The organism is Nonlabens antarcticus (genome assembly GCF_015356755.1).
Taxonomy (GTDB): Bacteria; Bacteroidota; Bacteroidia; order Flavobacteriales; family Flavobacteriaceae; genus Nonlabens; species Nonlabens antarcticus.
In genome coordinates this window covers 57,672-107,718 of record NZ_JADFCO010000059.1, presented here as the reverse complement: position 1 = coordinate 107,718, position 50,047 = coordinate 57,672, and the positions used below count along the sequence as shown (strand labels likewise).

Annotated in this window: 45 protein-coding genes and 1 tRNA gene (1 of these 46 running past the window's edge); 18 read left to right on the top strand and 28 right to left on the bottom strand. The window is 36.9% G+C overall.

The features are described 5' to 3' along the window. Positions 1-444 precede the first annotated feature (444 nt). The 11 genes from IQ282_RS01990 to IQ282_RS01940 all read left to right on the top strand — a co-directional run bounded on the left by IQ282_RS01990 (position 445) and on the right by IQ282_RS01940 (position 13,687). Positions 445-789, top strand: coding sequence for a single-stranded DNA-binding protein (locus tag IQ282_RS01990; protein ID WP_026813265.1), 345 nt, complete (start codon positions 445-447; stop codon positions 787-789). A gap of 78 nt (positions 790-867) precedes the next feature. Continuing rightward, the gene (locus IQ282_RS01985; protein WP_076547076.1) at positions 868-1,248 is read left to right on the top strand and encodes a DUF6876 family protein; all 381 of its coding nucleotides are present in this window, start codon (positions 868-870) and stop codon (positions 1,246-1,248) included. Between the two features lie 12 nt (positions 1,249-1,260). Then, a complete protein-coding gene (locus IQ282_RS01980) occupies positions 1,261-1,458 on the top strand; it encodes a hypothetical protein (protein WP_076547077.1) in 198 nt (65 codons plus the stop codon). Positions 1,459-1,888: 430 nt separating this feature from the next. Beyond that, positions 1,889-2,269: a BfmA/BtgA family mobilization protein gene (locus IQ282_RS01975; protein WP_076547079.1), complete on the top strand. Its 381-nt coding sequence runs from the start codon at positions 1,889-1,891 to the stop codon at positions 2,267-2,269. 10 nt (positions 2,270-2,279) lie between these two features. Beyond that, positions 2,280-3,311, top strand: a complete 1,032-nt coding sequence (gene mobB, locus IQ282_RS01970; protein ID WP_076547080.1) for a MobB family relaxase — start codon at positions 2,280-2,282, stop codon at positions 3,309-3,311. A 5-nt stretch (positions 3,312-3,316) separates the two neighbouring features. Further along, positions 3,317-4,897, top strand: coding sequence for a type IV secretory system conjugative DNA transfer family protein (locus IQ282_RS01965; RefSeq protein ID WP_076547081.1), 1,581 nt, complete (start codon positions 3,317-3,319; stop codon positions 4,895-4,897). 121 nt (positions 4,898-5,018) lie between these two features. After that, a complete protein-coding gene (locus tag IQ282_RS01960) occupies positions 5,019-7,046 on the top strand; it encodes a site-specific DNA-methyltransferase (protein WP_076547082.1) in 2,028 nt (675 codons plus the stop codon). After that, positions 7,043-9,616, top strand: a complete 2,574-nt coding sequence (locus IQ282_RS01955; protein WP_084181969.1) for a DEAD/DEAH box helicase — start codon at positions 7,043-7,045, stop codon at positions 9,614-9,616. The genes IQ282_RS01960 and IQ282_RS01955 overlap by 4 nt, the downstream gene beginning before the upstream one ends. 12 nt (positions 9,617-9,628) lie before the next feature. Beyond that, on the top strand, positions 9,629-10,474 hold the full coding sequence (locus IQ282_RS01950; RefSeq protein WP_076547083.1) for an RES domain-containing protein: 846 nt from the start codon (positions 9,629-9,631) through the stop codon (positions 10,472-10,474). A 60-nt stretch (positions 10,475-10,534) separates the two neighbouring features. After that, positions 10,535-12,280 carry a DUF262 domain-containing protein gene (locus IQ282_RS01945; protein ID WP_076547084.1) on the top strand — a complete coding sequence of 582 codons (1,746 nt, stop codon included), beginning with the start codon at positions 10,535-10,537 and terminating at the stop codon, positions 12,278-12,280. Between the two features lie 36 nt (positions 12,281-12,316). Further along, positions 12,317-13,687, top strand: a complete 1,371-nt coding sequence (locus IQ282_RS01940; RefSeq protein WP_076547085.1) for an RNA-binding domain-containing protein — start codon at positions 12,317-12,319, stop codon at positions 13,685-13,687. Positions 13,688-13,695: 8 nt separating this feature from the next. Here IQ282_RS01940 and IQ282_RS01935 read toward each other — a convergent pair whose 3' ends face one another. The 8 genes from IQ282_RS01935 to IQ282_RS01895 form a co-directional block, all read right to left on the bottom strand. After that, the gene (locus IQ282_RS01935) at positions 13,696-14,067 is read right to left on the bottom strand and encodes a hypothetical protein (RefSeq protein ID WP_076547086.1); all 372 of its coding nucleotides are present in this window, start codon (positions 14,065-14,067) and stop codon (positions 13,696-13,698) included. A 6-nt stretch (positions 14,068-14,073) separates the two neighbouring features. Continuing rightward, a complete protein-coding gene (locus IQ282_RS01930; protein ID WP_076547087.1) occupies positions 14,074-14,907 on the bottom strand; it encodes a DUF4138 domain-containing protein in 834 nt (277 codons plus the stop codon). Positions 14,908-14,938: 31 nt separating this feature from the next. After that, positions 14,939-15,868: a conjugative transposon protein TraM gene (traM, locus tag IQ282_RS01925; protein ID WP_076547088.1), complete on the bottom strand. Its 930-nt coding sequence runs from the start codon at positions 15,866-15,868 to the stop codon at positions 14,939-14,941. 31 nt (positions 15,869-15,899) lie between these two features. Beyond that, positions 15,900-16,514 carry a conjugal transfer protein TraK gene (locus tag IQ282_RS01920; RefSeq protein WP_076547089.1) on the bottom strand — a complete coding sequence of 205 codons (615 nt, stop codon included), beginning with the start codon at positions 16,512-16,514 and terminating at the stop codon, positions 15,900-15,902. Positions 16,515-16,534: 20 nt separating this feature from the next. Next, positions 16,535-17,377 carry a hypothetical protein gene (locus IQ282_RS01915; RefSeq protein ID WP_076547090.1) on the bottom strand — a complete coding sequence of 281 codons (843 nt, stop codon included), beginning with the start codon at positions 17,375-17,377 and terminating at the stop codon, positions 16,535-16,537. A gap of 2 nt (positions 17,378-17,379) precedes the next feature. Then, positions 17,380-17,961 (bottom strand): conjugal transfer protein, encoded by a 582-nt coding sequence (locus tag IQ282_RS01910; RefSeq protein ID WP_076547091.1) that lies wholly within the window; start codon positions 17,959-17,961, stop codon positions 17,380-17,382. 4 nt (positions 17,962-17,965) lie between these two features. Further along, the gene (locus tag IQ282_RS01900) at positions 17,966-20,368 is read right to left on the bottom strand and encodes a TraG family conjugative transposon ATPase (protein WP_076547092.1); all 2,403 of its coding nucleotides are present in this window, start codon (positions 20,366-20,368) and stop codon (positions 17,966-17,968) included. 270 nt (positions 20,369-20,638) lie between these two features. Next, positions 20,639-20,926, bottom strand: coding sequence for a hypothetical protein (locus IQ282_RS01895; RefSeq protein ID WP_031428457.1), 288 nt, complete (start codon positions 20,924-20,926; stop codon positions 20,639-20,641). A gap of 189 nt (positions 20,927-21,115) precedes the next feature. On the opposite strand from IQ282_RS01895, the gene IQ282_RS01890 reads away from it, so the two are divergent. The 4 genes from IQ282_RS01890 to IQ282_RS14925 all read left to right on the top strand — a co-directional run bounded on the left by IQ282_RS01890 (position 21,116) and on the right by IQ282_RS14925 (position 23,176). Then, positions 21,116-21,745 (top strand): N-acetylmuramoyl-L-alanine amidase family protein, encoded by a 630-nt coding sequence (locus tag IQ282_RS01890; protein ID WP_076547094.1) that lies wholly within the window; start codon positions 21,116-21,118, stop codon positions 21,743-21,745. Positions 21,746-21,982: 237 nt separating this feature from the next. Next, positions 21,983-22,354 carry an ArsR/SmtB family transcription factor gene (locus IQ282_RS01885; protein WP_076547095.1) on the top strand — a complete coding sequence of 124 codons (372 nt, stop codon included), beginning with the start codon at positions 21,983-21,985 and terminating at the stop codon, positions 22,352-22,354. 10 nt (positions 22,355-22,364) lie between these two features. Continuing rightward, complete coding sequence (gene merTP, locus IQ282_RS01880; RefSeq protein ID WP_076547096.1) at positions 22,365-22,970, top strand: mercuric transport protein MerTP; 606 nt, start codon at positions 22,365-22,367, stop codon at positions 22,968-22,970. Then, complete coding sequence (locus IQ282_RS14925) at positions 22,970-23,176, top strand: GDCCVxC domain-containing (seleno)protein (RefSeq protein ID WP_076547097.1); 207 nt, start codon at positions 22,970-22,972, stop codon at positions 23,174-23,176. The genes merTP and IQ282_RS14925 overlap by 1 nt, the downstream gene beginning before the upstream one ends. 64 nt (positions 23,177-23,240) lie before the next feature. Here IQ282_RS14925 and IQ282_RS01875 read toward each other — a convergent pair whose 3' ends face one another. The 20 genes from IQ282_RS01875 to IQ282_RS01780 form a co-directional block, all read right to left on the bottom strand. Next, the gene (locus tag IQ282_RS01875) at positions 23,241-23,903 is read right to left on the bottom strand and encodes a DEAD/DEAH box helicase family protein (RefSeq protein WP_076547098.1); all 663 of its coding nucleotides are present in this window, start codon (positions 23,901-23,903) and stop codon (positions 23,241-23,243) included. Further along, positions 23,887-24,639: a hypothetical protein gene (locus IQ282_RS01870; protein WP_076547099.1), complete on the bottom strand. Its 753-nt coding sequence runs from the start codon at positions 24,637-24,639 to the stop codon at positions 23,887-23,889. Before IQ282_RS01870 ends, IQ282_RS01875 begins: the two co-directional genes overlap by 17 nt. 3 nt (positions 24,640-24,642) lie before the next feature. Further along, a complete protein-coding gene (locus tag IQ282_RS01865; protein ID WP_076547100.1) occupies positions 24,643-24,927 on the bottom strand; it encodes a helix-turn-helix domain-containing protein in 285 nt (94 codons plus the stop codon). A gap of 277 nt (positions 24,928-25,204) precedes the next feature. Beyond that, positions 25,205-26,056, bottom strand: coding sequence for an RteC domain-containing protein (locus tag IQ282_RS01860; protein WP_027126739.1), 852 nt, complete (start codon positions 26,054-26,056; stop codon positions 25,205-25,207). A 506-nt stretch (positions 26,057-26,562) separates the two neighbouring features. Next, positions 26,563-28,521 (bottom strand): heavy metal translocating P-type ATPase, encoded by a 1,959-nt coding sequence (locus IQ282_RS01855; protein ID WP_194850233.1) that lies wholly within the window; start codon positions 28,519-28,521, stop codon positions 26,563-26,565. Positions 28,522-28,554: 33 nt separating this feature from the next. After that, positions 28,555-29,097 (bottom strand): hypothetical protein, encoded by a 543-nt coding sequence (locus IQ282_RS01850; protein WP_027126741.1) that lies wholly within the window; start codon positions 29,095-29,097, stop codon positions 28,555-28,557. A 459-nt stretch (positions 29,098-29,556) separates the two neighbouring features. Next, positions 29,557-29,916, bottom strand: coding sequence for a SpoIIAA family protein (locus tag IQ282_RS01845; RefSeq protein WP_194850232.1), 360 nt, complete (start codon positions 29,914-29,916; stop codon positions 29,557-29,559). A gap of 23 nt (positions 29,917-29,939) precedes the next feature. Then, a complete protein-coding gene (locus IQ282_RS01840) occupies positions 29,940-30,116 on the bottom strand; it encodes a hypothetical protein (protein ID WP_164674149.1) in 177 nt (58 codons plus the stop codon). Positions 30,117-30,125: 9 nt separating this feature from the next. Then, positions 30,126-31,442, bottom strand: coding sequence for an APC family permease (locus tag IQ282_RS01835; RefSeq protein ID WP_194850231.1), 1,317 nt, complete (start codon positions 31,440-31,442; stop codon positions 30,126-30,128). An 84-nt stretch (positions 31,443-31,526) separates the two neighbouring features. Next, complete coding sequence (locus IQ282_RS01830; RefSeq protein ID WP_092132089.1) at positions 31,527-31,961, bottom strand: Fur family transcriptional regulator; 435 nt, start codon at positions 31,959-31,961, stop codon at positions 31,527-31,529. 37 nt (positions 31,962-31,998) lie between these two features. Continuing rightward, the gene (locus IQ282_RS01825) at positions 31,999-34,527 is read right to left on the bottom strand and encodes a heavy metal translocating P-type ATPase (protein ID WP_027126744.1); all 2,529 of its coding nucleotides are present in this window, start codon (positions 34,525-34,527) and stop codon (positions 31,999-32,001) included. Then, positions 34,524-34,886, bottom strand: a complete 363-nt coding sequence (locus tag IQ282_RS01820; protein ID WP_027126745.1) for a SpoIIAA family protein — start codon at positions 34,884-34,886, stop codon at positions 34,524-34,526. Before IQ282_RS01820 ends, IQ282_RS01825 begins: the two co-directional genes overlap by 4 nt. Before the next feature lie 44 nt (positions 34,887-34,930). Further along, on the bottom strand, positions 34,931-35,353 hold the full coding sequence (locus IQ282_RS01815) for a Fur family transcriptional regulator (protein WP_027126746.1): 423 nt from the start codon (positions 35,351-35,353) through the stop codon (positions 34,931-34,933). A 15-nt stretch (positions 35,354-35,368) separates the two neighbouring features. Next, positions 35,369-35,707: a P-II family nitrogen regulator gene (locus tag IQ282_RS01810; RefSeq protein WP_027126747.1), complete on the bottom strand. Its 339-nt coding sequence runs from the start codon at positions 35,705-35,707 to the stop codon at positions 35,369-35,371. Positions 35,708-35,815: 108 nt separating this feature from the next. Further along, positions 35,816-37,075: an efflux RND transporter periplasmic adaptor subunit gene (locus tag IQ282_RS01805; protein ID WP_027126748.1), complete on the bottom strand. Its 1,260-nt coding sequence runs from the start codon at positions 37,073-37,075 to the stop codon at positions 35,816-35,818. A 16-nt stretch (positions 37,076-37,091) separates the two neighbouring features. Then, a complete protein-coding gene (locus IQ282_RS01800) occupies positions 37,092-41,507 on the bottom strand; it encodes a CusA/CzcA family heavy metal efflux RND transporter (protein ID WP_027126749.1) in 4,416 nt (1,471 codons plus the stop codon). Between the two features lie 118 nt (positions 41,508-41,625). Continuing rightward, positions 41,626-42,021 carry a hypothetical protein gene (locus tag IQ282_RS01795; RefSeq protein WP_228547182.1) on the bottom strand — a complete coding sequence of 132 codons (396 nt, stop codon included), beginning with the start codon at positions 42,019-42,021 and terminating at the stop codon, positions 41,626-41,628. 429 nt (positions 42,022-42,450) lie between these two features. Continuing rightward, positions 42,451-43,356: a hypothetical protein gene (locus IQ282_RS01790; protein WP_076547110.1), complete on the bottom strand. Its 906-nt coding sequence runs from the start codon at positions 43,354-43,356 to the stop codon at positions 42,451-42,453. A gap of 99 nt (positions 43,357-43,455) precedes the next feature. Next, complete coding sequence (locus IQ282_RS01785) at positions 43,456-44,676, bottom strand: site-specific integrase (protein WP_076547111.1); 1,221 nt, start codon at positions 44,674-44,676, stop codon at positions 43,456-43,458. 230 nt (positions 44,677-44,906) lie between these two features. Then, a tRNA-Asp gene (locus IQ282_RS01780) sits at positions 44,907-44,980 on the bottom strand. Positions 44,981-45,256: 276 nt separating this feature from the next. On the opposite strand from IQ282_RS01780, the gene IQ282_RS01775 reads away from it, so the two are divergent. The 3 genes in view from IQ282_RS01775 to IQ282_RS01765 are tightly spaced (at most 11 nt apart) and all read left to right on the top strand, a layout consistent with a single transcriptional unit that may run on beyond the window. Continuing rightward, positions 45,257-48,217: a SusC/RagA family TonB-linked outer membrane protein gene (locus IQ282_RS01775; protein ID WP_194850230.1), complete on the top strand. Its 2,961-nt coding sequence runs from the start codon at positions 45,257-45,259 to the stop codon at positions 48,215-48,217. 10 nt (positions 48,218-48,227) lie between these two features. After that, positions 48,228-49,634, top strand: coding sequence for a RagB/SusD family nutrient uptake outer membrane protein (locus IQ282_RS01770; protein WP_194850229.1), 1,407 nt, complete (start codon positions 48,228-48,230; stop codon positions 49,632-49,634). 11 nt (positions 49,635-49,645) lie between these two features. After that, on the top strand, positions 49,646-50,047 hold the beginning of the coding sequence (locus IQ282_RS01765) for a hypothetical protein (protein WP_194850228.1). The gene runs 696 nt beyond the window's last position; only the first 402 of its 1,098 coding nucleotides appear in the window; the start codon lies at positions 49,646-49,648; its stop codon lies off the right edge, out of view.

Genomic DNA, 50,047 nt, shown 5'->3' with positions numbered 1-50,047 from the left:
ACTCGAAAATCCTTAAAAACCGAACCGCTGCCTTACACATTTTAAGGGGTTTATAATGGATAAAGCCTTTATTGTTTTTCGGTACAGCGAAAAACAGGCACGACATAACCAATTCTAATTTAACCACAGCTGCTTATCTCGCTTAACTGTCGGTACGCTCAAACGCAACTGCGTTTAAAAGAATTGCTAATGCCCTTATGGAACTTGTAAAGACTATACAAGTTTTAGTGAAAAATAAGGTTTCTACTTCCTTGAAAATGCGAGCATTTTACTACGTCGCAAACACACCTGATTTATTCCCTAAAAGTCTTGACAAAACCCACTCTATCCATTGTGCGGCGCACAGAAGAAAAGAACAAACACCCCTTAAAATTTAATTCAGTTTAAATCAAATAAGGGAAATATAAACCAGTCTGTAACAAAGCAGACACAAATCTTTTTATTATGAGTACTATTAAAAATCACGTACAGTTAATCGGAAACGTTGGACAAGAGCCAACCATTACGAACCTTGAAAGCGGAAAGAAAGTAGCCCGTTTTTCATTAGCAACAAATGAGTATTACAAGGACAAAGAAGGCAACAAGCAAACGGACACGAATTGGCATACCGTAGTAGCTTGGGGCAAAACTGCCGAAATTGTAGAGAAGTATGTTGTTAAAGGCAAAGAAGTTGGAATATCGGGAAAACTTAAAACCCGAAGTTATACAAATGATGATAACGAACAACGCTATGTTACGGAAGTTGTAGCCGATGAAATTCTTTTACTTGGAAGCAAAGACGACAAGTAAATCTTAAAATAAAGAGGGCGTTCCCGTGAGAAGTTGCGCCCTCTTTTTCATTATTCACTAATTTAAAAAAGCAAAACAATGAAAGCACAAGTTAACGAAATCAAAGAAGGATTGCAACATTTTCACGGAACGGAAATGTTCTATCAAATCCCATTATTAAGAACACGTTTTACGGACGGACTAAAATATCTTGCTAATGCGGCAGATTGTTTTTGGCTCATTACGGACACTTCCGTAATTGCAAAAAGTCTGATGAACCGAAGCGAATTTATAACCATAGACTTCAAAAGATTGCCCGAAGATAAACAGGATTTTACAGGCTATGAAGCAGAGATAATTTACAGCGATGGCAACGACAATATTTTGGAAAAACACGGATATCGGGCAACCGATTTTCCGCTCGATGAACTGCGTTTATTTTTTGTAAATGATACGCTGATGTTACCAAGCGAATATTAAAATTTTGAAGCTATGATTTACATAAAATTTCAAGATTTGAGCGAGGAAAAACAAGAGGAACTTTTACAGGTTTCGAGAGAACACGTAACACATCTTTATGGGGATTCCATAAAAAAATATGTGGAAGAAACTGGTGCAGATTATGAAAACTTGATTGACGAAGAAATGATTAAAAACTTATACACTTATAATTTTATTTTCAATATGTAGCACCATTAAAATAGAGCATCGAACACCTCTAAAATTTTAGAGGTGTTTTTGTCTGCAATTAATATCAAGTCAAAAAAAAGCGTATCTTTATATCGCTGAAATTCAGCATTCAAATTAAAGTAGGGTTATCCACTTTTCGACTTTCGCCGATAATCTTACACATCGAAAAATAACATATCGGAAAATCATTTTCCCTGAAAATGGCAATTGGCTTTTTAGCCAGATTGTATGGATTTTTGTCCCGCGAGCGGGACGAAAAGGAATAGCAAGAGGGTAACACGCTGCGCGATGTTTCGGATTCCTTTTCGTTTTCAAATAGCTGATAATCAGCGAATTGAATATATTATAATTTCCTGACAGTTAACGATTTGCGACAAACGGGCTGTTAACGCCCATTTTTAGGGATGATTTTGCGACAAATCGGCGAAATATGGACTCATTTATTGGAATTAGATTTAAAAAGGAAACTGCAAAACGTTTCCAAACGTTCTCACGTACTTACTTCAAATCGCACACCGAGGCGATGGCTACAATGCTAGATTTTTTCTTCTATAATGAAATTTCGCCAAAAGAAAAATTAGGTCCAACGGGGCGAACCATCGAAGCTAAATTGCTCAAAAGAATCAATGCGGTTATTGCCATAATGCGAGATGTGGAAAAGACACAAACCAAACCTACGGTGGCTATGATTCAATCACTTTTTGAAACAGAAGAGCCAGAAAAAAAACCGCTGATTGTGGAAAAGAAATATGCGGAAGAAAAGAAAGAAGTGCGCTTTCGCGAAAAGCGAAACTTAAAGAACGAACTCTAATTTTTGAACTATGTATATCACAATCACACCACAGAAATTAGGAACAAATTACTCACAAAGTTCAGCCGATTTTGTAGGCTATTTAGAGAAAGAAAATGAAGGGATAAAGGAAGCAGATATGGAACATTTTTTCAATCAATATGGCGACGAGATTTCCGCAGAAGAAGTGGTAAAGGAAATTGATGGAAACACCGCAAAATTGAAAAAGAAAGAACCTAAATTTTATTCCATAACGGTCAGTCCTTCCAAGTATGAATTGAACAGATTACAGAACAGTCGTGAAGATTTAAAAACCTACACTCGTGAGCTAATGAAAGATTATGTTGCCAGCTTCAATCGGGAAATCAATGGACGACCTATATCAATAGACGACATAAAATATTACGCTAAAATTGAACATCAAAGAACCTTCAAGGGTACGGACTTTCAGATAAAAGAAAACCAACCTTTCGCCACAAAAATACTTCAGCTCAAAACGGATATCCGAAATATTCAAGAAGGACGAGCTGAAGGGAATATTAAGAAAATGGAAAAGGAAATTGCCAAACTGGAACGCCAAGCGCCACATCAACAAAACGGAAAACGGATAGTTCAGGGAATGCCGAAAGCAGGAAACCAAAGTCACATTCATATTATCGTTAGCCGAAAGGATGCTTCAAATTCTATAAGCCTTTCCCCAGGAAGTAAGCACAAAGCATCCGAAGTAGAGATGCACGGAAAAAAAGTGAAGCGTGGTTTTGATAGAGATACATTTTTCGCGAAAGCGGAAAAAACATTTGATAAGACATTTGGATATAAGCGCAATTACGCAGAGACCTACAAAGCTAAAAAGACCTTTGTAAAGAACCCAAACCTATATTTTTCAGCATTGATGAAATTGCCAGCCAATGAAAAAGCATTGGCTTTTAAAATGATAAGTAAATCAGGATTGCCCATAGTGCCGAGTATTCCAGTAAGTCAGGCACAAATAGCGCTTCGAGTTTTTAAGCGATTGAGACGTGGCGCAGAAGTGGCCATCAAATCAAGTTCCATCGGAATCTAATAGATATGCAGATAGACAATCTTATAACGATACTTTCAATTATTGGTTTGGCCAGTACCGTTTTCTATGGAATGTTTCGAGTATCAAAATATGCGTTTGTGTTGAATAGCATATCGCTTTCAGTTCTCGTGTTCTATTTGTCTGAAGGAAATGAATTGATATTTATATTACTTTATTTGGTTTGTCCGCTAATGCTAATTAATATAGGACTGTATGTTTTTCTACATAAAACCGAAAGCCCGAAAAATGGCGACAGCAGATACCAAGTAAACTTTGCAACTACTAAAGGAAATTTCAGATTGGATAATATCAAACGTGGTGCATCCATCATTGGTTCTGCCGGAAGTGGTAAAACCGAAAGCGTGGTTTATGGATTTCTAAAGCATTTTGAAAAAGAAGGTTTCTGCGGAATTATTCACGATTATAAAGATTTTGAATTGACCGAAATGGCATATCCGCTTTTCAAGGATAGCGACATCCCTTTTAAGGTCATTTCCTTCGATAAAATCATTCATAAGGTAAATCCTATTGCGCCACGGTATTTAGAGAATGAGGAAAGCGTAAACGAGGTGTCAAGGGTGTTGATTGAGAATCTATTAGAGCAAAGAGAAAGCGGAACAACTGGCACGACAAAATTCTTCAACGATGCTGCAGAAGGGTTGATTGGTGGTTTGATTTGGAAACTGAAAACGGACTATCCCAAGTTTTGTACGTTGCCACATTTAATTGCGGTTTATCAATTTCTCGATACTAAAAGTTTGATTCAGTTTCTGGAAACCAACACCACATCACGAGCAATGGCAGATGCCTTTATAAGTGGCAAGGATTCTGAAAGGCAGACCGCTGGTGTAAAAAGCACATTGGCAAATGCGCTGAAAAGAATTAGTACACAACGGATTTTTATGGCTTTGTCCGCAGATGAAGTACCGCTAAATATAAATAGTGCTGAAAATCCCTGCGTAATTTCGATTGTGAACAACCCAAAATTCGAAACTTCGTATTCACCAGTAATCGCTACAATTATACACACTATTACAAAGCAAATGAGCGTGCGTAATTCAAAACCATCATTCTTGCTTATGGAAGAAGCACCAACCATTCGTTTATTGAATATGCATCGAATTCCTGCAACATTGAGAAGCTATAATATTTCTACGATTTATGTGATGCAGGATAAAATTCAGAATGATATGATGTATGGCGATAAGGCAAGCAAGGCGATTCTTAGTAATCTATCCTATCAATTTTTCGGAAAGGTAAATGACCCGGACACCGCAAAATATTACGAACGCTTTTTTGAAATCATTAAAGACCCAACCAAGAGCATAAGTCGAGGACATAACCTCGATTTTGATACTCGCATTACTACGGGCGAAAAGGAAATCCCAAAGATTCGGGCGGACGTATTTTTCAGGTTGAAACAGGGCGAGTTTATCACTTATGCAGATGGTAGGGATAAAAAGGTGCAGTTTAAATTAGCCGACATTCAAAGGGAACTTCCTAATGAGACTAAACAGTTTTCTAAAGCTGATTTGGGAGCTAATTTTGAGCGGGTTTATGAGGAAGCACGGTCTATATTTAAATAACGTTAAACACCTTAATTCATTGGGCTAAACGGTTAATAAATGATAATCTTAAAATTATCTTAACCCTTTTTTTGCAACGTGAAATTATACCAATATCTTTAACACTTATTTTTACCACCAAATGACAGAATTAAGCCAAAGAGAAAAGGACTATTTAATAGAAAAATTACAAAAGGGCGAGCAACTACCCGAGGACTTCAAGTACAAGCTTTTCCCCACTATTCAAAAGGAATATGAACTCGTTTATGCTGGAAAAATGCGTAAAGAAGATATTCTTGCAGACGAAGATGGAGTAACTGCCGCACCTTTACAAATTGAAAGAACGTATAACGGCGACCGTGAGTCTTATCCTGACGGTTGGAAAAATATGATTGTATTTGGCGACAACCTTCAATTTCTCAAAACCATTTACAAAAATGAAGACCCACTTATAAAAGACAAGGTTAAGGGAAAGGTTAAATTAATTTACATAGACCCACCATTTGCGACAGAATCTGATTTTTCAGGGTCACAAGGTCAAAAAGCATATACAGACAAGGCTAAAGATGCTGAATTTGTAGAGTTTATACGAAGAAGATTAATTATTGCCAAAGAAATTTTGGCTCGTGATGGAAGTATTTATATTCATCTTGACCAAAAAAAATCTCACTATATCAAAACCATATTAGATGAGATTTTTGGAGAAGGTAATTTTCGTAATGAAATAGTTTGGAAAAGAACAAGTGCTCACAGCGATAGCGGAAAGTTAGGAATAAACTGTGAATTTATTTTCTACTATACAAATTCTGAAAAATATATATGGAATCAGCTTTATGAGTATTATTCAGAAAAACATTTGAAACGCTTTCGTAATCAAGATGAAGATGGTCGTTTATGGACTGATGGTCCTGTAACAGCTAAGGGGTTAAAGGGTTCAGGTTATACCTATGAATACAAAGGCATAAAAGGATATTGGAGATGTCCATTATCAACAATGGAAAGACTTGATTCTGAGAATCGTTTGCACTTTACGAACAAGGGAGGAATCCGGGTTAAAAAGTATTTAGAGGAATTAAAAGGAATTCCGTTACAGTCATTATGGGATACAGTAAATCCCATCAATTCACAGTCCAAAGAGCGAGTTAGTTATCCCACACAAAAGCCTGAAGAACTAATCGAAAGAATTATACGGTTGTCAACCAATAAGGATGATTTAGTTTTGGATTTTTTTGGAGGTAGCGGAACCGTAGCCTCAGTTGCTGAAAAATTAGGTAGAAAATGGATTACTTGTGATATTGGTAAATTTGCTTTTTACACGATTCAAAAAAGAATATTGACAATTCAAAACTCAAAATCTCTAAAAAATAAAACTAAAGATTTTGGCAAGAAGTCAACATCATTTCACACGATTAATACGGGTTTTTACGATATAGAAAAACTATTTTCATTACAACATAAAGAATATCAAGACTTCGTACTAAATCTCTTTGAAGTAACCCCAAAACCAAAAAAAATTGCAGGTATTGAATTTCAAGGAGAACGTAAGGATGGGTATGACGTATTGATTTGGAAATATTGGGAGCATAAGGATGCAGCAGTTGATGAAGATTATTTAGAAATTCTTCACAAAAATATTGGCAAAAAAGTTGGCGACCGTATCTATATTATAGCGCCAGCAAATTCTGTTCAATTTATTGATGATTACTATGAGATAGGGAATGTGCGCTATTACTTTTTGAAAGTACCATATCAAATTATTCAAGAATTGCATAAGGAGAAATTTAAAAAATTCAGACAGCCTACCAGTTCCAGCAACGTAAATTCACTTGAAAATGCAGTTGGTTTTCACTTTATAAGACAACCAGAAGTTAAGTCCTCGTTTGATGATGGTGTAATCACAATAAAGGCTTTTAAAGCCTACTACCCTGATGAAGATACCTTGGAAGATATTCCTGGTCTGGAAGCCTTGGCAATGGTTGTTGTAGATAAAAACTATAACGGCAATGAGTTTTTAATGTCCGATGTATTTTTTGCTGCTGATATTGTTAGTGAGGATGGTAAAGCTAATGTTTCCATTGAAGATTGTGGCTCTAAAGTAAGTGCAGTATATATCGACATTTATGGCAATGAATTCCGCGAGGTATTTACCAATAAAAATACGAAGGGATGATTCAGGAAAAAAAGCGATACGACACAAAAGATTTAATATTAAAAGTAAATCAATTTTATAATCAAAGCGAGCTACCACTTCCTTATTGGGATAGGTTTTTGGATGCACTTTGTGGAACAAGGGAATACCAAAAGAAAGCCATAAGAAGTTCAGTCATTTACTTGGCATCCAAAGAGTATACTAATATTCAAGACTTGGTTTCTAAAAATCATTATCAAAATCCTCAATTACGGGAGAGATATCCTGAGCTTGCAGATTACCACCGTAAGCTACAGTTACCTTCAAAGTTATCTGCGACAATAGACCTTGCTACAGGAACGGGAAAAAGTTACGTAATGTATGGCATAGCACAAATCTTATTAGGTTTAGGCTTGGTCAAAAGAGTACTCGTCTTGTGTCCATCAACGACAATTGAAAAAGAACTGCATAAAAAGTTTTTAGCCTTGGTTTCTGACCCAATTCTAAAAGAAACAATTCCGCCATCTGCAATTATTAGAAATCCGAGTATAGTTGATGGAAGTGTTACCGTGGATGAAGGTGCCATTTGTATTGAAAATGTCCACGCTGTTTACGAAAGGACAGGTTCATCAATTGAAGATAGTTTTGGTTTCAAAAGAGGTTTTGACACGGTAGTTTTGAATGATGAAACCCATCACATTTATAATAAGATTTCAGGTAATACTACAGAAGCAAGAGGGTTAAAAATATGGAAGAAATTTTTATTGGACGATGGTTATAATTTTAAATATATGCTTGGTTTTACAGGTACAGCATATATAGGGAATGATTACTTCAATGACGTTATTTACAGATACTCTTTACGAGAAGCTGTTGATGAAAAATTTGTTAAGAAGATTAATTATGTTTCAGAGGATGATAGCATAAACGAAGACCAAAGATTTCAGAAAATATATCAGAACCATAGCAATAATAAAGTTACTTACAAAAATGTAAAACCATTAACAATTCTGGTAACAAACAATATTACAAATGCCAAAAGACTTGAAACACGATTGGTTGAATTTTTAATGCTGGAAGAAGGTTTGGAAGAACAAGAGGTTCGGGATAAATTGGTTATGACGGTAACTTCAGATAAGGTACATAAGCATAATGTAATTCGTTTAGAGGAAGTAGATGAACAAGACTCTACTGTAGAATGGATTGTGTCCGTTTCTATGCTTACAGAGGGATGGGATGTTAAGAATGTATTCCAAATAGTCCCTATGGAAGAAAGAGCTTTTAATTCAAAATTATTGATTTCTCAGGTTTTAGGTAGAGGACTAAGAGTGCCGCCTGAATATATAAATAATGCAGAAGTTACAATATTTAACCATTCATCTTGGGGCTCAAAAATTAAAGGATTGGTAGATGAAGTACTGGAGTTAGAAATGCGATTGGAGAGTTCTAACTTAATCGATGGCGATAGGAGTAAATTTCATTTTGAACTTTACAATATAGATTACAACAAAATTGAAAAAGCGGTAGAAAACAACAGTAAAGAGAAAGAGTTTAATTATAAAGGTATCATAAACTTAGAATCTTCGGTAGACCAAGTAAGTCAGGAAACAACATATACCAACCTTGCGAGTGATTATAAGAGTGTAGAGTACAAGATTAAAAATAGAATGACACCAATTAAGGAAATCGTTGATAAAATCTATCACGAGTTTCAGACGAGAGAATGGGAAGGTGTTACACTTAAATTACAAGAAGGTCAATACACAAAAAACAACCTTCCGCCCAAAGAAGAGATTACAAAGCTGATAAGGCGTTCTATGGATAAGGTTGGTCTGGAAGGAGATGAATTGAACGAAAAGAATAAACGAAATATTTTTTCTTCATTCAATACGCTTCTAAGACGAAAAAATAAATCGCTTGAATTAGTCAGAATAGCGCAAAAGCCCTTTGTTATCTCAACTAAAGAAAGAATAAAGGAAACATTGTCAATAGGGAATTTACGCCATAATTCTACGGTTATGTATTCAAATAATTACAATGAAGAAGTTAAAGACACAGACGTCTTAAACTTTTTGCAGGAAGTAATTGATGATGGAACTTTTCCTCGTAATGCTACTTTGCAGGCAAATAGTTATGATTTTAAAACACCGGTAGATTTAGCGTTCCTTAACGCAACACCTGAAAGAAAATTTGCTGAAAAATTGGTTAGGAATGAAAATTCCAAAGCCTTGGATGCTTGGCTAAAATCAACTAATCAAAGCTTCTATACTATTGAGTATTCGCTATCAAGTAAATCAGGAAACCATACAAAACAGGGCAAATTCAATCCAGACTTTTTTGTTAAAACCTCAGATACGGAAATAGAATATATTACCGTTGTCGAGATTAAAGATGACCAAGACTATTCTGATTTAAATAAAGCAAAATTTAAATGGGCGACCATTCATTTTCAGGAATTAAATAAACAACTTGAAGAAAATAATGTGAATCAACGCTATAATTTTCATTTCCTAAGTCCTGAGAATTATGATGATTTCTTTGAATATTTGAGAAATGGTAAATTGGTTCAAGGCCTATTTACGAGTAATTTGGATAAAGAATTGAGTACATAGAACTAAAAGAATATGACTGTTGAAAATGTAAAAAAAGCTATTACTTTATTGGAAGCGATAAATCCAGAAAATGAGTACGCTTACGAAAAAGCGGTTTTAGCCTATTTAACCATAGGAAGGCTTCCAGTTTTACAATATGAAATTCCTGCCAAATCAGTATTTTTCAGAACACGCACCCACGAAGACGATGATTTATTTCCATTAATATCCGACATCTCAATAACACCAAATAAATTTGTCAAAGATTTTGCGAGATGTAATAGACCTTTTCAGTCTAAATTCTACTGTTCAGAAAATAGACCTACTTCATTTGCTGAGTTAGTCGAGTATTGGTCTGATACAAAAGATTTTGGCGATAAAGTTTACGTTACAATTGGGCGTTGGCAATTAAAGAAACCCTTAATCGGAATTATAGTAACGACACCCGATAAAGACCATAGAATTTCGGAGTTCGACAAAGAACACGGAGCAGCTATGGAAACTTTCATTGAACAAAGTGACCCTGAAATAAGAGAAGCTACAATCTTATTTTATAGATTTCTTTTCGAGAAGTTCAGGAAATCTGCAAAAAATGACCGAAAAACATATATTATAACAACAGCCTATTGCAACGTGGCTCTTGCTCATTCCGAGGGTAAAGTAGATGGAATTTATTATCCAAGTGTACCTTTTGGCGAACAAGGAATCAATTTTGCGATTAATTCAGATTATATTTTAGGAAATAATCTTGAACTCACACATATCCTGAGAAATGAGTTAACCGTTTCCAAAAATGAAAACGGAAAACACGGATTTACCGAAACTGGAAAAGTAGAAGCTTCAGGATTTGATATCGAAAATAATTTAATAAGCTGGTAAAAAAATAATATAAAATAAATGCCAACTGCATAATAGAAACTAAAACCAACCAAGAAATTTATGTCATTTCAAACCCCTATAACCATTTCTGATGCAATCGAAAAAATAGACTCAAATCAGTTTTTACTTCCAGCCATACAACGAGAATTCATTTGGAATCACTCTAAAATTGAATGGCTTTTTGATTCAATAATGAGAAATTATCCAATCAGTTCTTTTCTATTTTGGAAAGTAGAAGAAACCACGTCAAAAGGATATAGATTCTACAAGTTCATAAATGAGTATCGCGAACGATATAAAACCCACAATGAGGAAATTTCAACAAATGGTATCAGTTCTTTTAATGCGGTCTTAGATGGTCAGCAAAGATTAACTTCTTTATATCTTGGGTTAAAAGGTAGTTTCGGTTATAAAGAGTACCGTAGAAAGTGGGAAGATACAGAATGGAGTATTCCAACGCGCCATTTGTATTTGAACATTACAACTGAACTTCAAGACGAGGAAGATGGCAGAATATACGAATTTAGTTTTCTTGAAAAATCTGAAACAGAAGAATCTGAAATTTACGAAGCGAATGAACAAAAATGGTTTAAGGTAGGTGCAATTTTAAATTATACCGAGGATGAAGCTTTTGATGAGTTTGTAGAAGAATTTGAAAGTAGCTTTTCCCGGAAAGCAATAAGACAGCTAAGGCGAACCATAATGGAAAAGCCTATAATTAATTATTTCCTTGAAAAAGACCAAAGTTTAGATAAGGCGCTAAACATTTTTATCAGGATAAATAGTGGTGGCGAACCTTTAAATTTTTCAGATTTATTAATGTCTATTGCAGTTGCAAACTGGACAAAAAAAGATGCGCGTAAAGAGATTCATAAACTTGTAGATAGTATAAGAGATAAGGGTTTTTCAATATCCAAAGACCTAATACTTAAATCCTTTCTTTATTTGTACAGTCGAGATATTAAGTTTAGGGTTACAAACTTTTCCAAAGGTAACGCAAAGGATTTTGAGACAGAATGGGAAAAGATTAGAGATTCAATCCTATCCACATTTGATTTAATAAAAACTTTCGGATTTACGGATTACACTTTGACTTCCAAGAACTCTGTAATCCCTATCATTTATTATTTGTACCACAAGAATATTTATAGAGATTATTCAACTAAGATAGAGTTCAAAGAGGACAGAGAATCGATAAAAAAATGGCTTCACATAGTGTTGATTAAGAGGATTTTTGGTGGAACATCAGATTCAGTTTTATCTCAAATAAGAAGGACTTTCACGGACAATGTAGTTGAAATGAAAATTAAGCCAGAGATTACTTCTTTTCCTGTCAATTCTATTTTTAATCATATAAGAAAGGATACGAGCGTTGGCGATGAATTTATAGAAGAAGTACTTTTCACACAGAAAGACAATCAGTATGCTTTTTCTATTCTCTCTCTATTATATCCAGATTTAGATTATAGAAATAATAATTTTCATAAAGACCATATACATTCTGCATTTGAGTTTAATAATCTTGAAGCTTCCGACAAAGAAAGCTATGGATGGCACACTTACAATTCTATCTATAACCTTCAAATGTTAGATGCCAATGAGAATATGTCCAAGAGTAATATGAATCTGTTGGATTGGGTTGAGAAAGAAACAAATGAAAATAATAGAACTCAATTTTTGAACGCTCATTTAATTCCAGATGTCGATTTGAATTTGAATGAATATGGAAATTTCCACGAAAAAAGGAAGGCACTATTATTGGATAAAATGAAAACCTTACTAAGCGAAAAAACTGTTAGCGTATAGTTATCTTTATTTCCAAATTGCCAATTTATTTAATTAATGACCGAAACAAACCGCATAGAATACAAACGAGAATTGTCTGATGGACTTGAAAAAGAGGTCATCGCTTTTCTAAACTATCGCGAAGGTGGCATTATATATATTGGCATCGATAAGGATGGAAATACTTACGGATTGGCAGATTCTGATAGCGACCAGTTAAAGATTAAGGATAGATTAAAAAACAACATCCGCCCTTCCGCCCTTGGTCTGTTTGATATTGTGAGTGAGGAAAGGAATAGTAAGAACATTCTAAAAATCATAGTGGCCAGCGGTCCAGAAAAACCATATCATCTTAAAAAATACGGGATGAGCGAAAAGGGCTGTTTTATTCGTTTAGGTTCAGCAGCTGAACCGATGCCACAAAAAATGATTGACGAGCTCTTTGCCAAACGTACCCGAAATTCCATCAGCAAGATTAAAGCAGGACGGCAGGATTTAGGCTTCGGACAGCTAAAAATTTACTACGAAGAATCTGGGTACACCCTTGGTAAACCATTTGCCAAGAACTTGGAACTACTTACTGAAGATGGTGCTTTTAATTATGCCGGCTATCTCTTGGCAGATAAGAATAACACATCAATTAAAGTCGCTAAATATTCGGGTATAACCAGAACAGACTTAATAGAAAGCAACGAATACGGTCACGAATGTTTGGTTAAGGCTACCAAACAAGTGATAGATAAAATTGCGGTCGAGAACAGAACAACCACAAAAATTACAGCCAAAGAAAGACAACAAGCCAATCTTTGGCATCCCATCGCCTTGCGTGAAGCCATCATAAATGCGTTTGTGCATAATGATTACACAAATGAGATTACCCCAAAGTTTGAAATCTTTACCGATAGAATCGAAATCACATCGGCTGGTGGTCTTCCGGAAGGATTGAGCAAGCAAGAATTTTTTGAAGGCTTTTCAGTCCCACGAAACAAGGAACTGATGCGAATTTTTAAAGATTTAGAACTGGTTGAACAATTAGGTTCTGGCATTCCTCGTATTTTAGAACACTACGGAAAAGAGAGTTTTAGTTTTTCAGATAACTTTCTTAGAATGACTTTTATTGCTAAAGAAGCTGTTGTTGAAGAAGGTGGTCAAACAGGTGGTGTAAAGGGTGGTCAAGAAGGTGGTGTAATAGGTGGTGCAATAGGTGGTGTAATTGATTCAACTGAAGCTCTAACTAGAAGACAAAAAGAAGTGCTTAAACTTATTGCAACCAATACTACTATTACTTATACTGAAATAGCTGAAGCTTTAGGTATCAATGAATCCCCTGTGGGCAAACATATAAACGCACTAAAAACTAAAGGCTTTTTAATACGTCACGGTGGCACGCAAGGCTATTGGGAAATTAATCTCAAAAACAATCAGTAAAAGTCCTTTTAAAAAGGAGATTTGTCCTTTGAGCCTCTCGCATCCGCCAGCCACTTGCCATTTTGCTTAACCAGTTTAAAAAGGCCTGGTGTCTTATCATAGGCTGTCGTATATTTTACCCAAGCCACATCACCCATAATGGTATCCTGCAAAACAGTAAAGTTTGAATCATCCTTTACCGTCGCATTAAACATATTTATAGTATTCATATAATTAGAATATGCCTGTGGTGTTGAGTTGGCTTTTAAAGCTTCCTCATCCTTTTCATAAAAGCTTTCAATAACAATCTGGGCTGTAGCACTTGGCCCAGAAACTTTAGTATCAGAATCGGCACAAGAAAGGAACAACAGTACGAGTGAGAAAACAATAATTTTTTTCATAATATTTTAATTTGGGTTATTGATATATCTATGTGATATTTTCATTTCTATATTGCGTTCGCCATCTTTCTCGTTCAATTCTAAAATCGCCCTACGGTCATTAGATAATGAAAATTTGGGCAATACATAAACGAAGCGAACCGTCTCACTTTTTGCAATTTTTGAAGGCAGATTGTGTTTGTACGTTGGTTCTTGATACAGGCGTTGTAACGATTTTCTTTTCCCTTTTTGTCTTGTTTCAATCGAAAGGTTCAAGAAATTCAAATCGTAATCCAAAGTAGAATTATTCTCAATCTGGATAACGAAGTAGAGTTCTTTCTTATCAAAAACAATATTCTCAACACTCAAAACGATACCTTCATTTCGCTTTTTAATTCGACCTATACGCTGGTTTCTGTTAAGAAGATACGAGCAGAATTTTTGGTAGTAATACGTTCTATTATCTACACGTTCTTCAGAGGATTCAGCAAGAATCGAATCGACCTTAATCGGTTTCTCATTCCCTATACTATTAGATAACGGAATGAAATAATTGAGCTTAGATAGCTGTTTTTTATATCTTACAATATACGAAAAAATTGAACCATTTCTATTGACTACCAGTAGATTACTTTCTTTGCCAGGCTTTGCTTGAAGAAGTCCAAAATACTGTTCTTTTTCACGGTTGTAGGTAAAAACAAAATTATCTGAACCGGTTATACCTTGCCGAATAGGTTCAGGGAAGAATAATGCAACGTTTTTGGTGTCGTTGGCATATATGGTATCGAGGACTGTAGTTGTTTGCGCTTTCGCGAAAGCGAAACTTAAAACAAGAGTGGAAATTATGATATACTTTTTCATAAGAGTGTGTTTTTAAATGCCCATTATGGGCTCATAATTTAGGTTTTAGAATTAATTTATAATTATTCAATACCGTAACTTTTACGTTTCGGTTGTTACGTCTGAGTACTTTGGATATACCACCAACTTGTGGTACGGTGGGAATGTTGATATCGCCAATAATATCGTCCAAGACTTCGGTGGTGGCTTCAGCTCGAAAATTGTTCTCGACATAAATGCCCTCACTACCATCTGACAAATCGAATGCTTTGAGTTTAGTAGGATGGTGCTTTATATTTTCAATTTCAATTAAAGCTCGATTGGGCTGAAAGCTGATAAACCCAAAAATTGGTGTGTTATTCGGCATCTGCTTACCATTTATTATTGCAGGTTTGGTAAGGCGCATTCGTAATCTGGTATTCGCTTTGACTATTTGGTCGCCATCTACTACTACGTAAATTGTTTCATCAGTATTACCGATGATTGAAAACTCGTTGGGTTTTGGCGATGCGGCAAAGAACAATTGATGTTCTAAGCCTAATTCTTTGGCTTCAATTTTTTGTTCTCGTTTGATTTCTGATGAATCGATTTGTTTTGTGCTTTTTTGAGCAACTTTTCTCTGTCCCAGATTTTGATAGCGTTTTTCAGAATATCGAATTTTGCCAGCATCGTAAATACTATCCACAATACGTTCTTTTTCACGTTCGGGCAAATCTGGGTCGTAAAAGCCCAACGAGTCTATAAGCTTTTCATCATAGATGCTGGGTGCGTTATTTTCACGCACTTCCTTTAAATCATTGATGGCATCCAGTTTAGAATCGTACTCTTTTTGGTTTTCCTCTAAATCGGGAATTAATGTTTGTTGTAGGCTTTCGTTCTCGCTATCATCATCGCCCATTACCATTACGGAATAGGAAATAAGGAATATGAAAATCACCGCCAATACTGCTGCAAATACTATTTTGTTCTTTTCTACTTTCATAATCTTGGTTTTTTAAATGCCGATTTTCGGCTCAACTATCATCATTCAGTTTTTTTAAAGTGTTTTCGAAGTAATTTGTAATTAGAAGTCCGTGCGGATTGTTGGGAAAGTTTCGGTCAACCATAATCAGGTTTCCAGTTGAAAACAGTTCGTAGGTGTCAATTATTGAACCTCTGTTAATTTCAAAAATGGTGGTGGTTGTAAAACTATACGAGCCATTATTTTCGTTTATCCTTGAGTCAATACTCAATACTTTTTGAACCAATGAATACTGAAGCAACCTGTTGTAAACACCATCGGCTTTTTTCTGGCGGTAAAGATTGTCCACAGAACTATTGCCTAACCAAAGTGCTTTTTCCAAATTCCTTTCATAGTTACTGGCATCGATGTTATAGAAGTAGTTGTGGAACAGTTCTAAATGTGCCAGAGCTTCGACTCTAAAATTCTCTTTTTGAGTTACGAGCTTCAGGGGAATTATACTGCCATCTGTATTGATGGCAAAAGCACTATTGAGCGCTTTTTGATTTGTATTGAATACCATCCAAACTGAAAAGGTACTGGACAGTAAGGCACAGACAACAACTGCCAAAACGATAAACCGATTCAATTTTAGGACGTTATAAATATTCTTGTATGGTGTTTTCATATTCTTATTTTTAATCTGCCTTAGGCAGTAAACAATCGGAGTGTAAAGGACGTTGCTCGTTTGTACAATTTGAATTTCAGGAAAACAATAAATGCAACAGAACCTAATTGAACCACAGGCGCAAAAAAGCCTTGACCTGTATCGGTACCAAATAAGTTAACCCAAAAATTGGTGTTGATTTCCGTATAAATAGCGTTAACAAATACATTGACTAAAAAGAATGCCGGCACTAACATATATACAGCAGCATACAACTTGAAGAATGTATAAGCAAGTGAACGGAATTTTTCAAATACTGCAAGGCTAATGACCAAAGGGAAGAACGCTTGCATTATCCCCAAAAGGAAAAAACGCTCTGCCAAGAATAGCGGATAGATGAACAAATCCAATATCCAGAGTATTGTACTTAAAATGAAAGCTAATATCTTGAACCCATATAAGGGTGTTACCAAGGCCTCATACAAAAGCGTCATTGCTGAACTCGCAGCATCAAAAAGACTTACATCTTCCTCTAACGGAATATCCTGCATCTGTAATGGCAATAATGCAGGTGCAGTCCCTCGATATTGACTTTCGATGGCCACTAAAATTCCATCGAAAAACCCTAATACCTGCGTTGAGAATATGACCAGAATAACAATAGCAAAATTCTTTGCCAGTTCACCAGGACTCAATCCCCAAGTGTACCCGTCTTTGTCCGCAATACCTTCATTGTACTTTTTAAGGATGTTGACCAGAAAGAACAGGACAGCAAGCGTTTTCATTCCGGCAATAGTATATTGCGAGAAGCTACTGTTCTGAATGGTCTGAAATACCGTATCGATATATTCCAATCCAATTCCTAAAAGTATGGTTGCGGTCATTTTTAATATCCTGTTTCGCGGTTATTTACTTTATCCTGCATTTTTCTGAATGAAATGATATCACGATAGCGTTTCGTTTTTGTAGTGATGGTAGAAACCATTTGCTTTGATTCCAGTTCTTTTTCTTTCAAAATTGCGGCACGCTCTGCATCGCTCATTTTTAGATAGTCGCTTGATAGAACTTCATCAATAAAATCTACCGTGTCCAATGAATTTTGAACTATAGCATCAAACGATTCCATAACCCTGCTTACTTCATCTGGCTTTATATAAGGCGAGTTTAAAATGTCCTGTAAATCATTTTGCATTACCTGAATAAGGCGTTGATTGTTGTCTGCAATTTCTTGAACTGCTCTAAGTTGCTGAACCACATTTGAAACCTTTTCGATGGCCTCTTTTGCATCTTTTAAGAATTTTACAGACTTAATCATTTGAGCAGTCTGTTTACCCGATTCAATCAGTTGTTTTACCAAGCTGATAAAATTGGTATTGTCATAAGTGGGCATTCCTTGGGCAGTAGCGTTGCCCGACATAAATAAGGTCAATGCTACTGTCATTACTAAAATTTTGAATTTTGTCTTCATAATGTTATGTTTTAGATGTGAATTGAATTATTGCTTTTTCCATATCGTGATGCTCGTTGTAGAGCTTTATTATTTCTTCGTTTTCCTGTCCGTCGGTTAAGTAAGCCGCATAGACTTCCTTCGGAACTTCAAGACGGAAGATGTTACTTTCCCTACCGATTTTAATGAACATTTCGGTGTACTTCCGTGGCCCGGAAAGGTTGTTTTTGATGGACTTTAATTGGTTTAAATCGTGGCTTGAAAGATTAAGGCGTTTGACCAATTCGGCATAGCCTTTTTCGTTGTTAAGGCTGTAAATGACCTGTGTATTTTCAAGGATGCTTGCAGATGTTGAATTGTTGGGAAGTTGATTGATGGATTGAAGAATGATACCAATAGCACCGTTCTGTTTACGGATGGCTTGATAATAGAATTCTACGCTTTCAAGAACGTTCTCGAACTTCAGTTGCTTGGCAAACTCGTCAAATAGGATGATACCTTTTTCAGCCCTATTTTTCCAAATGGTTCTTTGGATGGCTGACTTAATCAGCTTCAACATTACGGACAGGATTTCCTTATTGTCTTTGACTTCATCGAGTTCAAAAACAATCAAACGTTTGTCCTCTATTTTATAGGTTTGGTCTTCACTCACTTCAAACAGAAAACTATATAGACCATCGCCGACATATTCGGACATTACGTGCAAAAAGCTGGTAACGTTGAAGTAGTCGGGATGGATTTTTAGGGTGTCAAGAAGATCCTCTTGATTCCTTTCTATAAAATTGTAAAATCCTTCGAGCGAATGATTTTCTGAAATGCTATTGTAATAATGACGCAATATTTTTTTGACTGAAACCGACTGTGCTTTAGTAACCTTTAAATCTGAAGCGAACAGCTCAAAAAGGAAAACAGACAAATCTTCCAATCGTTCAGGTGTCAGATCATTTGTATCACTTATATAAAAAGGATTGATGCCAAGATTTTTTCCACTTTCGTACCGAAGTACCGTATATTTTTCAGGATATAGTTTGGCAAATTTAGTGTACGAGCCACCCAAGTCGATAATGACCAGACGAACACCACTTTCAAAGTATTGGCGTAAAATATTATTGGCTAAAAAGGATTTACCCTCGCCCGTTGGTGCGAAAATGGCAAAATTCCGAGCCTTGATACGTTTTTTTCGCTCGTCCCAAACATCTTTTAGAACAGGAATATTATGCTCTCTATCATTGAAGATGATTCCGGTAGTATCAGATTTGTAATTGGTATTATTGATGAATAGGCATAATGCGTGTTTTAAATCGGTAACATATAAATCGTTGTTCGAGAAATTGGACGAAAAACAGCAGTAACTGTTTAATATATAATTCTTGCGCTCTTCGCCTCTCGGATAGTATGGAATAATATCCAGTTCCTTAAATTCAGTTTTAATTTTTGAAGTTATTTTGTCTAGGTCTTTGGCTTCTTTAGACCAATACACAATATTGAGATGACCACGAATAATCCGTGCATTGTCATCGGCATTGATTTGGTCAAGAATATGTTGGATTTTCCCCAAAACCACTTTGTTCTGTGAACCGAAATTGGAACTCTTGTTAAGTTCCTCGACTTTCTTGTCGAGCAGCTTGCGCCACTTTTGTTTGTCGTCGAGATATAAAATCTGATTGACAATGTGGTTTTCGTTAAGCGTAAGCCCTAAGCCATCAATAAACCCTTGATGAAACACAAAATCGTCAGATGTGAATTTCTCATTGGTTTTGCTACTCTGTACACTTTCGCCAAAGCACAGTTCGCTATTGATGGCAAGGGCATCAAAATGGTTTTCGCCAATATTGACGCTTTTCTTATCTAATAGAATGTCGGTATCGAAGCCTTCGTTGAAGCCATTGAAATAGCCATTTGTGAGTTTCTGAATCCCTTCCGCTTTAAGCGGAAGGAATGCCATCTTTCGGCTATTATTGATAAAGGAAACAGAATCGCTTACAGAGTTTACAAAACTCTTAATGTTATCGTCCAGTTCCTGTACAATTCCCTTTGAAATTTTTCTAAAGGGATTGACATATTTTGAATTGTTGAGCGCTTTGTTTTTGGTCAAGATGAAAAACAAATAGCACTTGTGCTCAATATGTCCACGACCTTTAAAATGCTCGTGCGTTGCTTTTTCTAAAAATGTTTTATTCGGAAGCTGTTCAGAAGAATAGGATTTCTTCAGGTATATATCCTGTTTATGAACCACAGTTCCCACAGGCAGCGATTTCAAAGCCTGAAACCAAGCACCGTGCATATCTTCAAAGTCCTTTTCGGAAAGCGAATAAATTTCAGGTAGATTCCCTGTATAGCACAAGACCACATTGCCATTATTGGCAAAGACGATATTGTCCTGAATATCTACGATGGGCTGATATGCCGAAAGGTTAATCTTATTCATAGTTAAAACCTGAATTTCTTTTGTTACTTATAATTTTTGGAAAAGCGTTGGCTGTTTGAAAAATCTGTGGGTTGTGGCTAATTCTTGTCAAAGCCACATAGAGCGCAGCGTTAAAAACGAGAATACCTATAATCATCACGAAGCTGAAAGAGAAAATTACTATGAGCAATGAGGCCAATATGGAAACTATCATTAAGGCAAACAGGGAAATGGGGAAGCCAAAAATGACTGCCCGTTTCCTAATGTTTTTATAGACCTCGAACCGCTTCATTATACAACGATTCCAATTAGGTAAGTGAAGATGCCGACTACTGCGCCAGCTATCAAAACAAATACAAGTACTCTGGTAATACCCTTTTTTAGGTCAGCATTTTCCCCAAAGAAATGCCCTGCATTAAACAGGAAACCGATGAGGAAAATGACCCCTAATATGATTGGAAAAATGGTTCGGATGGTGTTGGAAACATCATCGACCGAATCTTCGATTCCCCCAATTTGTGCAAAAAGTGATGTTGAGAGCAACGACAAAAAAGTTGCCAAATAGATTGATTTTTTCATAACGTAACAGTTTAAATTTTTGTGTTGTTTTCGTTATTGGAAATTTACATATATTTATTTACAAATACCTGATAATCAAATATTTGTGAACAAAATATTATTTGATTTTGTTTGAATTCCTTTGTTATTATTTGATATCAAATTCTATGACTTTTGGAAGTTGAATTGTTAATAACCCTAAAATTGAAAATGAAAAAAGTGCTCAAAAACGTCAGTTTTATGATTTTGCTCTTGAAAATGTGTATCATTTTTGGACAGGAAACAGCCATTCAAAAAAGAATACTAATTGACGTTGGACACGGTGGAAAAGATTCTGGTGCGATAGGTGTAAATGGCATCCTAGAAAAAGATGTTGTACTCAATATTGCAAGTGCGATTTTGAAGCTAAATAACAAGTTGGATAAGCCTTTGGATATTTATTTGACCAGGTACAGCGATACACTTATTTCACTATCAGATAGAACCAAACTTGCCAAAGCTCTAAAAGCTGATTTATTTTTGTCGTTGCATTGCAATCATTCGGATAATCCGAATGCTAGGGGTGTTGAAGTTTACGTGACAAATGCAGAATCCAAATATTCAGATGATTCTACTTGGTTTGCTTTTCAAGTGCAAGCCGCACTTAATAAAGAATTGGGATATGAAAGTAGAGGTGTCAAGTTTGCAAATTTTCAGGTACTTCGAGAAACGGTTGATGTTTGCACTTCTGTACTTATAGAATTAGGGTTTTTGAGTAATAAAGATGAAGGCAACTATATTTCAAATTCTAACAATATCCAATTGATTGCCACAGCCATTTTGTTATCTATACAAAACTAATACTATTATGAAAGACCTATTTTTAGAATTAACAAAGAGTTTAAAAGCGATTGTAATCCAATTTATTTCTGAAGTGATTTTCTTATATAAGTCTTTCAGAAATTAGATTATTTCCGCATAACACCCGCTATCTTATTTAAGACAACCAACTAAAAGTTAGAGCAGAATATAATTTAATATTTAAGTATTTGCTTAAATAAGTAATTACTTTTACCTTTGCTCGTCTAAAGCATTAATATGAAATTAGAAATATCCTGTACAAGAGCTGAGGCTGACCATAAGCAATTACTAAACTGTAGAACTACCATTGATGGTATGGCTAATGGTTTCGACAAAATATCGAAACTACTATCTATTTCAGGTAATGAAGTGCGCTTAAAAGTTCTATTTCTTTTAAATATGGAAAAAGAATTATGCCCTTGTGATTTAGCTGATATTTTAGGTATGAGTGTTCCTGCCGTTTCTCAGCATATACGAAAAATGAAAGATGCAGGTATTATAAGCTCAAGGAGAGAAGGGCAAACCTTATACTATTCATTGAATGAGGATGAGACGGATATTCTGAATAGTATATTTAAGTCAATCAAATTAGAAAGAAAAACAGCATAAATTTTTAATTATGAGTACAGAAAAAACATCAAAAAATGTAGCATATACAGGTTTGTTTGCTGCAATAGCAGCGTCATCTTGTTGCATACCACCAGTTATTGCATTAATTGCTGGAATTGGAGGGAGTGCATCCGCTTTATCTTGGATGGAACCTTTTAGACCCTATTTAATTGGTGTCGCTATCATAGCAATTGGTTATGCGTGGTATGATTATCTAAAACCTAAAAAAGCAGATGATTGCTGTGAAATAGATGCAAAGCCAAAGTGGTTTCAAACTAAAGGGTTTTTAATAGGAATTACATTATTTGCGGCTATCTCAATAAGCTTTCCATACTACTCTCATATTTTTTATCCAGTTAATAAAAAAGAAGTGGTTATAGTGAATCAATCCAATATTCAAACGGTAAATTTTGATGTAAAAGGGATGACTTGTGCTTCTTGCGAACAACACATTACGCACGCTGTTAATGAATTAGAGGGTATTGTAAATGTAAATGCTTCCTATGAAAAAGCTAACGCAAAAGTAGAATTCGATAATTCGAAAACTACTAAAGAGGATATAGAAAAAGCAATTAATTCTACAGGCTATAAAGTAACCTACAAAGAAGAAAACTAATGGAAGTCCAATTAAAATCAGAAATTACCTGCCCAAACTGCGGACATAAAAAAGTAGAGGATATGCCAACAAAAGCTTGTCAGTTTTTCTACGAATGTGAGAATTGTAAAACGGTTCTAAAACCAAATGAAGGGGATTGCTGTGTTTATTGCAGTTATGGGACAGTTTCTTGTCCACCAATTCAAGAAAACAACAGTTGTTGTTAAGTAAATAGGTTTTAAATGACCATCCATTAAACAAGCGCCAATTTGAAAAATAGTATTCTAAAATTTACTTCCGCTTATCCCCAGCTTTTGTATCAAAAGCAATCAAATTAAACAGTTCGCGCATTCTACTACGAACACGGTTTCCATACCGTTCTTCCAGTTCTTCAGCATTTAGGTTTGTAGTAGCGTGGGTTTTGACTTTGTGTTTGGTCTCAAGGTAAAGTTCGTATCGGGAAAGTAATACTTCGCCCATCACATTCAAATCTTTACCATAGAATCGTCCTGCAGGTTCAATGCCTAAATCATCAAAGCAGTAGAATTTGGTGCTGCCATAATCCTCAATGGTTTTAAAGCCTAGATGGTTAAAGCTAAAAGCAACATTCCTGCACGGAATCATTTCATAAGGTCGTTGCATTGGCACGATATATCGCAATAGTTTCATCAAAGTGGTCTTTCCACATCCCACAGGCCCGGATAGAAGAATACCCTTGTTAGTGTCGATATCATCTTTCAGGCAATTTTCTTTGTCCTTGATGAAATAGTGACATAGTTTGCGGATGATAACCGTGTCCTCATCATAGATTCTAAATTGTTTGCCAAAGAGCAACTTTCCCTTTGCATCCAAATAAATCAGGATTTTATCAAAATCGTATAACACGCTTTTACCATCAAACTTTCCAAGCGAATATTCCACGCCACCTTCGGTAATTTTAGAGGGGTTGTCCATAATCTTTGTTTTTAGTGGTACGCAAGTTGTCCTTAATATGGGACGGTTGCTTTGTGTTTGGTTTGTTTTCCTCATTGAATAATTCAGTTCTGTCCATCCAGTTTTTAGCCAAAGCTTGCCAATCTCGTATCGGTTTTCCGTCGCTTGTTTTCCAATCGTTCGATTCGTAGTGGTCGAAGAATTTTTTTCCTTCATCAGCATCAAAACCTTTTTCTTCAAAAAAAATAAAAACGGCCTGCCTGCCCTTTGGTTGTTTTATATTGTTTACTTGTTTGGTATTGTTTATAGTAGATACCAATGCTTGTCCACTCACGGGACGGTGCGAGTCCATTACTTGTCCATTTGTGGTATGGTGTTGGTACACTACTGGTTCATTTCTGGGATGGTAGTGTCCCGCAAGTTGTTCTAATATGGGACTGTACCGTCCCACATCAGGCTCATCACTTGTCCCAATTATGGCCATCTTGATTTTACTGCCTTTGTAAGGATTGTTGGAAGGGAAGTATGATAGATAATTCCAAGAGTCCAAATCCGTAACGCATCTGTGATAGGTTGATTTAGAACCAATTTTGGCAGCCCTCATTAAATCTCTGCGGTTCACATAAAATTCGTCCGCAAATCGGCTACTATTCCATTCTTGAAATAATGCCATATACAGGGTTATGTGCGTGGGATTGAGGCGGTCATCAAAATAGAACGTTGAAAAAGCCGCATTGAGTAGCTTTATATAGTTCATCGCTTAAGAATTTATGCTGTGTTGAACGCGGTTGGCGTTCATCACATTTTGGATTTCCTCTGCATCATAGTAAATGATTCCGCCAACTTTTGTGTAGGGCAACGTACCATTGATACGCAGATTTTGAAGTGTTCCTGGACTTACTTGTAGTAAATCCATAACCTCGGAAGATTTAAGATATTTCTTCAGTTTTCCAGTAGCTTGCTTGGAAAGAAGGTTTTTGATGTCATCGAGCAATTCCATTTTGAATTCCCGAAGGTCGTCTGTAGTAATTATTGATGTCGGCATAATAGAACGGTTTTAATAGTAAGAGACTATCGCATCGCTGTCAAGTAATTTGATAGCCCCTGACCTGATTTGACTTTCGTTCTACAAAATTGGGGTAGTTTGCTGGATTTTATTCACAAGTTAGGCCTACTTGGGTGTTTTTCTTCTCTCATTTTCAATGTAATACAATAGAGGGTTTTGGTACTTCTTCAGAAAAAATACCCTATCTAAAAACCACCAAATAAAATGAGATTTTCCATAAAACAAGAAACACCCAAGTTGAAGCATCTTGGGTGTTTTATTTTACGTTATCAGTATCATCCATCCGTTTGGTCAACTGCTTTTTCAGAATATCCAAAAATTTGGTTCTGCCATTTTTACGCATCCGTATTTCCAAAAAAGCTCTGTAATAATCGCCCAAGTCCACTTTAAATGTTTTTTCAACAAAATAGGCAATATCTTTAATGTCAACAGTACCATTATTAATGACATCTGTACTGTGCAAAGCGTATATCAGTTCAATTAAATATATTTTGTGGGCTGTCCAGGTAATTTTGGTTTTACTTTGTAACAATCTTAAACTTGCATAATTTCCATTATTCTCCAATTTATCAATTTCCCGTTTTAAGTGTACAATCAAAAGGTCGTAGGCTAAAATTGAGGCCACGGTACTATCGTGGCTTGTTGCAAATTCTTCATCAACAAAAAAGTGAAATGAGTCTGGGAACAACCGAATATCTGCCTTGCCTCTTAAAAAATATTGCTCATCAAATACAGTAGCTTCCCTGCGGTAATAATGGTAAAAATCAAGATTGTCGTTAAAGTAGGTTTGAAGTTTCTCAATATAATTGTTCAAATACTTTACTTGCGATTTATTGCTTCCCCTGGGTCTTTTACTTTCAATGTTAAATAATTTTACGTAATAAATAAGTTTGCTATAAATTTTTGGTTTAGTACATTTAAAGAAATGAATTTCCTCTAATTTGGTTTCAAATTCATAATCAACTACGATACTTCTAACTGATTTAAGGGTCTGTTTTGCAAGTTTAATCCCTTTTTCAGCTTTGAGTAAAATATCTTGTTCTTCTATTTCAAGAATATCTAATTTATTGTCTAATTTTTTTAATATATCGTCGTAATTTGTCGTCATTCATTCTGGGTATCATTATTTTCACTTAATCTTCTGCAATAACGTTGCATTTAAAATTGTAATTAATTAAATAGATATAAAGTACTTTAGGAATTGCAAGAACAGTACAAAGAAGATTAACACAATAACAACGATTAGAATACTAATCCAAATTATTTTATCTTTTTTGGTAATACTATTTTTTACAGAGGGTACTTTATTGCTTTTTTTATTTCGTCTATTCCGTCTATTTTCCGACATAGAATATCATTTTTACTATATATCAATCATTTCCACTTCAATTTTTGTAGCCACACAAACCACTTGGAATATTTTATTATCTTAATTCATTAATGCTTATGAATATTTCCTTTTAGCACAAAAAAATAAAGCAGAAATGCGGCTATTACCATAAGGATTATCATAAGAATACCTTTGACCTTATCTCTTTTTGTGATGTCGGTATTCGATGATTTCCGATTTTTTTTGTTTCTTCTATTTCTTCTTTTTTGAGACATTCTTTTATACTATTTCCAATTCATCTTCTGTAATCGAACCGCATTCAGAATGGCTAACAAGGCCACGCCTACATCGGCAAAAACTGCTTCCCACATCGTTGCCAGACCACCTGCGCCCAAAACCAAAACCACTGCTTTTACACCAAAGGCCAACCCAATATTCTGCCAAACGATGCGTCTTGTAGAACGTCCTATTTTTATGGCTCTAGCTATTTTACTTGGTTGGTCTGTTTGGATGATTACATCTGCGGTCTCTATCGCCACATCGCTGCCCAAACCACCCATTGCAATGCCAACATCGCTCGCTGCCAAAACCGGTGCATCGTTGATGCCATCGCCTATAAAGGCTACTTTAGTATTAAATTGTTTTTTCAAATGCTCAACTTCGTTGAGCTTATCTTCTGGTAACAAACCGCCTTTTGCAGTATCAATACCCATTTCTTTTGCCACTTGTTGGGTTATGGAATCCTTATCGCCGGAAAGCATTATGATTTTGGAAATTCCAGATTCTCTAATTTGTTTGATGGCTTCGTGGGCATCTTCTTTCAATTCGTCTGCAATGATGACATAGCCAGCGAATTTACCATCAATGGAAACCATTACGATGGATTCTACAATGTTGTCGGTTTCAGATGGAACTTCGATATTATTTGAAGTCATCAATGCTTTGTTGCCTACCAAGACCGTTTTGCCATTTACTTTGCCTTTTAATCCTTTACCCGCGACTTCGGTTACTTCTTTTGCCTGAAAATCTTCGCCATCGGCTTTATATTCCATTATGGCCTTGGCAATGGGATGGGTGGATTGTTCTTCCATTGCCATTAGGTATTTCATAAATTCGGGTTCATCCCAATCAATGGTTTTTATTTCCTTGATTTTGAAAACACCTTTGGTCACGGTTCCGGTTTTGTCCATTACCACTGTGGTTATCCTTGTCATTTCATCTAAAAAAGATGCTCCCTTAAAGAGAATTCCATTTTTTGAAGCTGCTCCCAATCCACCAAAATAACCCAACGGAATAGAGATAACCAAGGCACACGGACAGGAAATTACCAAGAATATCAATGCTTTATATAACCAATCGTTAAACACATAATCATCCACAAAAAAGTAGGGCAAAAATGTTAATCCAATCGCCAAGAATACCACAATAGGTGTATAGATTCTTGCAAATTTTCTAATGAACAATTCGGTTTTTGATTTACGAGCCGTGGCATTCTGGACCATATCAAGGATTCGGGCAATGGAACTGTCTTTAAATTCCTTGGTGGTTTCGATTTCAATAACGCCATCAAGGTTGATGCTTCCTGCAAATACTTTTTCTCCTTTTGCAATGGTGTCAGGTTTGCTTTCGCCCGTTAATGCTGCGGTATTGAACGAGCCTTTTTCGGACAATAAAATACCATCCAAAGGAATTTTTTCGCCCACACGGACTTGCACTTTTTCGCCAATAGCAACGATTTCGGGATTTACAGAAACATAATTGTTGTTCCTATAGACCAAGGCTTCATTAGGTCTTACATCTAGTAATGCCTTGATGCTTCTCTTGGCTCTTTTAACGGCGGCACTTTGGAACAATTCGCCTACCGCATAAAACAACATTACTGCCACACCTTCGGGATATTCGCCAATGGCGAATGCACCTATGGTTGCGATGGACATCAATAAAAACTCGGTAAAGAAATCGCCATTTTTGATGCTGTTCCAACCTTCCTTTATCACAGGAAAACCTACTGGAAGATATGCGACTGCATACCAGACAATACGTATCCAATCTTTAAAAAAAGCTACGTCAAAATAATCCATCGCAATACCAATAATCAGCATTACAAAGCTGAAAATTGCTGGTACATAAATTTTAAATTTCCCTATACTTTCCGGACTGCTATGGTTGTGGCCATCATTGCGCTTGTGATTATCGGATGAAGTTTTATTTAAATCTCTTAAATTCAGTTTCTTTTTTTTCATTTATATCAATTATAATTTTATTTAAATTCACAGTCATTCCAATCTCAACACCAATTGGGCAAACTGCACCTCTATGGTATCATCGATACCCTCTATTAAGGAATCCAAACCAGTATTTGAAACCAATAATTGTCCGGTTGCACTTATCAGGCAGGACATACTTACTCCTTGTTCTATATGGGTAATGGTTGCTTTAAATTGTGATTTAAAGGATTTCCCTTGATAAGTAACATCTATCAGCCAATTAAAGTTGATAGGGTCGTGCCGTTTTGATAAAAAATCCTGTGATGGAATAGTGCCAGTAAACCGAAGTATTAAAGGGTCTTCCCGCTGTTCTAAAAGGGCATTGATTTTAGGACTATATGTTGATAAAGTCTTAAGGTCGAGTACACCATTGACCACTTTGGAATCATAATCAAGATATAGTGCCAATTTATGGCTTTCTGCCTTGATGGGTTTATCATCAACCAAAGTCATCATCATAATATGACCTTCTTCAGTTGTATAAACTTTTTGGGCATTTACCTTATAATAACTAACCAACAAGATTATTAAAAAACAATGTTTAATATTCATAATGCGCATCTTTACTTGTATAATTTAAAAAAGCAGCTTCTACTTTTGCTTTTAATACTATTAATCATTTTGCTTTAAAAAGCATCATAAAAGCTGCCTGCTATTAATTAAGTTTTCACTTAACTTATTTAAATAAAAAATTTCGCTCATTCCTATAACGATTTACCGCTACTTGTTATCTATATCCTTTTCTCGTTTACCGAAATAATAAATTAGCGCAACACTTGCACCTAATAAGCCAAACAGAGTGTTCTCAAAAATTTGATTCCCATTGATATTTAAAATTTCAATGAAATTATTTATTAAATATTGCCATCAATTGATTTCGTAATTCTGGCTGCTAAACGTGAAAATTGTTATCCCAAAAGGTTGAAGGATAAAAACACCTATGGCAAACCCAATTAAAATGGTAATAAGAATGCTTTTTTTATTCATCGTCTGTCTTTTACGGAAGTAAGCTTACTGGCTCTCAATCCAATTTTTGGCATCTTCGTTTTGGTCTATATTGAAATACTTAATATCGGCATTGGTAAAAGGCTTCATAAATTGGGTTATCCAATTCTGCCATTTTTTATCTCCTACCATTGCTATTTTTTCATAGTCCGTGGCGTGGGCTGTGTCCATTTTTAGGTCTTCCCATAAACCAGGTAAATCCCAACCTGTAAAGTTGACCATCTCAAAATACCACCGGACTTTCATTCCTTTGTCCAGTATGGCGTGGATAAGTGGATGGATTTTTTCTATATCTTCTTTTCTCAATTTGCCCGAAGCTTTTGTTGCAACAATATTTTTTTCTTTTAATTCGATTATCTGTAACATTTTATATAGTTTTTAATTAATAATTATCCTTCTAAATCGTAAAACCATTCTTCCGCCCTTATGATGCCTTCTGATAAAGCTTCTTTTGCTGAAATATCTTTTTTTTCAATTAGTTCTTTTGCTATGGACAGGGCTTTTTCTCGTACAATAGGATTTAAGGTATCTAGGTCAGTTTTAAAATCTTCAAACATCCAGTCCATAGCTTCATTTTAATGGTTAAAAAGTTCCTTTTCTTTTTCAGGGTCTATTTCATCTTTTGACTTTTTGTCCAAAAAATAATCAAGCACAATACCCACGATAACAGCACCTACGAACGCTGAATAAACCTGCCAATTAAATTGGATTATCAATGATAGACTTATAAGTATCGCCAAAATGGGTAAAATCGGCACTCGTCCTATAGCCAAAGGAACTTTAAATGGTCGTTCTTGCTCTGGTGCTTTAAACCGAAGCACGATAAGTGCGACATTTACGGCAACAAAAACAAGTAAAGCGCCTAAAGAAGACATACCTGCTACAATCTTAATATCGCCCAACAATAAAAATCCCGCAACTGCTGCCATAACTACAATAGTAGTAACCCACGGTACTTTCTGTGCATTTACTTTAGTCATAAATTTTGGAAGTTCGCCCACGCTTGCCATTCCGAATAATAACCTACTTATGGAAATGATACCGCTAAACGCAGCATTGGCTGTAGCAAATAATGCTGCAACTGCTAAAACTACTGGTAGCCAAGAGTTAAGATTCGATGCTGCCAAGGACAATGGCGAATCTACCTTTGAAATAGCTAAAGGGTCAGCTATGTTAAGTACCGTAAAAGAAATGAGTAAATAAAAGATAGTGGTAATTACCATTGTCAGCAAAAAGGCACGAGGAATTGTTTTTCCTGGATTTTTAACTTCTGAACCCAAAGATGCCATATGTTCAAAGCCAGTATAGACAAAAAACAAAGTTGCCGTAGCCGCAAGTGTTCCAGAGAATGAGTTGATTTGAAAAATTTCAGCTTTTGGCAGGCCTGTTTCTTTAAGGCCTATAAAGATAAGAATGAGCAAACCTAACAATTGAATACTGACCATTATAATATTAGCAGTAGATGATTTCTTGATTCCTGTAACACTTATCAGGGCAAGCAGCAGCAGTACACCATAGCTTATCAATAATCCCGGTACTTCAAAAAAGGTATTGAAATATCCCGAAAATGCCAATAGTACGGCTGCAATTGTTGCCGAACTATGGAAGGCAACGGTCCAACCCGTAAGAAAGGAAGGAATGTCGATTTTTGGAAATGCTTTCCTTACAAATATAAATTCTGCGCCTGCATTGGGGTAGGTAGATGATAATTCTGCATAAGACATTGCAGAAATACTGGCTGCAACTGCCGCAAAAATAAAGCTCAACCAAATATCGGTTCCTGCCTGTCCAGCTGCCGCGCCAATCACGGTATAGATTCCTGCGCCCACAATTGTGCCAACACCATAAAACGTAAGTCGAAGCGTACCCAAGGATTTTTTTAGTTCTACCATAATATTTTTTAAGTTAGAGAAGGTGGAAGAAACCTGAACCTGACCATTGGGCGCAAGGGTTCAGAGTTCTGGAACTCCCACCTGTTATTTTTGCCTGCATTTTTCACATATTCCCTTTAATACCAGATTCACATCGCTCACTTCATAATCGTCTGGCAAGCTTTCTTCCGATATCTTATTCGGTAAACAGATTGTTCTCCTACAATCGGTGCAATGAAAGTGCATATGTAAATCTATACCATATTTAACTTTGGCGTTTTCATCAGAAATCGCATATTTTGCCACTCCGACCCCATCATTAATCTGATGAATTAGCCTTTTATCCTCAAAAATTTTGAGGTTGCGATAAAAGGTAGTTCTGTTTGCTGTTTTATTGGTTTCGCTCTTTTGAACAAAAGCCTTTTTCAAATCGGAAAAGGACACGGCACTTTGTTTCCTTTTCAGGAACTTGTATATCTTCGACCTCATTTTAGTAGGGCGAATACCGTGATATGATAATATTTTTTCCGTTTTGGTCATTTTAACCTTGATTCAAAAGCAACCCTTTTTATTAAATTTATTTCTTATAAGCCAAAAGCCTTAACGCATTAAAAACCACAAGTAATGTTGAGCCTTCGTGGATGACCACTGCAATACCGATATTGGCCCAACCCATAATGGTCGATGGGATAAGCAATGCCACAATACCGAGGCTGACCCAAAGGTTTTGCTTGATAATGGCCTTTGCCTTCCTGCTCAAACCTATGGCAAAGGGCAGTGTTTCCAGTTTATCAGCCATTAGGGCAATGTCCGCAGTTTCCAAGGCCACATCACTGCCCGCTGCACCCATTGCGATACCTACGGTGCTGTTTGCCATTGCAGGGGCATCGTTCACACCGTCGCCTACCATTGCGACTTTGGATTCCTGTTCTTTTAATTTTTTAATGGCATTTACTTTTTCCTCTGGCAACAGGCTTCCCCAGGCATCGGTCAACCCAATTTCTTTAGCAACGGCATCGGCAACCTTTTGATTATCCCCGGTTAGCATTATCATCCGCTTGATACCGATTTCCTTTAATTTTTTCAGTGTTTCCTTGGCCGCTTCCCGTGGGGTGTCCATCAGGGCGATGATACCTATATATTCTTTGTTCCTTCTTATGAGCATCGTAGTATTTCCACCACCTTCAAGTTCTTTTACTTTATTCGATATATCTTCGGATGGTTTTGCTTCATCGAGGTCTTCGTACAAGTCAAGGTTTCCAATATAGATTTTATCCTTGCCCAAAGAAGCTTTGATACCTTTTCCGAGAACTGCTTCCAAATCTGACGCATCGATAATATCAGTACCTTTCAGACGCTCTTTCCCATCCCTTACGACGGCTTTGGCCAAAGGGTGGTCGCTCAAGTTTTCAACGGCAACGGCTATCTTTAACAGTTCATTTTCTTCAATATCCCCCAATGGTACTACTTCGGTAAGTTTGGGCTTGCCTTCGGTAAGCGTGCCTGTTTTATCAAAAGCCAAAGCGGTCAATTCGCCCAAATCTTCCAGCGGTCTCCCACCTTTAATGAGTACACCACCACGCGCTGCTCGCGCCACACCGCTCAATACGGCACTTGGTGTTGAAATGGCCAGAGCACAGGGACTTGCAGCTACCAATACCGCCATTGCACGGTAAAAGCTGGCACTAAACGGTTCATCAATGACCAGAAAGGCAAAGAGCAAGACACCAACCAATATCAGTACGGATGGCACAAAGTATTTTTCAAACTTATCGGTCAACAGCTGTGTGGGGGACTTTTGGGTCTGCGCCTCGTTGACCAGTTTAACCAATCGGGACAGGGTAGAGTCTTTGGCTTCTTTGATTACCTTAATTTCCAACATACTATTACCGTTGATAGTTCCAGCAAACACACGGTTTTCATCCTTGATATCATCGTCTGCCGAATAGTTTCTGTCCTTATCTTCCACAGGGATTTTGTCCACAGGTACACTTTCCCCAGTAATTGGTGCTTGGTTTACACTACTTTTTCCGTTGACCACGACGCCATCTGCGGATATTTTACTATTGGGCTTGACCACTATAATATCGCCAATACTCAATTTCTCAATCCCAACTTCTACAGTCTTACCATCTTTTTTAAGCAAGGCTGTTTTTGGTGCAAGGTCTGCAAGCGCGGCAATGCTTTTTCTTGCTTTGTTCATTGCGTAATGTTCCAAGGCGTGCCCAAGGCTAAATAAAAACAACAACAGTGCACCTTCTGCCCATTCTCCCAGAATGGCGGCACCAATGGCAGCGACCAGCATTAAAAAATCAATTTCAAAACCACCCTTGGCCACAGTTTGAACCGCTTCCTTGGCCGTAAAGAAACCACCGAAAAAGTACGCGCCAATGTACAAAGTAAGACTGACCCAATCCGGGATGGATTCCACATAAGAAAGCCCGAAACCTATCCCGAGAAGTGCCCCACAGATAATGGAAAAAATAAGCTCCGTATTTTTACCGAAAACCCCACCGTGGGCGTGCTCTTCTCCTTCCTCGTGGGTCTCGCCCTCCTTGTGCTCGTGGCCCTCTGTGGAAGTTTGCTCTTTAGTATCTTCCTTCTTTGAACGTTCCTGTTTTTTTTTGGATGCTTCGGTGTAATTATTTTCGTTTGAAGAACTCCGCTTAACCTGAAGGTCTTCCTTTTCAATCTGTTTACTTATTTCATCAAAATTTGTTTGCTTTTTATCAAACTCAAGGCGCACCATTCCAGAGGCCGAAACGGAAGCCTCCAAAACCCCATTGATTGCCAAAAGACTTTTCTCTATGGAACGTGCCTGTCTTGTATGTCTGATTCCTTTAACCTCAATGAGCAAATGCCCGTATTTTTCGGTAATTTCAGCACCAGTCCGTTCGGCGAGGGATTGAATGCGGTCTATAGAAATGATATCGGGGTCATAATGAAAACAGAGCTGTGGTGTGTCATCTTCCTTTGTATCGGCAACGTGTACTTTTTCGATGCCCTCTTTAGCCTGTAATTCTTTTATAAGCCGCTCAACACAAGTATCTTTTTCGTTTGGAACTTGCGGAAGGATAACTGGAATTTTTAGTTGTATTTTTTTCATTTTTTACTATTTTTTTTTATCCATTCTTTGGCATCGTCTTTTTCTTCTGGCTTATAAAATTTTATATGAGCTTCTGAAAAAGGAAGCAATGCCTCGGTAAATTGCTCCTGCCATTTAACGCTACCCACTAAAGCAACACGCTTTAAATGCGTTTCATTCGGAAGATTTAATTCAATGCCCTTCCAATAGGCACTTACCGTCCAGCCTTCAAAATTTTGCATTTCAATGTACCAGGAAACTTCCTGATATGCAGTTATATGTTCTGTTAAGACCGGTATCAAGTTTTCATAATCCTTGGCATCCAGCTTATTCTCTGCCACCATATATACAGTAGCCTCTTTTTTATAGATTGTTATCATTGCTCACTATTTATAAATGATAATTGAATTTAAAAACCAAACGTTTAATCCAGATTGTCGCTGCATTTTTCGCAAATGCCCTTTACCACCAAGTTGATATCCTCGGTAATATAGCCATCAGGTAAGTTGATATGAGGGATTTTATGCTCTGTTAAACAGACAGTTTCATTACAATTGTTGCAATGAAAGTGTAAATGAAGGTCGTTGCCGACCTCGCACTCACAATTTTCTTCGCAAAGGGCGTATTTTATAACACCTGTCCCATCCTCAATTTGATGCACAATACCTTTTTCTTCAAACGCTTTCATAGTCCTAAATAGGGTGCTTCTTTCACTGACCTTAAAATCCTTTTCCAAATCGCCAAGACTGATGGCTACCTTTAATTCCACCAAACGTTTATAAGTCATTAGGCGCATAGCCGTAGGTCGTATCCCTTTGCTTTCAAGTAGTTGGACTATTTTTTCCATTTGCAACAAAGTGTTTTATAGGTCGTACCGTTTTAAGGAATCTCCAGATTTAATCTGAAAGGCATCTTCAATATTTGCTATATAAATAATACCATCTCCAGGTCCGTCGGTTTTGGCGTTGGCTATAATTGTTTCAATGGCCACTTGGGCTTCCTCATTTTGGCAGACCAGTTCCAACTTAACCACTGGACTATCTGTCACGTGAAAATCCAACGACGGTCTTGCACCTTTTGACTTAAAGGCGCCAGTTCCTTCTGCTTGTGAAAGGGTCATACTTTTAAATCCATTATCTGATAGTGCTTCAATGACTCTTTGGATTCGGTTCGGTTTTATAAATGCTTTTATTTCCTTCATATTATGAATATTTTAAATCAATTTTGAACCGAGCCTGTTTTCTAATTTTTAACTAACTAATTAAGACGATAAACAAACCCGGAATCAAAATCTTTGATTATTATTGAATTAATGTCCGTGTTCCAGTTCGCCTTTAACCATTTCCGAAGAGAGATTATAAGCTCCGTTTATGACAACTTTGGCGTCCTTTGAAACTTCGGCAGGCAGATTGACTTCAACAAAGCCTAAATCAGTAATACCAACCGTTACGGGTATCATTTTAAATTTCATTTTGTTCGCTTCCATTTCTCCATCTTCATCCAGAATAAAAATAAAGGATTGCTCGCCTTCTTTTATAACGGCGGCTTCCGGTACGGCGAAACCTTTTTTCTCACCTTGCACTATTCGCCCTTCCACGTACATACCCGGCAATAGGTTTTTATCCTCGTTTTCAATATCTGCCAGAACTTCCAAAGCTTTTGGGTCGGTGTTAAATGTTTTACCCACAGACCGAACGGTTGCTTTAAGCAGTTCATCTGGACGAGAGGCCGTAGAAAAATATATCTGTTGTCCTTTCTTGATTTGCTTTATGTCCTTCTCATATATTTTGAAGTTGACATAAATCTTTGAATTATCGCTTATTGAGAACATTTTGGATTGTTGCGCCACGTAATCGCCAAGGCTAATCATTACTTCATCCACATAGCCACTTATGGGTGTGGTAATGGGAACAGCGGAATATATTTGGCCTTCAGCCACTTTGTCCGGATTAATGCCCAACAGTCTCAATTGGGACCGCAAACCATTGACGCTGGATGTTGTGGAACGAAATTTTGACTGCGCCATCTGAAATTCCTTTCCAGAAGAAACACCTTTGTCATAAAGAGTCTGCTTGCGCTCAAAATCCTGTTTCAAAAAGACCAGTTCGTCATTTTTTTCCTGATATTCCTGTTGCATTGCAATGATATCTGGGTGTTCTATATATGCCAATACCTGTCCTTTACTTACATTATCTCCAGGTATTACTTTTATGGAACTCACATTTCCACCAACAAACGGACTGATATTCGCCTTATCCTGTGGGAAAAGTTCCAGCGTACCTGTTACCTTAATGTTGTTCCCTAAATTCCGTTCCTCCAAAGATTTCATTTCCAAACCGATGGTTTCAGCTTGTTGCTTTGTAAGTTCTACAACGCCTTCTTCCTCGCTGTGACCACCTTCTTCCTCTCCTTCAACGTGGCCTTCTTCGCCGTGTGCATCTTCTCCAACTTCATTGGTCTTTGATACACCTTCGGCTTCATTATGTCCAAGTTCAGATTTTTGGGCATCATTACAACTCATAAACATAAGTGTAAATAATACGGTACTAACTAATAGTATATTCTTCATTTCTCTTTTTTTAAGGTTATAAATTGCCCAATTGATATTGCATATCAATGGTCTGCTGGTTATACTGATTGATGTATTGTAAATGGTTTTGTTTAATACGGATGGCACTATTAAGAATGGTGATATAATTGACGTAATCTATTTCGCCTTCTTTAGAAGCCAACTGCGCTGTGGTAATTTGTTCTTCTGCCAACAATAGTGCGCCTTCTTCGTAATATTGCAAAATCTTCTTTGTTTTTTCGAGTGATTTGGTCAATTGTGAAACACGACTTTCTGTAACCGCTTTTTGCTCCAAATATTGATTCTCTGCTACCATTGCGTCTGCCTTGGCTGCCTTAACCCTTGACTTCTGCGGAAAAAACCATAACGGAATACTAATACCTGCCTGATAGGTATTAAACCCTGAAACATCATCCACAACCTGCCTGCCATATGATAAACTGAATTTCGGTAGGAATTGCGATTTTTCAACGCCCACATTTGCTTTACTTACTTCGGCATTTTGCAAGGCATATTGCAACATTGGGTTATTGGCAACCGAAGTTGAATCCAATGTCGCCATAAAATCCAATGGCTCGTAAAAACCATCTACCGTCTCGATGGTTTCATCCGTTCCCAAATATTGTTTTAAGGCACGTTTGGCAATTTCAATATCATCAAAAGCTTGTTGCCTCAACACTTGAATCTGTTGAAATTCGGAAGAGGCTGAAATAAATTCCAACTTGCCTGTTTCTCCAGTGTCATACCGAAGTTGGGCAGCGGACTTAAAATTGGCATAAATACTGTCCAATTGGTCTGCAAAACGCAACTGTGCCTTGTAATAATTAATTTGGTCATAGGCTTGCATCACATTGCGCACCAACTGTTGTTCACTGGCCACATAAAACTTTTCTCCCAAGGCAATGCGCTCTTTATAAAACTTCGATTTTGAAAATCCTGAAAGCAAATCGATATTGCCCTGTTGCACGCCAACGGTTGTTTGCACTCCAGGAAGATTATTGCCATATTCTTCTTTGCCCGTGAAAACTTGTGTGCTACCAAGGTCAAAACTCGTTCCCTTTAGTGCCTTTTCCCGTTCAATAAATGCCTGACTTTCCTTAAGCGATGGATAATTCTGTTTTGCCATAGCAATGGCCTCATCTACAGTCAAGGTTTTTGGCATTGTTCCATTTTGATTGGTGTCTTGGGCAAAAGCAGTTCCAGAAGCCATCAAACCGCCAACCATCAATAATACGGTTACAATGTTCGTTGATTTGTTGACATAGCTTACACCTCCATCGTTATTGTTTCGTTCCTTTCTCGATTCAAGCCAATAATAAAGAATAGGAATAACCACCAAGGTCAGAAATGTTGCCGTAAGCATTCCTCCAATGACTACTGTCGCCAAGGGCCGCTGTACTTCGGCACCACCAGAGGTAGAAATCGCCATTGGGATAAAGCCCATAATTGTTGTAATGGCTGTTAATAAAATTGGACGTAAACGTTCGTGCGTAGCTTCATATATACGTTTTTTTAAATCTGTCATTCCACTGTCTTTTAATTCATTGAACTTATTTATGAGTATGAGTCCGTTTAATACGGCAACTCCGAAGAGCACGATAAATCCGACTCCCGCGGAAATACTGAAAGGCATTCCACGAATCAACAAAACGAAAACGCCACCAATGGCCGCCAAAGGCACTGCCATATAGATCATCAAGGCTTGTGTAACTGAATTCAAAGCAAAGTAAAGCAGAACAAATATTGTTAATAGAACGATTGGGACTACAATCATCAATCGGTCTGATGCTCGTTGTAGGTTTTCAAATGATCCGCCGTAGGTTACAAAATAACCTGGTGGCAGTTTAACATCCGTTTCCAATTTTTGTTGAATTTCCTCGACCATCGATTTTACATCGCGCCCACGAACATTCACGCCCACGGAAGTACGACGAGAGGTATTGTCTCTTGAAATCTGCATTGGTCCGGGTTTATAGCTGATATCTGCCACCTCCTTTAATGGTACTTGTGCACCGTTTGGCAGGTCTATATAAAGGTTTTTTAAGCTATTGATGTCTTGTCGATATTCCTCTGCCAAACGAATGACCACATCGAACCGTTTTTCCCCTTCAAAAATGACTCCTGCCTGTTCTCCTGAAAATGAAGCACTTACATAATCATTCAGCTTATCAACGGTTACACCGTATTGTGCCATTTTCGCACGGTTATATACCACCGTCATTTGTGGCAAACCACTTGTAGCCTCCACATTAATGTCAGCCGCTCCGGGAACGGTCCTAATTACTGCCGCGATTTCCTGTATCTTGTCTGCCAAAACGTCCAAATCTTCTCCGTACAATTTGATGGCCACGTCTTCACGGACACCAGTCAGCAATTCATTAAAACGAAGTTCTACAGGTTGTGTAAACACAAAATTTACGCCGGGAACTACTGAAATTTTTTCTTGAATCTTTTCTATGAGTTCTTCTTTACTATCTGCGGATGTCCATTTACTCTTGTCCTTTTCAAGAATAATATAACTATCGGCAATATCCATAGGCATTGGGTCTGTTGGTATTTCAGCCACACCAATCCTTGAAACTACTGTTTTTACTTCCGGAAACTCATTGATTAAATTCTGAAGTTTCTCTGAGGCCTCAATAGATTCTGAAAGACTGCTCCCTGGTTTTATCAATGCTTGAAATGCAATATCGCCTTCATCAAATTTAGGGACAAATTCTGCTCCCATATTGCTAAAAATAAATCCTGCAATCAAAAGCAAGGCAACCGCGCCTATAACCACACCTGCCCGAAAGCGAAGTGCAAAATTTAATATAGGCAGATAGATACGATTCAGAACCCCCATAATTTTATCACTGAACCTATCAATCTTGTTTTCAAATTTGGCAAACCAACTATTTTGATTTTTAGCAGGTTTTAAAAATAATGATGACATCATTGGTACGTAGGTAAGGCAAAGAATAATTGCCCCTAAAACGGCAAAACCAAATGTAAATGCCATTGGTCGAAACATTTTCCCTTCCACACCGGTCAAAAACAGAATAGGTGTAAAAACTATAAGAACAATTAGTTGACCGAAGAAGGCAGAATTCATCATTTTACTTGAAGAGTCATAGGCGATTTCATCCATTTCAGCTTGGTTAATGGCGGTTGTGGATTTTTTCATCCGTTGATGAATGTGGAAAACCGCTCCTTCCACGATAATCACCGCACCATCTACAATAATCCCAAAATCGATCGCACCCAAGGACATTAAATTTGCCCAAATGCCAAATTGTTTCATCAAAATAAATGCAAATAATAGGCATAAAGGGATTATCGACGCTGCTATCAAGCCACCACGGAAGCTTCCTAAAAGCAAGACCAAAACAAATATGACAATAAGGGCACCTTCTATTAGATTTGTTTTAACGGTACTTGTGGTTGCCTCAATAAGTTCACTTCGACTTAAAAAAGCATCAATATAAACGCCTTCCGGCAGGGATTTTTGAATTTCTACAATACGCTTTTCCACATTTTCGATCACGTCGCCTGGGCTTTCGCCTTTCAGCATTAAAATTTGTCCGCCCACAGATTCGTGTCCATCTTGGGTAAAAGCGCCATAGCGTACTTGGCTGCCATATCCAACCTTTTCAGCGACATCCCGTATTAAAACGGGACTACCGTTTTGAGTAGTTACAACTGTGTTTTCCAAATCGGCGATACTTCGGGCCAAGCCTTCGCCACGGATAAAATTGGCTTGGTTATTTTTTTCTATATAGGCACCTCCAGTATTGGCATTGTTCACTTTAAGGGCTTCAAAGACCTGGTTCATTGTAATACCGAAACTTTTTAGCTTATTGGGGTTTATGGCTACTTCATATTGCTTCACAAATCCTCCAAAAGCATTTACCTCGACGACTCCTGGAACTAATGCCATTTGGCGTTTTACAATCCAATCTTGGATGGTACGAAGCTCCATTGCATCGTATTTATCTTCGTAGCCTTCCTTTACTTTTAGGCTGTATTGGTAGATTTCGCCCAAACCTGTGGTAATTGGGGCCATAAATGGCGTGCCGAAGCCTTCGGGGATTTCTCCGGCAACTTCGGTTAATTTCTCTTGCACTAATTGCCGGGGAAGATATGTGCCTGCCTCGTCCTCAAATACGATAGTAACAACTGACAATCCAAAACGAGACACCGAACGCAGCTCGATAACGTCTGGTAGATTTGCCATTGCCAATTCTACCGGATAAGTAACAAATTGTTCAATGTCTTCAGTACCTAAATTTGGGGCAACTGTAATAACCTGTACTTGGTTGTTGGTAATATCGGGTACAGAACCCAGATTTATAGTGGCCATAGACCAAATGCCCGTACCTACAAGTGCCACTATAAAGAGCCCAATAATAAACTTGTTATTAATGGAAAATGAAATGATTTTGTTAATCATAGAAAAAGTATTAATTCAGTTTAAACATCGCAATGCAAAGAAATGCAATGCGTTTATGATGCGATACTTACTTTGAAAAGCATCACGGTAGGATATAGCTATCCTAAAAAAAACTGAATTATACTTTAGGGGGTTGGAAAAGCGATTCCAGATATCTGGAAGTGAAGTTTACTTTATGTAAGTTAAACTGTTTTTTCTCTTCAAACTTTAGTCGATTGGTTAAAACCGAATTGTTGTTCGCAATAATTAATACTAAAGGGTGACAACATTGATGATGGGAATGGACTGGTGTATTCTCCTTATCTGGGTTATTATGATGCCCTTCATTTTTTGCATCATTGTCAATGTAATCTTCAACTACATATTCAAGGAAAGAGTCTCCATAAACTTTATGGTCTTGATAATGGGTAATAATGCTTGAAATTTCTTTAATTGGTCCACAAAAGTCCATATCAATGCTAATTCCCTGAAAAAAGAATAAAATTGACATTGATATGGAAAAGAATATTTTCATAAAGTTTGACAAAGATACAAATTAATCGATGCACAGGCTGTGCAAAGATTAATCAGCAGTATGAAATCAGAAATTAATCACACTATTTAATGTATCATCTGCCTCTTTGTGGATGAAGTTTGTTTGATAGCGTATGGTTGTTGTGAAAGAAAAATGTCAATATAATTTTTACAGCATTTGAATAGGAATTTGTAATAGGCTCTTTAACACCGCAATGAAATATTACAGAATTGGATGTGTGAAATAGGTTTTCAAATAACATTCTTGGGTAATCGTCATTGTCCATAAGCCAATTCACGGTCTCATCTTCACTCTCAAAAGTTCGTGTTACACTATCATCTGGCTCAAGATTATTTACGAAGAAGGAAACTGTAGATTTACCATAGATACGTTGTTTATCTGAAAACACGTATTGCGTAACCTCATAAATTAAAATGGCAATACTTGACTTGTAAATTCTTTGAATATTTCGCTCGCTAATGCCTTATCAAATGCCTTGGCTGTTACTAAATCGCCAAGTTTCGATTTTAATAATTGACCAAATGACTTTTTGCTCAAATGCGGAATGTCATCGCGAAGCTCATCGAACTCGTCGAAAATAATTTGCTGTCCAAAACCTAAACCTTCAATTTTCGAGAGAACCTGTTTTATAAGTTCTTTCAGTTCCTCATCGGAATTACTAATTTTGGAATAGTCCGTTGTCTGGGCTTTTCTTGATTGCTCAATGGCATATTTACCTTCCAATTTCAGTTTGGCATTTACATTCCTGCCATTCATACATTCAATAAATCCTCGGTTTTCAAGCATTCTTCCATAGTCCCAATCTTCGCCACGACCGTTTAATTTAATTCCATTGCCTTCAAGAATCCAGTTAATAGAATGGTATTTACCATCTTTATAAAGGTCATATAGTTTTGAAAGTATTAGTTCGAGTATGCCTTCGGTGTCAAGATTTTGACGTTCATTCAAATCAATTTCATCTGGCCTTACAATTGCATCTGAAATGAATAACATTTTCAAGTAGTAGTCAAGCCCGTTGATTTCATCTTTTAGGGCTTGAATTTCATTTTTAATTTTTTGGTCAGTCCCTAATTTAAAGCCAGTATTATATCCTCTTTGAGCTTTAAACTCATTTGCAAAATTTCTGTTTTCTGGTTCAAAAGATGCTCGAACATAGCTAACAACAGTATTTTCCCAAGATTGTTTTTCTTCCTTAAAATTATTAAATTCATCTTCTGTTTTTGAAGACCTATATTTATCGACAATTGCATTTCCAGTAGATACAAACCCATCGATTTCTTCTTTAAAATCTTCCCATTTTACCTTTATAATCATACACACTATTTTAGTCTGTAAAGGTAGTGGAATGAAAATGCAAACTGTTAAAATCTCAATTGAAGATTTCAACAGTTAGTAAATGCTTATAAAATTTCATCAACCAATTTTTGATTTGAGAAGCGCCATATCATCACTCACTTTCCTCTCAACGACCCTTGCATAGATTTGTGTTGTGGATAGTTTGGTATGCCCTAATAATTTAGATACTGTCTCTATTGGAACACCATTGCTTAAAGTTACTGTGGTAGCAAAAGTATGGCGCGCCATATGAAAAGTCAGGTTTTTTTTGATACCACATAGGTCAGCGATTTCCTTTAAATAACTGTTCAATTTCTGATTAGATAACTTGGGCAAAAGATTGGATGTGTCATTGGTTCTATAATGGTCTTTGTATTTATCTATTAAGATTGCAGCTTTGGGTAATAGTGGAATTTTGAATGGTGCACCTGTTTTTACTCTTTCGGCCATTATCCAAGGACTACCATCTATACCCATTACAATATTATCTTCATTTAATTGTACAATGTCAACATAAGAAATACCGGTGTAACAACTAAAAACAAATAAATCTTTCACAACCATAAGACGCTCTATGGAAGAAGACAAATCTTCAATACTTAATAATTCAAAATCTGTAAGGAAACCACGTTCTTTCTTTTCAATTTTCATTTTAAAATTGACAAACGGGTCTCTTTCAATCCATTTCATCCGATAGGCAAGAGTAACCATTCTGCGTAAACGCTTAATATGCTTCATTGCGGTATTATTGCCAATTTTAGATTGTCCGCTTTTAGGTACATACGACCGAAGAAAATCTTCAAAGCCCACGATAAAACCATATTCAAGATTGAAAAGTGGGATGTCTGTCAGTTTGTATTCCTTTAGAATATATTCCATCATATAACGTTGACTGGTCTTATATTGACCCATCGTATTCCTATGCAACTTATGTTGCATCTTTTCATTGTAGTAATCAACAAGGTTTTGAAAGGAAAAACGTGTTTTATCTTCGCCTAAAAATTTGGCTTTGACCATTTGGGAAGTGAAAGGCACTTCATCCCTCTTGAAATCTTCGTAAATCCTATATACTTTTGATTGTACTTCGTTCAAGTAAAGATTGAGAATACGGGAATCCTTATCGGTCCCACTTGCTCTTTGTAGTTTTTCATCCCAAGTAGAAATATTGATTTTCTTCTTGAGACTAATGTTGACACGTTTACCGTTTAAGGTAACCCGAATGTAGATATTTGCTTTGTTGTTTACAGCACGTTTTCCGTACACCCAAAACAATATTGAAAATGTTGATGAAGTTCGCATAATTGTCGTCTTTAATGATTAAACATTTAGTGAGACGAAAGTCAAATCAACTATACTAACACCAGTAAGTTACGTCAATCTGTCAACATAATCGCAGATAAAAAAATATGTTGACGATTTGTGACCTTTTAGATGCAAATGATATGAAATTATATGATTGCCCTAAAAACATAAAACCTTGCAAATCATAAGATTTACAAGGTTTTGAGGAAATTTGATTTCCCATTTAGCGGTCTGGACGGGACTCGAACCCGCGACCCCCTGCGTGACAGGCAGGTATTCTAACCAGCTGAACTACCAGACCGTGTTCTTAAAAGAACTCCGCTACCACATTTCTACGTTAGCGGATGCAAATATACCTAGCATTTTAAAACTGGCAAGTCTTCTAATGAAATATTTAAAAATATTTTACAACTACCGTTTAATAAGGATCAAATCAAATTTGAGTAGTATGGTAGTTAATTTCTAAGCAAACAACCATTAAATAATTATTATATTAAGTATATTTTAACTTAAAACATCAATTATTGATAAATTTATTATAATTTCATTGCTTGACTAACATAAAAAATCAACTCTCATGAAGAACTTTACTTTGCTATTGATTCTTTTCTTCCTTACTAGCGCGGTTTTTGCCCAGGTCAGGACAGTAAATGGACAGGTCACCGGACCTGATGGATTACCGGTATTAGGAGCTACTGTTTCTATTAAAAATACTTCAAACGGAGTCTCTACCGATTTTGACGGTAAATACCAGCTTCAAGCATCGAGTACGGATGTTCTCTTGTTTTCCTATGTAGGATATCAATCTGCTGAGGTAGTAGTGGGTGATAAAACTGAAATAAATGTTACGTTTTCAGAATCGCTTAATGAACTGGATAAAATTATTATCACAGGTTATTCCCAGATCGAAAAATCACGCTCGACAAGCGCAACTCAAATTGTAGATGTTGATGAGGTTGCTGGAGCTCCTAGAGCTTCCCTGATAGAAAGTCTTCAAGGTGCAGCTAGTGGGCTAAATGTTGTTTCTTCTACGGGACAACCAGGTTCAACACCTAGTATAAATATTAGAGGTATTGGAACATTCCAAGGGTCCTCACCTTTATATGTTATAGATGGATTTCAGACAGATGACGCACAATTAATCGCTCAAATTAATCCTAACGATGTTGCCTCTCTTCAAATTCTTAAAGATGCAGCAGGACTAGCTATTTATGGAACGAGAGCTGCTAATGGAGTTATTGTTATAACTACTAAAAAAGGAAGAAGCGGAGAAATGAGAGTAAGTTTCAGTTCAAACGTTGGGTATTCAGATCCATCAACAGCAGATAAGAATAAACCTTTGGGTACGCCAGAGCTTCAGGAATTGCTGCAAGAGGGAGTTGTAAACGCAGGATTGCGTCCTGATAGTGCTAGTGCCTTAACATTCTTAACAGACAATGGGTTTGATCCTAATACTAATACAGATTGGTATGGATTACTGACTCAAAGAGGTACTTATCAAGAACACAATGTATCCTTAAGTGGTGGTGGTGATAATGCGACCTACTATTTATCTGGTGGTTATCAGAAAACAGAAGGAACAATCATAGCTAGTAGTAATGAACGTATGAACGTTCGTTTGAACATGGACATTAAAGGAGGAGAAAGATTTAGATTGAGTCCTAGAATATCTCTTGCTAAAAACATTATGAACGTTCGTCCTGACGGAGGAGCATTTGCTAATCCAGTCCGAGCCATCTATCGTATAAGACCAGATATCAGTCCGTATAATGAAGATGGAACTTTTAATTTTGGATTCAACAATACACACAATCCTATAGCACAAGCAGAGCAAGAGATCAGAAGAAACATTGATTATCGTGCGGTTCTAAGCACTAATGCAGAGTATGATCTATTTGATTTCTTAACTGTCCGATCTGAAATTGCATTGAATTATAGTTTTGTCGATAATTTCACAAGACGTCCAAAAGGTTTTGGTGATGCTAGAGAGCTAGGAGATGGTTCACAGACCAGTAACTTCTTATTTACTTGGAACTGGAGGAATCTACTGGTTTTCAATCGTAAATGGAATGATGTTCATGAATTGGACGCGTTTGCTGGTTATGAAGTTATTAGAACTAGAAATAAGTTTAGCTCGCTTTCTGCAGAAAATATCCTAAATGGATTTGAAGATCTAGCAAACGCAGCAGTACCATCTGATGCTTCTACGAGTAAAGGTATTGCTGGTTTTAACTCTGTATTTGCAAATGCAGAATATGCCTACGACAGTAAATATCTTGCTAGTTTCTCAATAAGACGGGATGGAGCCAATGTTTTTGGTCCAAACAACCGCTTTGGAACTTTTTATTCTGTTGGTTTAGGTTGGAATCTGGCTAAGGAAGATTTTATGTCTGATGTAGACTGGATAGATGATTTGAAGTTAAGAAGCAGTTTTGGACAGGTAGGTAACGCAAATATTGGTCAAAGTAATTTTATATCAATTTTCTCTGCGACAGAATACAATGGGCAACCTGGGCGGTTTTTTTCTAGCTTTGGAAACCCTGATATTAAATGGGAAACACAAAGTAATATTGATATAGGTCTTGATTTTGCTTTTATAAGAAACCGCATTCAAGGATCATTGAATTTCTACAGGCAAGACAATCAAGATTTGTTAAGAGATAACTTCCCTGTAAGTGCTAGTAATGGAGACACCACAGTTCCTGGAAATATAGGAGCGATTTTAAATAGAGGTGTAGAATTATCAATTAAGTCTAGAAATATTGTGAGTCAAAACAATGGCTTTGAATGGACGACAAACCTCAATTTTACTAAGAACGAAAATGAAGTTACTGAATTAGGTAACGATAATATACCCATTTTAGGAGCTACCAGTTTGACGGCCGTTGGGGAAGACGTTAATACATTTTATCTCCCGGTTTATGCTGGTGTAGATCCAGCTAACGGTAGAGCTTTATTCTATACCGATGGAACAAGAAGTGCGACGACCTATGATTATGCTCAGGCAGACCAAGCTATTATAGGATCCTCTACTCCAGACTGGACGGCAGGGTTAAGAAATTCCTTTAGCTATCAGGGTGTAGGGCTTTCAGTTAATTTGTATTACAGGCATGGTGGACTTATTTATGACACCTGGGCGAGGTTTACAAACTCTGATGGGTCTAGAAGGTTATCTGATTCTGGTAACGTAAATAGGGGCACCTACGATCGCAGATGGCAGAACCCTGGTGATGTGACTGATGTTCCTGCTTTTGTATATGGAAACGGTTCACCGTCTAGCTCCTCTTCTAGTAGATTTATTTATGATGGTACGTACCTTAGGTTGCGTGATATTGAATTATCCTATGACTTTCAAGAAGCATTGTTAGACAAGGTCAAATTGCGCTCAATGCGAGTTTACCTAAGAGGATCAAATCTTGCTACTTATCGTAAAGATGATCGTTTAGAGCGTGATCCAGAAGCAGGTTTATCCGGTAGGGTAGATCAGGAAATTCCAATACCAAAAACGTTTCTATTTGGTATTAATGTCTCACTATAAAAAGCTTAAAATGAAAAATAAAATATTTATAAAATTATTCGTCCTTCTTTTCTTTATTACAGCATGTGACGACACACTGGACTTTAGATTGTCAACTTCCATTCCTGCAGGAGAAGTAATAACTGATCTAGAATCTTTGGACTTAGCCGTTAATGGGAGTTATGGCTTATTAGGCGATTCAGATTTATTCAATAGAACCGCAACGCTACTACCAGATTTGATGTCTGATAATCTGTATTTGGATGCCTTCAACAATACGGGAAGGTATTTATTTTTTGATGACTACACGGTACAGGATGATAATGGTAATGTAGAGTCTCTTTACAATGATCTCGCTAGAATAATAGCCCAAACTACTATCATTTTAAGAGAAGTTGAAAATGTTGATTTCCCGGACTCTGAGTTGGCATTAGCTAATCAGTATAAGGGAGAGGCGAAATTTGTTAGAGCGCTAGCTTATTTTACCATGCAACAGTTTTTCGCGCAGCCCTATAATTTTACGAATGATGCAAGTCATTTAGGAGTGCCTATTCCAGATGCAGAAGCTTTGGGCGGTAACAGTATTGTTTCTCCAGCGAGAGCTACAACAGCTGCGGTTTATGCCTTAATTGTTTCTGATTTACAGGAAGCCATTACCTTAATGGACGCTACCAGTGATGTGTTTAGAGCGGACGTTTGGGCTGCGGAAGCTTTACTTGCGAGAGTATATCTTAACATGGGTAATTATCCACAGGCAGAAGCTCGAGCATCTAATGTTATCAATTCTTCTGGGGCTATCCTTGTGAGTAATGGCAGCTATATATCTTCATGGTCCGCAGAAAAAAGTTCTGAAACAATATTTTCAGTTGCAAATATCTTGACCGACAACTCTGGATTTGATTCTGTTGGATATTTTTATAACGGCTACGATGATGCTTTTCCAACTCCGGATTTCTTAAGCCAGTTTGAAGCCACAGACGTTCGCAATGGGCTTTACGAGCAACAAGGAGCTCCTAATGGATTAGAATTTAGTATTTTGAAATATCCAGATACGCAAAATCAGTCCGACAATATTCCGATTTTGAGGTTATCTGAAATGTTTCTTATCAAAGCAGAAGCTCATGCAAGACAGCCTGGACAGGAAACGATGGCGCAGGGAGCACTTGATGCAATTATAACTAGAGCAGATGGATCTGCCGCACCTTCTACAGAAACAGGGCAAGCTTTGATAAATAAAATAATACTAGAGAGACGCAAAGAGCTTGCATTTGAAGGATTTAGATTGTTTGATTTGACTAGAACCAAACGTGATTTCCAAAAATTCAGACAAGATCTTCCACCTTTAAGTATAACGGCTCAAGGCAATTTTACAATTTTGCCTATACCGCTAGATGAATTGAATCGCAATCCTAACATAGAACCTAATCCAGGTTATTAAAAATCAATATTATGAAATTGTATAAATATTTAATTTTAAGCTTGGGGTTCATCGTATTTTCAAGCTGTGACGATACTGAAAACGATGTTGTCTTATCTAGCGAGTTTGATTACCTAGCTTTTGAAAGTAGTGCCATAGGCGTTTCTGAAGCCGGTGGTGGACCTGTTCTGGTGATGATAACCAGATCTACTGGAGACATCAATAAAGAACTCTCGCTAAATTATACCATCAGTGCACCTGCGACGGGAAGACCGGCAATAGCAGGTACAGACTATACGCTTCCTGCTGGATCTGGAACAATCGTATTTCCATCTGGTCAAGCTACAGTGCAGGTACCATTGATCGACTTAATAGATAATGATCTTTCTGTTGGAAATAGATCCATAAATTTTGAGATTGACGATCCTAAAGGG

Bases quoted from the DNA above. Each gene is read 5' to 3' on its own strand.
- IQ282_RS01830 (WP_092132089.1), bottom strand. From the start codon at position 31,961: ATGACCAAAACGGAAAAAATATTATCATATCACGGTATTCGCCCTACT.
- IQ282_RS01910 (WP_076547091.1), bottom strand. From the start codon at position 17,961: ATGAAGACAAAATTCAAAATTTTAGTAATGACAGTAGCATTGACCTTA.
- IQ282_RS01940 (WP_076547085.1), top strand. From the start codon at position 12,317: ATGACCGAAACAAACCGCATAGAATACAAACGAGAATTGTCTGATGGA.
- IQ282_RS01895 (WP_031428457.1), bottom strand. From the start codon at position 20,926: ATGAAAAAATCAATCTATTTGGCAACTTTTTTGTCGTTGCTCTCAACA.
- IQ282_RS01975 (WP_076547079.1), top strand. From the start codon at position 1,889: ATGGACTCATTTATTGGAATTAGATTTAAAAAGGAAACTGCAAAACGT.
- IQ282_RS01775 (WP_194850230.1), top strand. From the start codon at position 45,257: ATGAAGAACTTTACTTTGCTATTGATTCTTTTCTTCCTTACTAGCGCG.
- IQ282_RS01850 (WP_027126741.1), bottom strand. From the start codon at position 29,097: ATGAATATTAAACATTGTTTTTTAATAATCTTGTTGGTTAGTTATTAT.
- IQ282_RS01855 (WP_194850233.1), bottom strand. From the start codon at position 28,521: ATGAAAAAAAAGAAACTGAATTTAAGAGATTTAAATAAAACTTCATCC.
- IQ282_RS01820 (WP_027126745.1), bottom strand. From the start codon at position 34,886: ATGATAACAATCTATAAAAAAGAGGCTACTGTATATATGGTGGCAGAG.
- IQ282_RS14925 (WP_076547097.1), top strand. From the start codon at position 22,970: ATGGAAGTCCAATTAAAATCAGAAATTACCTGCCCAAACTGCGGACAT.
- IQ282_RS01860 (WP_027126739.1), bottom strand. From the start codon at position 26,056: ATGACGACAAATTACGACGATATATTAAAAAAATTAGACAATAAATTA.
- IQ282_RS01890 (WP_076547094.1), top strand. From the start codon at position 21,116: ATGAAAAAAGTGCTCAAAAACGTCAGTTTTATGATTTTGCTCTTGAAA.
- IQ282_RS01815 (WP_027126746.1), bottom strand. From the start codon at position 35,353: ATGGAAAAAATAGTCCAACTACTTGAAAGCAAAGGGATACGACCTACG.
- IQ282_RS01915 (WP_076547090.1), bottom strand. From the start codon at position 17,377: ATGACCGCAACCATACTTTTAGGAATTGGATTGGAATATATCGATACG.
- IQ282_RS01770 (WP_194850229.1), top strand. From the start codon at position 48,228: ATGAAAAATAAAATATTTATAAAATTATTCGTCCTTCTTTTCTTTATT.
- IQ282_RS01930 (WP_076547087.1), bottom strand. From the start codon at position 14,907: ATGAAAAAGTATATCATAATTTCCACTCTTGTTTTAAGTTTCGCTTTC.
- IQ282_RS01875 (WP_076547098.1), bottom strand. From the start codon at position 23,903: ATGGACAACCCCTCTAAAATTACCGAAGGTGGCGTGGAATATTCGCTT.
- IQ282_RS01945 (WP_076547084.1), top strand. From the start codon at position 10,535: ATGTCATTTCAAACCCCTATAACCATTTCTGATGCAATCGAAAAAATA.
- IQ282_RS01885 (WP_076547095.1), top strand. From the start codon at position 21,983: ATGAAATTAGAAATATCCTGTACAAGAGCTGAGGCTGACCATAAGCAA.
- IQ282_RS01865 (WP_076547100.1), bottom strand. From the start codon at position 24,927: ATGCCGACATCAATAATTACTACAGACGACCTTCGGGAATTCAAAATG.
- IQ282_RS01800 (WP_027126749.1), bottom strand. From the start codon at position 41,507: ATGATTAACAAAATCATTTCATTTTCCATTAATAACAAGTTTATTATT.
- IQ282_RS01960 (WP_076547082.1), top strand. From the start codon at position 5,019: ATGACAGAATTAAGCCAAAGAGAAAAGGACTATTTAATAGAAAAATTA.
- IQ282_RS01835 (WP_194850231.1), bottom strand. From the start codon at position 31,442: ATGGTAGAACTAAAAAAATCCTTGGGTACGCTTCGACTTACGTTTTAT.
- IQ282_RS01870 (WP_076547099.1), bottom strand. From the start codon at position 24,639: ATGAACTATATAAAGCTACTCAATGCGGCTTTTTCAACGTTCTATTTT.
- IQ282_RS01950 (WP_076547083.1), top strand. From the start codon at position 9,629: ATGACTGTTGAAAATGTAAAAAAAGCTATTACTTTATTGGAAGCGATA.
- IQ282_RS01965 (WP_076547081.1), top strand. From the start codon at position 3,317: ATGCAGATAGACAATCTTATAACGATACTTTCAATTATTGGTTTGGCC.
- IQ282_RS01990 (WP_026813265.1), top strand. From the start codon at position 445: ATGAGTACTATTAAAAATCACGTACAGTTAATCGGAAACGTTGGACAA.
- IQ282_RS01790 (WP_076547110.1), bottom strand. From the start codon at position 43,356: ATGATTATAAAGGTAAAATGGGAAGATTTTAAAGAAGAAATCGATGGG.
- IQ282_RS01900 (WP_076547092.1), bottom strand. From the start codon at position 20,368: ATGAATAAGATTAACCTTTCGGCATATCAGCCCATCGTAGATATTCAG.
- IQ282_RS01810 (WP_027126747.1), bottom strand. From the start codon at position 35,707: ATGAAGGAAATAAAAGCATTTATAAAACCGAACCGAATCCAAAGAGTC.
- IQ282_RS01845 (WP_194850232.1), bottom strand. From the start codon at position 29,916: ATGTTACAGATAATCGAATTAAAAGAAAAAAATATTGTTGCAACAAAA.
- IQ282_RS01825 (WP_027126744.1), bottom strand. From the start codon at position 34,527: ATGAAAAAAATACAACTAAAAATTCCAGTTATCCTTCCGCAAGTTCCA.
- merTP (WP_076547096.1), top strand. From the start codon at position 22,365: ATGAGTACAGAAAAAACATCAAAAAATGTAGCATATACAGGTTTGTTT.
- IQ282_RS01955 (WP_084181969.1), top strand. From the start codon at position 7,043: ATGATTCAGGAAAAAAAGCGATACGACACAAAAGATTTAATATTAAAA.
- traM (WP_076547088.1), bottom strand. From the start codon at position 15,868: ATGAAAGTAGAAAAGAACAAAATAGTATTTGCAGCAGTATTGGCGGTG.
- IQ282_RS01935 (WP_076547086.1), bottom strand. From the start codon at position 14,067: ATGAAAAAAATTATTGTTTTCTCACTCGTACTGTTGTTCCTTTCTTGT.
- IQ282_RS01805 (WP_027126748.1), bottom strand. From the start codon at position 37,075: ATGAAGAATATACTATTAGTTAGTACCGTATTATTTACACTTATGTTT.
- IQ282_RS01840 (WP_164674149.1), bottom strand. From the start codon at position 30,116: ATGGACTGGATGTTTGAAGATTTTAAAACTGACCTAGATACCTTAAAT.
- IQ282_RS01920 (WP_076547089.1), bottom strand. From the start codon at position 16,514: ATGAAAACACCATACAAGAATATTTATAACGTCCTAAAATTGAATCGG.
- IQ282_RS01985 (WP_076547076.1), top strand. From the start codon at position 868: ATGAAAGCACAAGTTAACGAAATCAAAGAAGGATTGCAACATTTTCAC.
- mobB (WP_076547080.1), top strand. From the start codon at position 2,280: ATGTATATCACAATCACACCACAGAAATTAGGAACAAATTACTCACAA.
- IQ282_RS01795 (WP_228547182.1), bottom strand. From the start codon at position 42,021: ATGAAAATATTCTTTTCCATATCAATGTCAATTTTATTCTTTTTTCAG.
- IQ282_RS01785 (WP_076547111.1), bottom strand. From the start codon at position 44,676: ATGCGAACTTCATCAACATTTTCAATATTGTTTTGGGTGTACGGAAAA.
- IQ282_RS01980 (WP_076547077.1), top strand. From the start codon at position 1,261: ATGATTTACATAAAATTTCAAGATTTGAGCGAGGAAAAACAAGAGGAA.